This is a genomic window from Collinsella sp. OM06-18AC, from assembly GCF_003438785.1.
Classification (GTDB): Bacteria; Actinomycetota; Coriobacteriia; order Coriobacteriales; family Coriobacteriaceae; genus Collinsella.
Window position 1 is genome coordinate 270 of sequence record NZ_QSTX01000016.1, and the last position, 51,393, is coordinate 51,662.

The following is a 51,393-nucleotide window of genomic DNA, read 5'->3' on the forward strand; positions in this document are numbered from 1 at the left end:
CGCGCGGCTCGAAGCGCTTGCGGATATCGAGCATGTCCTTCCAGATGTCCTTGGTCTGCTCGATAAACAGATCGAACTTGGGGAAGCAGCCGCGGCGGTTGAGCAGGCGCAGGCCGAAGCAGTCGGCGAGGTAGTAGCCCTTCTCGCAGCCGCCCGAACCATGGTCAGAAGCCATGGCGACGCAGTTCTCGGCGCCGACAGCCTGGCCGATGGGGCCCTCGGGCTTGGTCATGGCGTAGACGCGCACGCCCATGCCCTTCATCTTCTTGACGGCCTCGAGGACCTCGGGGGTGGTTCCGGACTCGGAGGCGGTGAGCACGACGGACTTCTCGGTCATGCGCTTGTGGCCCATGACGTTCCACTCGGCGGCGTGGATCAGGTAGACCTCGAGGTCGCGGTCGCCGAACTTGTTCATGAGGTACTCGAGCTGCATGAGCTCGTCCCAGGTGCCGCCGACACCCATCAGGAACACGGCGTCGTAGCCCTCGTCGGCGACCTTGTCGGCGAGCGCGGTCATCTTCTTGCCGGTCTCGTAGAGCGCCTTGCCGTCCTCGAGATAGCCCTCCTGGTCGAAATGCATGATCTCGATCTTCTCGGTTTCCTTCATTTGTCTCTCCTTTCTGGGGTTGTTTCCACATCCCCCATGCCAACGGGCATCAAAACCCGCTTACATTCCGTAACACTCAGCCGCTTTGGCCTTAAGCGCATTGACTGACTCTTCGTAGCCCTCTGCCTTGACCTCCATTTGCTTGGAGACGGTATCGAGATACGGGTGCACGTTCCATGACTTCAGACGCTCGGCAATCATGGCCGCAATCGTCTGGAAGAACACAAGATTGGGAATTGCGCTGAGCAGCGGAGCCACCTGAGGCACCGCAACCTCGTGAGCCCTACCCTTGGGATGGGCCGTGAGCAGCACCGTTTTTGCCGTAACGTTCGATAGCGCATCGGCGATATTCGCAAGACGCTCCGACCCCTGCGGATCGTCGACGATAAACACCAGATAGCCCGGAACGATCTGCATCTCGGGACCGTGGACGAACTCCTCGCCTTCGTGATGCATGGCAGGAATCTTGATGGTCTCGCTCAGCTTGAGCGCTGCCTCCTCGGCAACACCATAGTTGGGGCCGTTGCCGACGACCATGGCGGGCATGTGCTCAGAAAGCTCGAGCATGTGATCTTGGACATATGCCTCGGCGGTCTTGCACATCACGGCATTAGCCTGGATAGCCTCGCGCAGGTCATCAAGACGCTGAGCAACGCCCTTGGCGTCAATCGTTCCGCGCGCCTGACCGCCGTAAATACCAAAGAGCACCAGGTACTCAACGAGAACCTCGACGCCCAGAGTCACAAAGTCCACCGACTCGACACCCACACCGTAGTCAAGAACGATGTCAGCGTGTTCCTTGATGGGTGCCTCGACGTTTGCCGTGAGCGCAACTGCAGCCATATCGTGTGCACGCATGTAATCGAGCGCCGCAATCGTATTGGTCGAATAGCCGCTCTGCGAGACGGCGATGTTGAGCGCATGCTGCGGATAGGTGTGTTCAAAATCGACGAAGGCCTCGGGCGTCACAACGGACACCTGCATCTGCAGCGCATCTTGCAGGTAATCGCGGGCGCAATCGGCGGCATGGCGCGACGAACCCGAAGCAACGATGCGCAGTGCATCAAAAGAACCGGACTGGAAAATATCAACGAGCTGCGCTACCAGCTCAGACGAACGCTCGAGGTTCTCCCCCATACGCACATGGGCAAGCTGAACGTAATCGAGCATCTTCATCGTCTCACCTCGTAACAAATCATTAGTATTTGATACCAATCACAGTTACAGGTTACGGCTTTTTGATACCTCTTTGTCGATTAATTTATCCCCATCGGCGAACGGTCGATTTTGAGCCATGTAAGGTTGTATATACGGTCTGCTCAACGAATCAAAATTCCGTCAGCTTTTCAGCCCGTTATGCAAAAAACCAGCTAGTACGTATAGGTATATCCACCCGCATCGCCGCGGTTAAACGACTTGACGTACTCGATCGCCTGGCCGCTCGCATCGAAGCTCACGCACTCCAGCGTCAAGGCAAGATCGCCCTGCTCCAGTCCAAGCAGGCCGGCATCTCGCGCGCCCAGCGCTTCGATATCGAGCTTTTCCTGTGCCATGACCGGCTTTCGGCCCAACATCTCATAGGTCTCGTACAAACTGAAGACCGACACGTCAATATCTTCGATTGTGGGGAACAGCAGGCACGGGATGAACGCCGTCTCAATCGATACGGGATCGCCGTTGACGCAGTTCAAACGCCGAATCGAATACAGCAAATCGTCCTCGGCAATGCCAAACAGGTTGGCATAATATGGGCCCGCATAACGCTTGGAACGCGCGAGGATACGGACGGACGGCTCGCCGCCCGAAGCACGAACCGATTCGCGAAAGCCTCCTGTTCGCTCGTACGCAACGGGCACTTTCTGTGCCACAAACGCGCCCTTTCCGCGGACGCGTCGAATCTGCCCACGCCGAACCAGCTCATCGACAGCACTTCGGATGGTCAAGCGTGTCGTACCAAATTCCTCAGCGAGGTCTTTTTCGGACGGAATCATGGAACCCGTGGGATATATACCGCGCTCGATACGCTCCTCGATGCGGCGTCGAATGCGCATATAAACCGGGGTGGCATCTACTGTTTCAGCCATTGTTCACCTGCCACGCTCCTCATGCCGTTCTTTTCGCCGTTATCGGCAAAGCGGAACTTTGTGGGCAAAATCACCGATTTGCAATGCTCCACAAAACGCATGTCCTTATCAAATTCGATCGTGCTCTCATAGAACACCGGCGTTTCCTCTTCTTGTTGGAGCAGCTCGGCCTCTTCGGCGTTCAAACGCGAGATGGAGATATGCTCACGTCCATGCTCAACACGCACGCCACCTTCTTTGAGCAAGACATCGTAAAGGCTCTCGCACTCAAAATCGTGCTCGGGAAGCGATGGGCACAGGGACAGGTTAACGTGAGCCGTCTCGATTGACGCCGGCTCGCCCTCAATAAGTCGAACGCGCTGCATGCGGAGCAAAGGAGCGCCTATAGCCACCCCAAGCTTGTCGGCAAGCGTCTTATCCGCCTCGATGGTCTCGGTGGAAACCAGACGAGAAGAGGGATGCAGGCCGGCAGTCCGCACGGCATCGGAAAAGTTATACGTTTCCTGGAAGATGTTCAGCGGCTTAGGAGGACACACATACGTACCCGATCCGCGACGGCTCTCGAGCGTTCCACACGAGATGAGCCGCGTGATACCGGCGCGCAACGCCGTACGCGAAACGCCGATCTCTTCGCACAGCACGCGCTCGGCCGGCAGGCGATCGCCGCCGGCAAGCTGATGGTGCTGGATATACCAAAGAATCCCCTCAACAGCACGATCTTTGGGGGGGATTGCATAAGATTCGCCTGCCATTGCACAGACTCCTCGTTCAGAAACGTATGTCGCCAAAATTAGGCCAGACCACCCATGGCATCAAATTCGGCCTTGATCTTCTCGGCGACATTCCGATACGACTTATATAGGCTTGAATCGCGTTTGACTTCGTCGGTCATAACGGGAATCTCTAATTTGGAAACCTCGTCTTTTCCCGTCTGAACCGCCACAACAACGCCCATACCAAGACACATATTACGCTTGGCTGCGTTCATTTTTGCCGCCTTAGCGGGATTTGCCAGAATACGCTGGGCAAATTCCTGTTTAGAGACCGCTTCATCGGCCTCCGGATCGCCCGCCTCGGCCACTTCGCACTGCAACACGTCCGCATAGTCAAAAATCTTCGGCTCGCCGCCGCGCTGATGTACGGCCCACTTGCGACGCGTGGCATCCTGGTAGATAGCCGGCAAAAACGTAAACCGCGGCGGGTCCAAAATCGTATCCGTGATGGTAAACACATCGGGATCAAAGGCATCCTGCGGGTTTTTCTTCTTGAACAGCCCCATATCAGCCTCTCTTACTAACATTTAACAACTCAAGCTGAATATAGCACCAATTTCAAGCCGCCACCTCACCCTATCGGTACGCGGCGTCTATGGCTCGCCCAGCGGAAGAGCTCACGGACGAGGGCCGGGGAGGCATACTCTGTTTTGAGAAGTGGGCTTCGCGAACTTCTCAAAACAGAGTATGCCTCCCCGGCCCCGGCAATGTAATTTTGGCTGACCATAGTTAGATGCACGGTTTCCAAGGCAGCAACAGCCAAGTCCCCATCACATTAAAAAATATCAGCGCCGCAGATCGAAACGGTCGAGAGGGCCGCCTCCGGGCGAGACCGTCCCGGATGCTATTCGTTGTCGCCTGCGGTCATCTGCGTTGCGGAGAGCGCGCCGTCGGCAGCGGTTGCGGCTGCGGCGTCGGGCCAGACCCAGTCGGTGAAGGCCGGGTGATCGTAGCCCTCATCGCACGCGAACTCGAAGGCCTCGGTGCGGAATGCCTCCCACTTATCAATCTGCTCGGCAAACTTATCGGCGTCGACCATGCGCAGCACGTCGGCGGCCAGTGTCCAGCGGTCCATGTTGTTCAGGCGCAGCATGTCGAACGGCGTTGTCGTGGAGCCTTTCTCCTCGTAGCCGTGGACGCGGAAGGCATCGTGGCCGGGGCGGTTCCAGATCAGGCGGCGAATCGTGCCGGCATAGGCGTGGAACGCGAAGAGGACGGGCTTCTCGCCGCAGCCGAACAGCTCAGCCCAGCGCTCGTCGCTGAGAGCCTGGTCGTTCTCGCAGACGTTCTGGATCTTGAGCAGATCGACCACGTTGACGAACCATACCTTGATGCCCAGCTCGCGCAGCATGTCGGTTGCAGCCAGAGCCTCAAGCGTCGGCACGTCGCCGCAGGTGGCGACCACGACATCGGCCTCGGCGAGCGAATCGGCGGTCGATGCCCACTCCCAGGTCGCAACGCCCTCGGCGAGCTCCGCCTTGGCCTCGTCGACCGTCTGGAAGGTCGGAGCAGGCTGCTTGCCGCAGAAGATGGCGTTGACGCAGTCGGTGGACTGGTAGACGCGCTCGGCAACGGCAAGGGCCATGTTGGCGTCGGCCGGATAGTAGGCATTCACGATGTGCGTGTCGTTGGCCTTGTTGAGCAGCAGGTCGATAAAGCCGGGGTCCTGATGCGAGAAGCCGTTGTGGTCCTGACGCCAGACGTGGCTCGACAGCAAAATGTTAAGGCCGCTGATGGGGGCACGCCACGGAATCTCGCGCTTGGTAGCCTCGAGCCACTTGCAGTGCTGGTTGACCATGGAGTCGACCACATGGACAAAGCTCTCGTAGGAGCTCCACACGCCGGAACGGCCAGTGAGCACGTAGGCCTCGAGGAAGCCCTCGCATTGGTGCTCGGACAGCTGCTCGACGACCTTACCGGAGCCTGCCAGCAGCTCGTCGTTGGCCTCGTCCTCGTAGAAGCCGGCGTCCCACTGCTTCTTGGTCACCTTGTAGGCAGCCTGCAGGCGGTTGGACGCGGTCTCGTCGGGACCGAAGATGCGGAAGTCATCCATGTTCTTGGCCAGAACGTCGGCAGTGTACTCACCAAAGACGCGGGCGGCCTCGGTGGAGCCCCAGCCATGACCATTAGTGTCGACGGGGACCTCGTGGGCATGAATATCGGGCAGCTCGAGCTCGCGACGCACCTTACCGCCGTTCGCGTTGGGGTTGGCGCCGATGCGCAGCTCGCCGGTCGGCATAAAGGCCGTCACCTCGGGGCGCACCTGGCCCTCGGGCGTAAAGAGCTCCTCGGGCTTGTAGGAACGCAGCCACTCGCGCAGCACGCGGAAGTGCTCGTGGGTGTCCTTGGCACTCGCCAGCGGCACCTGATGCGCGCGCCAGGAGTCCTCGGTCTTCTTGCCGTCGATCTGCTTGGGGCAGGTCCAGCCCTTGGGCGTGCGGAACACAATCATGGGGTAGGCCGGGCGGACCACGGTCTCGCCTGCGGCGGCCTGGGCCTGCGCGGTTGCCTTGATGTCACAGATCTCATCGAAGACCTGCTCAAACAGGGCAGCGAAACGCGCATGAATGCTTGTGTGGCTCTCGTCGTCAAAGCCGGCGACAAAGAAGTGCGGCTTATAGCCCATGCCCTCAAAGAACTTGGTGAGCTCTTCGTCGGACACGCGGGCGAGGATGGTGGGGTTGGCGATCTTGTAGCCGTTGAGGTGCAGGATCGGCAAAACGATACCGTCGGTTGCCGGGTTCACGAGCTTGTTGGATTGCCAAGAGGTCGCGAGCGGGCCGGTCTCGGACTCGCCGTCGCCCACCACGGCCACGGCCAACAGGCTCGGGTTGTCCATGATGGCACCGTAAGCGTGGCTGAGCGTGTAGCCGAGCTCGCCGCCCTCGTGGATGGAACCGGGCGTCTCGGGCGCAAAGTGGCTCGGGATGCCGCCGGGATAAGAGAACTGGCGGAAGAACTTCTGCAGGCCTGCCTCGTCATTGGTGATGTCGGGGCGAATCTCGCGGTAGGTGCCGTCGAGCAGCGACTGAGCAGTACCGGCGGGGCCACCGTGACCAGGGCCCATCAAGAAGATAGCATTCTGGTTGTGGTCGGCGATCAGTCGATTGACGTGACCGAACAGGAAGTTGATGCCGGGCGTGGTGCCCCAGTGGCCAACCAGGCGGTGCTTAACGTCCGGACGACCGAAGTCGCGCACCTCACCGGTTTTCTCGTCGACAAAGTCGGGGCGCATTAGCGGGTTAGAGCGAAGGTAGATCTGACCGACGGACAGATAGTTCGATGCGCGCCAATACAGGTCGACGCCCTCGAGCTCGGAAGCCGGCACCTCGTGGCCCAGCTTTTGCCACGGCGTCCCCAGTGTTTTAGCCATTGTTTATGTCCCTTCGCTGTGCGGTCACCCTCCAATACGGCAACCTTTCGTTGGGACCAGTATATTTGCTAAAACGTTTTATCATGGTGAAAAAACGTTTTATCACCCTTATCAATCCCATCGATTAGCAAAACGCGACATTCACCTGCGGCGTTGATTGTCACAGGTGCTCCACATTCGGTCTCTGCAAATTGGTAAACGTGTTTAGTTGTGTTTAGTAAGCTCGAGCACGCTGTCCTTAACGATAAGCTCCGGCTCCAGAACGACCTCTTCGGCACGCCTGCCGCCCCTACCGGCAAGACGCTTGGACATGCAGCCAAAAGCATGCTCCGCAAGGACACCAGGGTCCTGCTCGATCGCGGTCAGCGCCGGCTCAAAGAGAACGTCGGCCGCCGAGTTGTCATAGCTCACCACCGAGATATCGCCCGGGATGCTCTTCCCCATCTCGTGTAAGCGCTTGAGCAAACCGAGGGCAATGTTATCTGAGCTTGCGAACACGGCAGTGGCGTCAGTTGCGAGCACTGCCTCCGAGGCCTCGTATGCGCTCGGAATGTAGTACTCGCTCTCAAACTCCAAACGCGCGTCGATCGGCAGGCCAACCTCGCGCAGCGCGCGCTCATAGCCGGCAAGTCGCTTGCGACCCGTATTGGAGCGGCGCGCGTTAACCAGGCAGGCAATGCGGCGGTGGCCTTGCTCGATCAGATAGCGGGTGGCCATATAGCCGCCCATCTCGTGGTCGAACATCACCTTGTCGCACTCGAGTCCCTCAATGGCACGGTCGACCATTACGGCCGGGATGGGCAGGTGGCTGACTTCTTCGCGCAGGGCGCGGTCGTCGGAGAACTCGTCGCCCACGACCAGGAAGACGCCATCAACGCCGCGCGTCACCAGCTGGCGCAGCAGCTCCAGATCGTCATCGGCGCTTCCGCCCGAGCTGGTAATGAAGAGCGCATAGCCGTCCTCGCGACAGCGCTTTTCCAAGCTCCCGGCGAGCGAGGCAAAAAAGCGGCTCTCGATGTTAGGGACGATAAGGCCCAGCGTGCGCGACTCGCGCATGACCAGACTACGCGCAATCTGGTTAGGAACATAGTGGTTGCGCGCCGCGACCTCCTTGATGAGCTTGCGGTTTTCTTCCGAGATGCGACAGGGCCGATTATTGAGAACAAGCGAGACCGACGAGGGGGAAAGCCCCACCTCCTGGGCGATCTGCTTGAGGGTGACTTTGTTGGCCATCTCGCTCCTTCCAGGTTTACGCGCAATCTCTTGAAAGTATAGCGACCGCCCCTCTACCTCGGTGATAAACACTTTACCAATCCGGTAGACGGCTGTTTTATCGCCGCCAGCGCACCAAATCCGTCCGGGTGGGGTATATTGCAATCGATTGATGACAACGACCACCAAAAGGCGGATATTCGTATGCACGAGAACGACTTTTTTAACGAGGACCTGCTGTGCGCGCTTGCTGGCGTTGCCGGCGAGGACAACGTGCTGATGAGCGAGCCCATGCGCGAGCACACCACGTTTAAGATCGGCGGCCCGGCCGACGTCTTTGTCACGCCCGATACCGAGCAGGGCCTCGTCGCCACGCTCGATACCTGCTATCGCTGCAATCTACCACTCACCATCGTGGGCAACGGCTCCGACCTGCTCGTCGGCGACAAGGGCATCCGTGGCGTCGTCGTGGCGCTGGGCGAGGGACTCTCCGACATTACGGTCGACGGCACGCACGTCACGGCGGCAGCCGGCGCCTTGCTTTCCGATGTCGCCGCTGCGGCAGCCGAGGCCGGTCTCACCGGCATGGAGCCCATCTCGGGTATCCCCGGATCGGTCGGCGGCGCCTGCTACATGAACGCCGGTGCCTACGGTGCCTGCATGGCCGATGTGCTGGAGTCCGTGCGCGTCTACAAACCCGCTCGCCAGCTCGACGATGGCACCCGCGGCAGCGGCAACATCATCGAGTTCGATGTCGACGAACTCAACCTGGGCTATCGCAAGAGCCGCATCGCCGACGACGGCTTTACCGTGCTTTCGGCCACCTTCAATCTCGCCCCGGGCAACGCCGCGATGATTAAGGCCGACATGGACGACTACCGCCAGCGCCGCGAGGACAAGCAGCCGCTCGACATGCCGAGTGCTGGCTCCACTTTCAAGCGCCCCGAGGGTTACTTTGCCGGCAAACTCATCATGGATGCCGGCCTGCGAGGACACGCCGTTGGCGGCGCGCAGGTGAGCGAGAAGCACTGCGGCTTCATCGTCAACGCCGACCACGCCACCGCCGCCGACGTCGACGAACTCATCCGCCACATCCAAACAACCGTCAAAGACCAATTCAACGTAGACCTCGAACCCGAAGTCCACCGAGTCGGCGAATTCCTCTAACAAAGAAGGCCCCGAAAGGGGCCTTCTCCATATTTATTTAGATAAACCAGTCCGGTGTGTGACGTATTGGATCCGAGAGGTCCGTGGCTGCCCGGAAGGCATTAGGTTGATCGCGAGTTCCGCACGAGTCGGAGAGCACTTAATGTGCTCTCCGTGCGAGCAGGACTGTCCGAGCAGGCAACCTAATGCCTTCCGGGCAGCCACGGACCGACTTACTTCAAACCGCCGTTACGACAGCACCACGCCGCCGAGCCAGCCCCAACGCACGCCAGAGCCCGTACCGTAGAACGAAATAAACGAATCAAGCGACTTAGACGTAATGGCACCCTCGTTGCTCATAACGATGCCGCCGCCGATATAGATGCCCACGTGGCCATACAGCAGGCCCGGCGCACCGGTGCCGCTATGCGATGAGTCGGCAACAATCATGCCCACCTGCAACGCCGAGCGGTCGGAGCTATAGCACCATGCGTTAAACATATCGCACGCGTTGCCGCCAAAATAGCCCACGCCGGCATTGCGGAAGACGTTGGTAACCCAGGCAGCACACCAGCCCTGGCCGGGAGAAGGCGTCGAGTAGCACGCATTGACGACGGCCTGCTGCTTGCCCGAACCGCCCGTCTGTTGCGGGGTGCCGCCGGCATACGAGCCGCCACCCGAGCTCGAGCCACCCGAAGAAGAGCCCGTGTTCGCAGAGGCCGCGGCTGCCGCAGCCGCCTTCCTAGCGGCCTCCTCAGCCTGGGCGGCAGCGAGGATCTCGGAATCGCGCTGAGCCATGAGTTCCTTGACGTCGTCGGAAAGACCGTTCAGCACGGTCTGGACTTCTTGCTGCTTGGCCTGCATATCCTGCATCTGAGCCGTCTGCTGGTCCTTGAGTTTCTCCAGGTTGGCCTTTTGTGATTCGAGCTCGGTCTTCTGTGCGTCGAGCTCAGCCTGAATCGTCTGGATATCCTCGATGGCATCGCGGTCGCTCTTGTTGATCTTCTCAACGTAATGCGCGTTGGCGACGAGTTCCTCAAACGAGCCAGAGGCCAGCAGCAGCGACAGGATATTCGTACCGCCGGACTTGTAGCTGGCGGCCACGCGATCGGAAAGGTCGTTGCGCTTCTTCTTGAGCTCGGCCTTCTTTTCATCGATCTGGGCCTGCGTGTCGTCAATCTTGCCCTGGACATTCTCGATGTCGTTGAGGATCTGGGCATTCTTGTTGGCCAGCGCCGCATACTCATTTGCGATGCTGTCGAGCTGGGCCTGGACCTCGTCGAGTTGGGCCTGGGCGGCATTCAATTTATCGGTGGTTTCTTTGGAAGCCTCCGCCGCATGGGCGCGAGTGGGCAGGCCAAAAAGAACTGCCGCAGAAGCGGCGCCGAACAGTGCCTTAAGGGCAGTGCGGCGCGAGAGCTCCTGGGAAAGGATGGAATCGCTGTTTGGTGACATATGTACTCCGTTACATGCTTATTTATATGTCGCTCAACTCATACATATTAGCGTACATATGGCGCGTCCCAACGATTTCCACGAACGGCAGGAAACTACAAGGTCGGCGGCTCGTAAGCAATTGTCAAATTTGAGGTAACAATTGAGCAAGCTCTTATATGAGTACGTTAACATAATCCTCTGCTTTTCCTACAGCGCACGATTTGGGCGTCCCCGCCTGCGCTATACTCCCCTCTAGAAGTGTTCCTGATTCGATAGGAGACTACATGTCCAAAGCACTCGACCCCAAAGACACCTGCGTCCTCGTTACCGGTGGCGCCGGCTTTATCGGCTCGCACACCGTCGTTCAGCTGCTCGAGGGTGGCTACCAGGTCGTCATCGTCGATGATCTCTCCAACTCCAGCGCCGTCGCCGTCGACCGCGTCAAGACCATCGTGGGCGACGAAGCCGCCAAGAACCTCACCTTCTACAAGGCCAACGTGCTCGACCGCGATGCGATGAACAAGATCTTCGATACCCATCAGATCGACCGTGTCATCCACTTTGCCGGCTTTAAGGCCGTCGGCGAGTCGGTGAGCAAGCCCGTCGAGTACTACCACAACAACATCGAGAACACCCTGGTGCTCATCGACGTCATGCGCAACCATGGCTGCAAGTCCATCATCTTCTCGAGCTCCTCGACCGTCTACGGCGACCCGGACAACCCGCCCGTCACCGAAGAGGACCCCAAGAAGCCCGCGACCAACCCCTATGGTTGGACCAAGTGGATGATCGAGCAGATCCTTATGGACGTTCACACCGCCGACCCCGAGTGGGACGTCGTGCTGCTCCGCTACTTCAACCCCATCGGCGCCCATCCGTCGGGCCTGATCGGCGAGGACCCCAAGGGTATCCCCAACAACCTGGTGCCCTATGTCGCGCAGGTTGCCGTGGGCAAGCTCGAGGCCGTTCAGGTCTTTGGCAATGACTACCCCACTCCCGACGGCACGGGCGTGCGCGACTATATCCACGTTTGCGACCTGGCCTCGGGCCACGTTGCCGCCCTCAACTGGATGAACGGCAAGACCGGCGTCGAGATCTTTAACCTGGGCACCGGCACCGGCACCTCGGTGCTCGAGGTCGTTGCTGCCTTCTCCAAGGCGTGCGGCAAGGAGCTGCCCTACGTGATTCGCGAGCGCCGCGCCGGCGACATCGCCGCCAACTGGTGCGATGCCTCCAAGGCCGAGCGCATGATGGGTTGGAAGGCCCAGTACGATATCGCGGACATGTGCCGCGATAGCTGGAACTGGCAGAGCCACAACCCCAACGGCTTCGCCGACGCCGAGTAGCCACTCCCCCGTGCTAGGTTTTGTGGCATGCCTCAAAACCTAGCACGCGACATGCTCGGCACATGCCGCTTCCCGCATGGGTAGATTTCTAGACATGTCCCAAAAATCTACTGGCCCCGGCCTCCAATGTGAGGTCGGGGCTTTTTAGGAACTCGTTCTCGAGCTCGAGCTCGCGCATGCACTTGCGGGCGGCCCTCATCTCGGCGGTCTCGGTCTTGGCCGCGGCCGCCGCGACCGGGTGGTTGGCCAGTTCCTTCTTTCTGACCGTCACCCATCTTCCCAGGATCTTCTCATTGATGCCGAGGTCGGCGGCCACTTGGGCGATGGGCTTCCCCGACGCGACGGCGAAGTCTGCGGCCTCGGTGCGGTGCCCCGCTGTGCAGGAGAGCCTATCTGCCATGACTGAACACTCCTTTCTTTTTGGCGCTGAAACGATTATCGCCGCTCAACGCCATTCCTCTAAGTCAAGTGTCCTGGGATACAATACAGTTCAAATGGACGAGGAGGATCCGGCGCTCCTCTTGATGAGCCCGGAGAGGCCCCTGGTCGTCACCCTTCCCCGCGCGAACGCAAAGCGGACGGCGGCGAGCCATGTCCTCCCCGCGCGTTCCATTTAGGGAGTCCTCGAGAAGTCGATCTCCCTGTGCGATAATCGAGCTATTGAGTCTCGCGAGTTTAGAGCTGGTGATATGCATTGAAAATCAAGGTGAAAAACATCGGCAGGGTCGCTGAGGCCGATATCGAGATTAATGGCATTGCCGTGATCGCCGGGGAGAACGGGACGGGGAAAAGCACGGTTGGAAAAGCGCTTTATGCGGCCTTCAACAGCATGTCCGATTCGGAGAACAAAATCGACCGCATGAGGCGCAATAGTGTTGAACGCGCCATCAGGAAGGCATATGTGGGAGGCCCTCTCGACTCCACGTCTCGCCACAGGCGAACTGCTGGAAGAATGAATGGTTTCATCGACAGGGTTTTTTCGGGCGAGTGCACGAGGGACGAGCTTATTGATGAGATAAAGGAGTATTACGGGGAGGAGATCTCCCGTGAGATCGAATCCGATTTCACGAATGGCGTAGCAGGAGTTGCCGATCAGATTATCGAGATCATGGATATCTCCGATGATGAGGTATTTCGTGCGATTGCGACAAACAGGTTCCAAAGCGAGTTCAACGGCCAGATCAATTCGGTTTTCGGCGAAGAGCCCGGGAAGGTCGAACTCCAGATAAAGGACGCATCTACGGTTTTCTCGGTTGCAGGTGACGAGGTGGCGGAGGTGCACGATAGGAGGGTTTTGCGATTCAGGGCGCATTATCTGGACGACCCGTTCCTGATCGATTCTCTCGGAGGGCCCTACGGCCCCGCTTTTCGGTTCAGGCCCCTCCTTGGACACCAGGAGGAGCTGCGGCAAGATTTGATTCAGGCGACCATCCGTAACGATGACAGCGAGTCCTCGCTGTTCGACGAGATCGCGAAGGAGCGGCACCTGAAGGTTCTCATGGACAAGGTCTCCTCCTTATGTCCGGGGTATTTCGAGGGGAGCGAAAGTCGCGGTCACCTTACGTATCTCGAAGAGGGCTTCGCTCGGGGGTTGGAGCCTGGGAACCTTTCTGCTGGCTTGAAGACGTTCGCCATCATGAAGGTGCTCTTGAAGTCCGGCGCGCTAGATGCCGGAGGGACTATTATCCTCGATGAACCCGAGATTCATCTTCATCCTGCATGGCAGCTGGCCTTCGCCGAGATAATCGTGCTGCTCCAGAAAGAGCTCGGGATGCACGTCTTAATGAGCACCCATAGTCCATATTTCTTGAATGCGATCGAAGTGTATTCTAAGAAGCACGCTGTTGATGGATTGTGCTCATATTATCTTGCGGAGACCTGCGCTGATGGACGCTCTCGCTTTGCCGAAATAACCGGCTCGACTGAGGTCGCCTACGAGAAGCTGGCGGCTCCTTTTGATACGCTTGAGAGGGAGGAGTACGGCCTTGAGTAGCGACCTGTGCGCCTCCTGCCCTCATCCGAACTCTCCCGTGGTGCCAGATGGCAGCGATGGTTGCTCCCGTTGCAGGACCTGTATCCTAAGGGACTGCACGTCGACCATCTCCAAAACATCCAGAGACGGGAGCGTCTCTCTTGTGGATGACGATTTGCCTGTTGTCAATTTTGACTCTGTTAAAGAATGCTACTGCAAGAAGGTCAATAGGTGGATGCAACTCCCGCGCTCCGCCGATGCGCTGTATTGCGATCGGGAAACGTTATATCTAGTCGAATTTAAAAACGGCAGTCTGAAGGAGACGCTGGGGAAGAGGCTCAATCCCAAGGATGACGAAGAGCTTGGTATCAATCTTGGCCAAAGGGACGCCCTCATCGAGAAGTGCAAGGACAGCGTTTTGATCTGCTCGGACCTGTGGGGAAAGAGGACGAGATGGTTTCGCGAGCACTGCGTCTTTGTTTTGGTATACAACGAGGACAAGAACAAGACCGCGTTGAAGCGGGTTGCCAGCTCGATTAGGAAAAAAGCGCGTTTTGGGCTTCCTGACAAATTGAAAGGTTTTTGCGTGAAGGATGTCTTGACGCTAACCGAAAAGGAGTTTTCGACATCGCTCCTTTCAACTTGGCGAGACGCAGAAGAAATCGCGGAGGTCGACGCGTAGGAGACCGAAAAGCATCCGGTGGCTATTTGCTCCCGATATCGATCGTTCGTCTGCAGTCGGTTTTCTTTCCGCTGCGCCCGCCAGTTTGCGATGAGTCGCGCACCGTGTGAAGCTCAACACGGATGAAATACAAATATAATCCCCCCCCCCTTGCACTGTGTTGATAAATATTGCTCGTCGAACTCATCTGAACTGGGCTTTCTTGCATAGAACTGCCTGAACCTGAGCGTTTTCGGGTATCGCATTGCCCGATCGAGCACCATCGCGACCTTCTCAAGCTTGTCCTCGGGCGGACTCATAGCCACAGCCCCGCATGTCGTCCCGGTTGGAGCCGGGATGAGCCCTCAGGAAGCACTGCATGAAGTAGCGCATCCGGTTCACGGGCCCCAGCGGGTTCTGGCCGTCGGGAACGCCCTTGAGCAGCTTCGCGTTGTAGTGCTGGCTCTTCAGTGACAGATTGTTGACGGGAGCCGTGTGGCGCCCGGCTCCATGTCGTGGATGAGCGTGGAGCCGGGCGCCACACGGCTCCCGAACGTCGCCAAGGTCTTCGCCCTGCTTGTCTTGCCAAGGCCCTCCCGGATGAAGATTGAATTGCCTGGCTCATCGCAGCCGAGCGCGACACGGCCTCTACCCGAGACCATCATCTCTACACATAGCCCATCATTCGACAAGAACGCGCAGTTTGTCCTGCATAGGCGCATGGTGTCCCCCTCCGCCGCAAGAGGTGAGCAAAAGAGAGGCTCCCCTCGCCACTACCGGACAAAGGGACCTCTCTGGGGAAACACGCTATAAAACCTTCTTGCCGGGCGGTCGAGTACAGCACCGACGGCGTACCCGTGGAGACCTACCCAGAGCCCACGCCATTTCAAGTTTCTTGGTCTTCAACGCCACAATCCGATAATCATCCAGCCGTCGAAATGACCTCGTCACAGGCGGCAAGCATCTCCTCGTCATGAGTGACAACGATTACAATATGGTCTCTCTTAATTTCATGAAGCAATTTGATCAGCGCGCCTCGACTCTTCGCATCAAGTGCTGAGGTCGGTTCATCAAAAAGCATAACGTCCGGCGATTTCAACAGCTGTCTCACAATTGCAATCTTTTGCTTCTCGCCGCCGGACACCCCTCCTTTCCCGCCGTCAAGCATCGCCGTTGCCCCGTTCTCCACAGAAGCAACCATTTCGTCTAGCCCCAATATGACAAGCATCCGATTCAGCTTATCCATCTCGTAATCATCAGAAAGCAGCGTAAGATTATCGAGAATCGTCCCCTCAACGATAGGGGGTTCTTGCTCCGTAATGCTGACTCGACACCGCCGCAATGCATATCGATCGATGCAACGCTGTGACACCCCGTTGTAGCGAACGGCCCCTTCTGTGTCATCTGGATATAGCCCCAATATCACTGACAGCAGCGAGCTCTTCCCCGAACCATTCGGCCCCGAGATTCCATATAGCCGACCCCTGGAAAACGCGAGCCCCTCAATGCTTAACGCGACCCTTTCCGCCCCTGGATAACGTAGCTTGATGTTCTCTAGACGGATTTCCTCAATCGGACCAAGCGCCAATTTGCCATTCGCTTCCACCGGGACATCCCAAATTCTTTTCAGCCGCTCATAGCATACGCGATTAGTCTGGTAATCCCTTCCCCAGCCCAACAAATACTGTACCGCTGAGCTTAAGTTCGAATAATATCCAACAGCAGTCACGAGAAAACCAGGCAACAGTCTCCCGCCCATCACTTCAACCGCGCCCACAGCAAGAAGACATCCTTGAGCGGCGGAAGCGACCAACGCGTTGCCAAAGGTAAATCTAGACCCTACTTCCTGATTTGCTCTCATCGTTGGATAGAGCCCATTAAAAGCTTCGACCAGTACAGCGCGGGACCTATCGAACAAAGCATGTTTGCGGATGAAATCAACTTTCTCCAACTGATCTTGTAGACAGGAAAAAAACCTCGCGCTCTGCTCTTGTACGTCAAAACTTCTCTCAAACAGCCTTGCGCGTGAAACCGCATAAAAAGCGGCACTCGCTGCCGCAAGAACAAGGCAGACCACACTCAACTTGATATTCAGGCTACCGAGAACAAACAGGGCGGACAAAAGGGTGATAACGTTGCTTGAAACCCCCACAACCGAGTTGATTACGAAGATGACAAGGTCATTAGCGTCGTGATTGATTTGCTGGTTATAATACGACGCGTTGAAGCCCTCGAAGAATGCCTGGGGAAGGTGCTTCACGTGCTCAAGCGTATCCGCATTTAAGCCGAACCCCGCATGCGACTGAAGGTTGATGTACAGCATCTCTGAGCAATACACTAGTCCCGCTCGAACCGCTTGGACCGCAACCAAAATAAGGCAACAAACGAGAACGGCGGCAAGATCGGCGCTGGCCGGCATCGCCAATCGGTTTACCACTATGCCGGTAAGAAAGGGACCCGCAAGCGCAAGCAGCCCGACCAAAACTGTTACGACAAGATAGGCGTAGAATCGACCGCCCAGTATATATTTTCTACAGAGATTAAGCATCAGCCTCATTTTGCCCCGCACCCCGTTTTGCCGTATTCATCATCTGGGAGAGCAGCATTTTTTGCTCGGCATCATACCGGAAGGAAACGCAACGTTTCCCCTCACCGTTTAAGGCGTGGTTGGGGCACCCTCCCATGCACATGGGAAAAGCAAAGCACTCTTGGCATTCCGGGTCATCCGGCTCATATGCCATCCAGTTAATCATGTTCTTGCTCAACATTGGCGGCTCGAAAATAGTTCCGACCCTCCGCTCCTTCATTCCAATGTCATCCCAGCACTTATACAAATCTCCGACGGGATCAACCACGTACGAGTTGATTCCAACGGCGCAACATATCCCGAAATTCGTCCCACCAAAAGGTTGAACTTTGAAGCCCCGCGCAATTGCCCTTTTATAAAACTCAGTCTCCTCATACGAGAACTCTTTTACAGTAAAGCAGTGGCTGTCGTTCGCACATACCTGATTGATATCGTCAACAGGGGCTAAATAGAAGTGAACCTTATTCATCAGGCCATTTAGCTCGAGATAATCCAATAGCTCTTGAGCGGCCTCGATGTTGGTCTTGTCGACGTTGCTCCTTATCGAAATATCGATGATGTCGGCACACTCTTTGACGTTCTTGAGAATACGTTCGTATGTAGGGCTTCCGTCGTGAAGAATCCTTCTCGAATCGTGATCCGACTTCGATCCATCTATAGTCACTTGCGCGCTCGTCACACCACATGCCGCGAGCCTCCTTGCAACATCAGGCGTCAGCAGATAGCCATTTGTCACTATCGATGCGGAATATTCACACGTTGGCCCCACGACATCTTTCAGATCCGACGTAATCCGTTCGATCATCTTCATTCCGAGCAGAGGCTCGCCGCCGTACCATCCAACTGAGAGACTTGCGATACCAGGATAGTAATCTTTCACGAACTTGGAGAGCTGTGTCAAAACCTCCTCGCCCATCGTCGTGTACGCCTGTCCCTTTTCATAGCAGTAGGGACAGCAAAAGTTGCAAGCCATCGTTGGCGCAATGGTAAGGGACAGAGCAGTATTCGCAAAGCGCGCGGCGCGACTTTGCAACCTGATCTCCCCAAGCTCGTCCCTCTCCTCATTGACTAGGATGCCTCCCCTTATCAGCTCCGCGACAAGATCATCGGCATCTCGAACGTCCCCTTCTTGAATCCTTTTGAATTTCTGCGCGTATTCCGGATTTAACGACAGGATGCCGCCGGTTCGCGCATTCATGATAAGAAGACTTCCGTTATGTTCATGCACCACATTAAATTGCGACAGTTTCACTTCGCACCATCTCCATTTCCAATCAAATCCATATCGACCCTCAGACGCTGCGCATACGCCAGCGCACTACCTTCTTCGATAAAAACTGCACGAAAGCAGCAATAGACATGCGAGCGACACGATGACCGCATGGCCGCATGCAGCCATCAGGACCGTCCCGCCGGCAGCCCCGCACGCCCTCATCCAATAAGCCATGTGAACCGGGGGTAAAACGGTTGGGAAACTCATCGCGATAACAAGGCCCGCGAACGTTGCGACCAGCAAGGCTCCCGACACAAGAGATCTGATCCTGAACACCTCATATGCAACCGCAACCATCAGCGTATAAGCGGCGTCTATAACGATATTCGACAGGAGTGCCGAGGTCACATTACCAACCGTAAGGCTGTCTAGACCGCTTCCGGAGCACACGGCAAAGACCGCAGCGACACCGAGAGTAAACACGATGTAGGGGCACAGCGTATACACTTCGCAAGCCAATGTCTTTGCCGCAAACAGCTGCCAGCTGCGGAAGCCCCGAGCAATCGAAACTCCCCTTGCCGACACGCTCGTCGCATCACCGAATAGCGTCCCCGCCACAACAACAGAGACGATTGGGAAGAACACCGTATGCGCCATGGAGACGACACTTAGCCAGGAAGAGATACCCGTTGGCCCAACCCCTATCGAGAAAAGATAGCCCGGATCGGCGGAAAAGCCAAAGAACTGGCCCTCTCCCCCTGCGGAGACCCATGCGCCGGACCCGGCAAACACATAAATCCCCGCGATGCCCAAATACATCAGCGCTATTATCACGGCGAGTTTCATTCTCCTTGCGCGGAACAGTTCCGCCCTGACCGACATCCCAAGATTCATCGAACCGCCGTCCTTACAAATAGCGAGACGAGCGCAACTCCAACCGACACAAGCACAGTGCCGCCCGCATACAGCAAAACCTGAATTACCCCAACATTCTGCATACTCAGGGAACACAGGTTCATCAGGTAATACACGGGCGAGAGCATGAGCAGCAAGCTGGGCTGACCGCTTCCGTATGTACTTGGGAACCACACCATCACAAATGTCGAAACCGCTATTGCAACGACGCTGCTCGCCACCACACTCCTCGTGAGCAAATACAGGGCGAAGGTAGCGGCGTACATCGAAATGAGCAGCAGCGCGATCATCAGCGCAATCGATACAAATTGGGCAAACCCTGAGCACGAGGCCCCAACGTCCCATTGGGCCATCTTGGTTAAATACAGCGCAGTCGTAGAAAGAAGATACACGGCACCGACCAGAGTGCAGTTCACCAACAGCTTCGTGATCACAATCGCCGCCTGCGACACCCCTCGCGATCTCGATACGGCGTAAGCCACGGATTCAAAGTCTCTCGACGTAGCGTAAACCGCGTAGAGAATCGTCACCGGAATCCAGACCACTGTAGACGCAAAAGACGTCCGGGCAACAGAGCCCAAAACGTCCCCTGCATCCACTAGGTTTCCAATAAAACCTATAGCCCCTCCAAGCGTATACGGGTCATCACCGGCGACCATGATCAGCACCTCAGACGAAGTCGCAGCCGCAACCACATACAGCACAGCCGCAAGCGCAATCATCAGAGCGGTCGCCGGGTGCCTGGCGAGCAACCATACCTCGCTCCGAAAAGCTGAGATGAACTCGCGTTTCATCACAGCTCGCTCTCTCGACCGATGAGCTCCGAATAAAACTCCTCAAGGCTCTTCCTATGAGAATACGCCTCCGCAACCCTCACACCTGCGGTCGAGAGCGCTTCGATTGCAATGCCCCGCCCTTCCTTTTTCTCCTCATAGCGCATAAGGACGCTGCCGTCCGGCAGAAAAGAATGTGAGGTCTCATCTCCGAGAACCGATCTCGTTCGCTCCAGATCGTCCACATGCAACACGAAACCACCGCGGCATGACTTTTCCAGCTGAGGTGCGGTCATCCTTCGAATGAGGCGACCATGACTTATGAAGAGGTAATCAGTTGCCAGCTTGTGCATCTCCTCAAGATTGTGGCTGGATACGAGAATCGTTTTACCTTGATCTTTGTTAAGATGCGTAAGGATTTTTCTTACTTCGACTATCCCCATCGGATCCAGGCCGTTTGTCGGCTCGTCCAGGATCAACAGCTCCGGATCGCCCAGCAACGCTATGGCCAGATCGAGACGCCTCCTCATTCCCATTGAGAAGTTCTTCACTTTCTTCCCGCCGGCCTCCCCCAAACCGACGGTTGATAACACACCGTCGATGGAACGATCGGTGGGAAGCCCCCACTCAATACAGCGAACGACCAAGTTGTCTCGCGCGGTCAGATTAGGATACGAAGCATTGAGGTCGGGCATATAACCCAGCCTTTCCCTGCAGCTCCGTATTTCACGTCTCCCGGTTTGCCCAAACATCGAGATCGTTCCTGACGATGGCTCCGAAAGCCCCGTGATCAATCGAATTAACGTGCTCTTGCCGGCACCATTCTCCCCAATGAGTGCACACAGCTCGCCTTCCATTAAAGAGAACGAGACTGATTTAACCGCTTCAAACCCGCCATATCTCTTGGATATGGCACGCAATTCAACTGGGACTTCCCGCATGGACGACATCCTCCCCGTCAATAAAAAGGGACGACATGGCAATTGTGCGGGGTTATAGGTAACGTCGGTTCGCCCCCCCATATTGCAATGCCACATCGCCCCTCAGGCGCTGCTGGCCAAAATATCTTTGAACAGTCTGTGCACGCCGTACGGCGTGCACTATCCGCTAAAAGCGGATAGTGCACTCCTGTGAAGAACACTTGGTGCTGCAGCTGCCGTGCGCGTAAAAGAAGCAATTGCTGCACATGGGCTCAGCCCCGGCTGACGGCTCGGTAATCCATTCCATTTCATTCCCCTCCTTTCCTTGCATACCGAATTGATAATGTTATTCTAATTCGATATGTATCATATTTCAATATAAGCTTATTTATATATTACACAAGGTAAGCACCCCCCTGCATCCAGCACAGGAAATGACTCTCTCGTTCCCCAGTGACGCGGCGAGAAATACAGGCCACTGCAGGACGTTGAATGAACAGCCCGTGAAAACCGTTGTTTTCACGGGCTGCACCTGCTCAATACTTTTTTATTCTCCAGCCTCAGTCGTCTCTAAGATCGACCACGTAAACATGATCTGACTCCAGGACCGGGTCATCACCCGTCGCGGTCGCCCTGCTCAGCGCGTTGCGGGCGCGCCGCGTCGCCAGTTCCTCAAGTTCTCTTTCGTTGACGCGCTTAATAAGATCGCCAGGCTGGCAATCAAGCTCTACGCAAATATCCAGCAATGTCTTTAACCTAATTGCCTTCACCTTGCCATTTCGTATTTTTGAGATACTTGCCGGTGTGTGCCCGGTCGCCCGAATGATATCCGTACTCGTCTTTCCGCGTCGAAGCAATAAGCTTTCAAGCTCAATAATCAGATAGTCCATGCCGCCCCTCACACCAAATCCTCGGTCTGGTCTTGAAGCAGAGCTCCGTAGCGCCATATCGCAGAAATCGAGAAGCAGCAAACGGCCCCCAGCACAGCACCAATATCTATGGGCAGGGCCAGGTTTTCAAACATCGAATAGGCGTTCCCCAGCAAGTCGAAGGGGCCAATCACTATCGAAAGAAACCCCGGAGAAAACAAGAGGTCACCTATTGCCGCTGCAACAAACAGCCACCCGATAATCGAGATTCTTCGAGCATGCGAAAGGGTAAAGGGCGATTCGCCATGAGCCATGTCCATGCTGATTCCCCGCAGGGTCCATGTGGCCCCTCCGGAAATCAGAAGATACATCAAAGGAACCACTACGGAAACCGTCTTTGATGGATCATATAGGTTTCCTTGAGCAGCCATAAGCCCAATGGAAATAACCACCACCACCGAACAGCAACACACCGCTATAAACAGCGCCGTAAACAGAATCCCAAGCCTTCTTCCGAGAGTCATCATCTTCTGGATGGACTTATCGATCTTCTGGGCGCTATTCACCACAGCTCCTCCTAAAGCAATCAGAGGTCTTCTTACTTACTGTTTTTCCTACATTGTAACGAACTCGATAAGAAGAGGGTCGCTTCACGCCGCGCAATCCCGAACTCCAAGCGTTTCTCATCAGCATTGCCCATCTTTCGAGTCGAAATTCAAATCCAGTTTCTTATCGCATGCTGAAATCAACCCGAACTGGATGTGACTGGAAAACAGCGCGCTGCGTCGGTCGCGCTTTCCCGAGCGACTCTGGCACAACAGACGATATGAGTTGAACATTGGGGCCTCTCCCCTTGCAGCTCTCTCGTGGGTCGGGCGACAATGGTCGTACCATCAACCGCGGCCGCGCGCTGCGGGCCCTCGGCCTCGGCTGCGTCGTCGGGGCGGTCCCGAAGATGCACCGGCCCGCGGCCGACCGCGGCCGCAAGAACGACCGCCGCGACGCCGAGTGGCTGGCACGCATGCTGGCGCGCCGCAACGTCGTCGAGGTGTGGGTCCCCGACGAGCGCCCTCGAGGACGCGCGCGACGACCTGCAACACGCCAAGCAGCGGATGTCGAAGTTCCTGCTGCGCCACGGCCTCGTCTTCGACGAGACGACGCCGGCCGGCAGGCGCAGGGGCGCCTGGACGGGGGCCTACTGGGACTGGACGGAGTCCCTCTCCTTCGACGAGCCCGACGACGCCGCGGCCTACGAGCACTACATGGACGGAAATGACCTGGTAGAGAACCCTCGCACCGTCTACGTCGCAGGGGACGTAGACGAACTCGTCGAGCACGAGCAGCCTCGCGGGCGACACGTCGTTCAACAGTTTCGACAGCGTTCCCTTGCGCTTCGCGTTGCCGAGCTCGAGAACCAGCTGCGCGGTCTGCCAGAACCTGACCGACATGTCCGCGGCGACCGCGCGCATCGTGAGGGCGACTGCCATGCGCGTCTTGCCGCGCCTGGACTTACCGAAGAAGACGAGGTCTTCGCGCGATTGTTTGTGTCAACGGCCAACTGAATGTGAACCCTTCTTGCATTGTTGCAACCTGGCTGGCAGCCGGTCTTTAATGACGACGACCATTGTCGCCCGACCCACAAAAGAGCCGCAAGGGGAGGAGCTCCCAATGTTCAACTCATATCGTCTATGGCGCACTACCATTCACCGAAAGTCGGCAACTTTTTCATTCTCTCTATACATGTTTAAACAACATGTTCTACAATAGGGACAATAGCAATGGAAACTCGGGACGAGCCGTCTATCCATCTACGGCGCAGCCCCTTATTCAAAAGGACGGTGAGTGCATCCATGGAGCGTGCAAGCGGCGTTCTGATGCCCGTTTCGTCATTGCCCGGACCTTACGGTATCGGCGGCTTTGGCTGGAACGCCTATGACTTTGTCGATTTCCTCGCCTCGTGCAAACAACATTACTGGCAGATTCTCCCCCTTACGACAACGAGCTATGGCGACTCGCCCTATCAGTCGTTCTCGGCCCGTGCGGGCAACCCCAATTTCATCGACTTTGCCGAGCTTATCGAGGCCGGCTATCTGGAGCAGTGCGATATCGACGGCGTGTACCTGGGCTCCGACCCCAGCAATGTCGACTATGGTGCCATCTTTGGTGGCCGTCGTCAGATTCTCGACCGCGCCGCCGAGCGCTTTGCCGCCGACAAGCCGGCCGACTTCGACGACTTTGTCCAAGCAAACGAAGACTGGCTCATCCCCTACTGCGAGTTCATGACCGTCAAGGAGGAGTGCGGTCTCAAGGCCTTTTGGGAGTGGCCCGCAGAGCTCCGTACCCGCGGCGAGGCTTCTGCCAAGGTCTGCGCCGCCCATCCCGCGCGCATGCTCTACCACCAGATGACGCAGTACTTCTTCAATCGTCAGTGGAGCCGCCTCAAGGCCTATGCCAACGAGCGCGATATCCTCATCATCGGCGACCTGCCCATCTATGTCTCGCGCGACTCCGTCGAGATGTGGGCCACGCCCGAGCTCTTTAAGATCGACGCCGCCGGTAATCCTGTGAGTGTCGCCGGCACGCCGCCCGACCAGTTCTCGGCCACCGGCCAGTACTGGGGCAATCCCATCTACGACTGGGACGCCATGGAAGCCGACGGTTTCTCCTGGTGGGAGGGCCGTATCCGCGCCGCCCTCGACATGTACGATGTCATCCGCCTGGATCACTTCCGCGGCTTCGAGGCCTATTGGGAGGTGCCGTTCTCCTCACCCGATTCGTCCTACGGTTCGTGGACGCAGGGCCCCGGCCTCAAGTTCTTCAAGACGCTCGAGGAAAAGCTCGGCACGCTGCCCATCATCGCCGAAGACCTGGGCTTCCTCACCCCCGGCGTCATCGACATGCGCGACAACTCGGGCTTCCCCGGCATGAAGATCTTGCAGTTCGCCTTTGAGGGCACCAACTCGTACTACCTGCCGCACAACTACATTGCCAACACCGTCGCCTATGTGGGCACACACGACAACGAGACGGCGCGCGGTTGGTTTGAGGGAACGGCCACCCCGCGTCAGCGCGAGCAGGCGGCCCTGTACACCCACCAGCAGGCAGGCGAGCCCATGGCCGATGCACTCAACCGCGCCATCGCCGCCAGCGTAAGCGATACCTGCATCTACACCATGCAGGACCTGCTCAACCTGGGCAACGAGGCGCGCATCAACACTCCCGCCACCATGGGCGGCAACTGGACCTGGCGCATGCTCGATGGCGCCATCACCCGCGAGCTCGAGCACAAGCTCACCGGCTGGACCGAGACCTACTTCCGCATCCCGTCGGAAGACGAAATTGAGCTTCCCCAATAGGAGCCACCGCGCCCGACCCCACCCCATCGTGCGGACGCGTCCGTTTTCCCCGCGCGAGGCCACTCCAATCCCTCGCGCGGGCTTCTTTTGAATTTCTGACATGTAATCAACCCATCACAGGAGGAAACATGCCCCGTATCAATCTTGCGGATCTTGCCGAGCAGTCCTTTGGCACCTCGCTCGAGCAGCTCGATGACCGTCGTATTTATAAGCTGCTGGCCAAGCTCGTGCAGGAGCGCTCTGCCGCCTGTCCTCTCAACAACGGCAAGAAAAAGCTCTACTACATCTCTGCCGAGTTTTTGATCGGCAAGCTGCTCATCAACAATATGATCGACCTTGGCATCTATGACGAGGTTAAGGACCAGCTCACCGCCGCGGGCCACGACCTCAACAAGATCGAGGAGTTCGAGGTCGAACCGTCGCTCGGCAACGGCGGCCTGGGCCGTCTGGCCGCATGCTTCCTGGATTCCATCGCCACGCTGGGCTTGACCGGCGATGGCGTGGGCCTCAACTACCATTACGGCCTGTTCCGCCAGCGCTTTGTCGACAACCAGCAGAAGGCCGTCCCCGACGAGTGGCTCGGTGAGCAGGACATCCTAGTCGACGACGACCGCTCCTACACCGTCGAGTTCGGTGATTTTGCCGTTACTTCCAAGCTCGTCAACATCGATGTACCCGGTTATGGCCAGCCCACCAAGAACCGCCTACGCCTGTTCGACCTGGCAAGTGTCGACGACGGCCTGGTCCCCGGCAGCTCCATCGACTTCGACAAGACCGAGATCGCCAAGAACCTCACCTTGTTCCTCTATCCGGATGATTCCGACGAGCAGGGCCGCCTGCTTCGCATCTACCAGGAATACTTCATGGTGAGCAACGCCGCCCAGCTCCTGATCGACGAGGCCATCGAGCGCGGCAGCAACTTGCACGACCTGGCCGACTACGCCGTAGTCCAGATCAATGACACGCACCCCACCATGGTCATCCCCGAGCTCATTCGCTTGCTCACCACCGAGCATGGCATCGAGTTTGACGAGGCCGTGACCATCGTACGCTCCATGGTCGCCTACACTAACCACACGATCCTTGCCGAGGCGCTCGAGAAGTGGCCGCTCGCCAGCCTGCAGAAGGTCTCCCCTGCCATCGCCGACATTATCGTCAAGCTCGATGAGATCGCGAAAGCCGAGCACGATGACCCGCGCGTCGCCATCATCGACGAGCACGACACCGTCCACATGGCCCACATGGACATCCACTTTGGCTTCTCCATCAACGGCGTAGCCGCCCTCCACACCAAGATCCTGGAGGACACCGAGCTTCATCCGTTCTACGAGATCTATCCCGAGAAGTTCTCCAACAAGACCAACGGCATCACCTTCCGCCGCTGGATCCATGGAGCCAACCCCGCGCTCGCCAGCCTGCTCGACGATGTAATCGGCACCGACTGGCGCAGCACCGGCGATCTGAACAAACTCGCCAAGTTCGCCGACGACAAGGACGTTCTTGAGCGCCTGGCCGCCACCAAGGTCGAGGCCAAGGCCATCATGCGCCAGTTCATGGCGCTCGAGCAGGGCGTGACCATTCCCTCCAACGCCATCATCGACGTCCAGGTCAAGCGCATCCACGAGTACAAGCGTCAGCAGATGCTCGCGCTCTACATCATCTGGAAGTACTTCGATATCAAGAACGGCAACAGGCCTAAGCACCCTGCCACCATCATCTTTGGCGGCAAGGCGGCGCCTGCCTACACTATCGCGCAGGACATCATCCATCTGATCCTGACGCTGTCGCAGTGGATTGCAAACGACCCCGACGTGGCTCCCTACCTGCAGGTTGTCATGATCGAGAACTACAACGTCACCGCCGCCGAGCGCGTGATCCCCGCCGCCGACATCTCCGAGCAGATCAGCCTGGCCTCCAAGGAGGCGAGCGGCACCTCCAACATGAAGTTCATGCTCAACGGCGCCCTAACCCTGTGCACGCTCGACGGCGCCAACGTGGAGATTGCCGAGCTCGTGGGCGACGAGAACATCTATACCTTTGGTGCCTCGTCCAAACAGGTCGAGCAGCTCTACGCCGACGGCAGCTATAACGCCAGCGCACTCTACCGCAAGCCCGGTATCAAGCTGCTGGTGGACTTTATCACCAACCCCGCCTTTATGGCGACCGGCAACGCCGAGCGCCTGCAGCGCCTGCACGACGACATTAAGGGCAAGGACTGGTTTATGGCCCTGCTCGACATTGAGGAGTACATCCAGACCAAGGAGCGCGTACTGGCCGACTACGAGGACCAGGACGCCTGGATGCGCAAGGCGCTCATCAATATCGCCAACGCTGGCACCTTCTCGTCCGACCGCACCATCTCCCAGTACAACGACGAGATCTGGCACCTGAACTAATTTCGCTTCCCTTACCCATCCTCTTGAAAACGGAGCCACGGCAACGCGGCTCCGTTTTTTGTGCCCGCACGTTACCCTGTGATCCGACTCGGCCAAACAATCTCGATCCATAACAACTACTCAACCAAAACGGTCCCAGCTGTTACAGATTGAGACATACCGGCCCCTCCCCTTGGGTTTATCTCAATCTGTAACATCTAGCAGGTGAAATTCGCCTTTGGTGTTACAGATTTAGATGAAATGGTTAGCTCAGCGGAACTGTCTCGATCTGTAACATCTAACGTCCGAAATCGGCCCTATCCGTTACAGATCGAGACAAACGACCGGTCAGACAGTCCCAACACAAAGAAAGGCTCCCCTCTCGCCCAGTGGACGGGAGGGGAGCCTTATATGTGACCGCGGCAAAAGGATGGCAAAGCCGCAGTCGCCCAAAAGGAGGGCCTGATTGGATCGGGCCTAGATAAGGTTCTTGCCAGAGACCTTATCGAAGAGGTGGGTCGCGTTCTTCTCGAACTTGAACCAGATGGGGTCGCCTGCCTTGAGCGCGCCCTTGGCCTCAAGGTCGACAACGGGAATGATCAGGACGAACTGGCCATCGGGAGCGGTCACGTGGACATGCTCGGTCGAACCCATGAGCTCGGTCACCTCGACGGTACCCTTGAGCGCGCCCTCCTCGTCCTTGTCGGCAAGCAGAATCTGCTCGGGACGCACGCCGGCCGTGATCTCCTTCACGTCGCCGCCGTCCCAGTTGAGAGCAAGCTGAGCGCAGGTCTCGGGGGCGAGCGCCACGTTCATATCCTCGGTCTTGACGGTAAAGCCGTTGCCCGAGCGCACCAGCTGGGCATCGAAGAAGTTCATCTGCGGCACGCCGATAAAGCCGGCGACGAAGATGTTCGCGGGATGGTTGAAGACCTCCTGCGGGGTGGCGATCTGCTGGACGACGCCGTCCTTCATGACCACGATACGGTCACCGAGGGTCATAGCCTCGGTCTGGTCGTGGGTGACGTAGATGAACGTGCCCTTGATCTCGTGGCGCAGCTTGATGAGCTCGGCACGCATCTGGTTACGAAGCTTGGCGTCCAGGTTGGACAGCGGCTCGTCCATCAGGAAGACCTTGGGGTCTCGCACGATGGCGCGGCCGATGGCGACGCGCTGGCGCTGGCCACCCGAAAGCGCCTTAGGCTTACGGTCGAGATACTCGGTAATGCCCAGGATCTCGGCAGCAGAGCGAACCTTGCGGTCGATCTCGTCCTTGGGGACCTTCTTGAGCTCAAGCGTAAATGCCATGTTCTCGTACACCGTCATATTGGGGTACAGAGCGTAGCTCTGGAACACCATGGCGATGTCGCGGTCCTTGGGCGCCACGTCGTTGACGCGCTTGCCGTCGATGAGCACGTCGCCCGAGGTAATGTCCTCCAGGCCGGCGACCATGCGCATCGTCGTGGACTTACCGCAGCCAGAGGGGCCAACGAGGACGATGAACTCCTGGTCGTGAACGGTGAGGTTGAAGTCCTCTACAGCGAGCACACCGTCCTCGGTAACCTTGAGGTTGTGCTTCTTCTCCTCGGTCTTCTTCTTTTTGCCAAAGAAGCCCTTCTTTTTTGACTCGTTGTTGGGATACACCTTCTGAACATGTTTGAGAACGATCTCGGCCATGTCTTTACCTTTCGATACGCGGCGCCGCGCTGAGAGGCGCCGCCAAAACTTGCAAAACAGTTACGGCATCAGCCCTTGACGGCACCTGCCACCACACCGTCGATGATGTACTTCTGGCAGAAGATGTACATGATGACGATGGGGATGACGACCATCATGATGCACGCCATCATGGGGCCGAGCTCGACGTGGCCATAGCCGCCACGGAAGTACTGGATCAAGATAGGAATGGTCTTGTACTTGGTGGAGTCGAGCGTAAGGTAGGGCAGCAGATAGTCGTTCCAGACCCACATGGTCTCAAGGATGCCGACCGAAAGATAGGTGGGCTTCATAATGGGAAGGACGATCTTAAAGAACACTTGGACCGGGTTGCAGCCGTCGATCATGGCCGCTTCCTCAATCTCGAGCGGGATGTTCTTGACGAAGCCGGCGAACATAAAGACCGCGAGGCCCGCGCCAAAACCAAGGTAGATGAAGCAGATGTTAAACGGCGTGTTAAAGCCGATGCGGTCCGCGAGGTTGGACAGCGTGAACATGAGCATCTGGAACGGTACGACCATCGAGAAGACGAACAGGTAATAGAAGAAGTTCGAGATCTTGCTGTTGACGCGCACCACGTACCAAGCGCACATGGAGCAGCACACCAAGATCAGCACGACCGACGTGACCGTGATAATAAGCGAGTACATAAATGCCGAGGCAAAGCCCTGCTCGTTAAGAGCGTGCACGTAGTTTGCGAGGCCGTTGAACGTCTCGGGCGTGAGCAGATCGAACGCCGTGGTGGTGCTGATTGCGGTCGCTTTCTTAAAGGAATTGAGCGCAATCATGAACACGGGGTAGATCCATGCGAGCGACAGGATCGTAAAGAAGATCGAGAGCGCGCGGTTGATAGCCTTATCGCGTTTCATTACTGCTGCACCTCCTTGGACCTCGTGGCCTTAAGCTGGATCATAGAAATAGCGACAACCAGGATGCAGAAGATAACTGCCTTGGCCTGACCGATGCCCTGCCATGCGATGCCAGCACGCGAATAGAACGTGTTGTAGATGTTCAGGGCGAGCATCTCGGTGGAGTGCGCCGGGGCGCCACCGGTAAGGGCGAGGTTCTGGTCGAACAGCTTAAAGCCGTTGGTGATGGACAGGAACAGGCAGATGGTGATGGTCGGCATCAGGTTGGGGATCTTAACCTTCCAAAACGTCTGCCATGCCGTAGCGCCATCGACCTTGGCGGCCTCGATGTAGTCAGACGGAATGGACTGCAGACCGGCGATGTAGATGATCATCATGTAGCCGACCTGTTGCCACAGGGTCAGGATGATAAGGCCCCAGAAGCCAGCGGCGGAGTTGAGGGCGATAAGCTGGGCACCCACGTTGGAGAGCAGGCAGTTGATCAGAATCTGCCAAATGTAACCCAGTACAATGCCGCCAATCAGGTTAGGCATAAAGAAAATCGTACGGAAGATGTTGGTGCCCTTGAGCGCCTTGCGAGTGAGCGCCTGCGCAATGGCCAGCGCGATCACGTTGATGAGCACCGTCGACAGGAAGGCAAACGCCACGGTAAAGAAGAACGACGTGGAGAACTGCGGATCGGACAGCGCGCGCACGTAGTTCTCGATACCGACAAAGTGCGCGTTATTGATGGTAATAAACTGGCAGAACGAGAGATAGAAACCCTGGATAAAGGGAATCACGAACCCGATCATAAACGCCAGGCACGTGGGCAGCATAAAGAGCGGCCACCAGCGTTTGAGTGCTTTGCCCATAGAAGGGTCCTTTCAATATGCAGGGGGCGGGCAAACCTACGTCTGCCCGCCCCCTGTCGCTAATCAGATAGCTTGGGCAGCAACTGCTTACTCGGAAGCAGCCTTCTCGGTCTTCCAGCCATCGACGAAGGCGTTCTTGACGCCGTCCCACTTGGTGTTGTCGGCAGCATAAGCGATGAGAGCCTGCTTGAGGTTCTTCTTCCACTCCTCAGAGGGGATGTAAACGAAGTCCCAAGCAACGGTCTTCTTGCCGTCCTTGGCCATAGCAACGGCCTGCTGCGAGAAGACGTTGGTGGTCTCCTTAGCGCTCTTGAACGGGGCGGTCAGACCCATCTTGTCAGCGATGATGCTGGTGGCGGTGTCAGAAGTGACGCACCAATACATGAAGTCCTCGGTGGCCTTCTGGGCATCCTCGGAAGCCTGGGAGCTGACGCACCAGTAGTTCTCGCCGCCGGAGCACAGGCCCTGGTTCTCCTCGCCGTCGACGCCGATGTAGATCGGCAGCATGCCGAGCTGGTCATCGGTCATACCGGCCTTGGTGAGGTCGGCGTAGGCCCAAGAGCCGTTCTGATAGAAGACGGCCTTACCGGTTGCGAACTCGTTGGTGGCGTCGTCGCCGGTCTTAGAGGCGAGCTGCGAAGGATCGCAGGTGGAGTCGGTGATGTACAGGTCGAAGATCTGCTTAAAGTTGTCGAGATACTCGCCCTTGATCTCGTCGTCCTCCTGGTTGTGCTCCTTCTCGAACTCGTAGTAGAGCGGGAGGTTGGCGAGGTGGGTGGTGTAGCGCCAGCTGGAGGAGTCATCCATGCCGGCGGAAGTGAAGGCACCGTCAACGCCGAGCTCGTCCTTGCGGGCCTGGATGTCATCGGCGCAAGCCTTCAGCTTGTCGAAGGAGTTGATGTCCTCGGCCTTGTAGCCGGCCTTCTCGAGGAGCTCCTTGTTGTAGATGATGCCGTAGCTCTCCTGAACCCAGTCGATACCCAGATCCTTGCCGTCGGACTGCAGCGCCAGGGAGTCGTCGATGAGCTCACCGCGGAGCTTGGTGTCGGAAAGATCGGCGCAGTAGTCCTTCCAGTTCTTAAGGCCGGTGGGGCCGTTGACCTGGAACAGCGTCGGAGCGGAGCTCTTGGACATCTCGGACTTGAGCTTCTCCTCGTAGGTGTTGGAGGCGGCGGTCACGATCTTGACCTCGACGCCCTTCTCCTTCTTGTACGCCTTGGCGATCTCCTTCCACTCCTTGTCGACCTCGGGCTTGAACTGGAGGAAGTAGACCTCGGCAGCGTCACCAGAAGCAGAGGAGCCAGAGCCGGCAGAACCACCGCAGCCCACGAGGCCCAGACCAAGAACCGCAGCCGCGGAACCAGCAAAGCCCAGGAACTGCCTTCTGCTCATTTCGTTCTTCATTACAATCCACCCTTTCACACCGTGGCGGCACCCTTTGCCGCCGCCTTCGGAGATTGGCTCGGGGACTTTGCCCCTTTTGCTGACTTGTACAATACGCTATTTGGCTAGTTGTTTGAACAAGTATTACTAGAGCGGTAGAAAAACTTCGGTGAACGGTAATTTCAACTTGATACTTGACAAGTTTTGTATAAACAATTATTTGTTATCGAATGCAGAGAAAACGCCCGGTCAAGCCGATGCATCGTCGGTTTGACCGGGCGTTTTCTCTTTGAGGGCATGAGTCTCGTCAGGCTGCGAGCTAGCCGGCTATCGCTTGGAGTTGACGCGGTAGTGGAAGATCTCGGGATGCGTGCGGGCATGCGTGACCTCGAACAAGATGCCGTCCGAAGTGTACGACTGGCTCTCCATGACGGCGACACAGTTGTACTTGCCAAGGTCCAGATAGCTGCAGTCCTCATCGTTGGCGAGCTCGACACTCACCGTACGGCGGCTCGCCATCACTTTGATGCCGCGCTTGTGCTCCAGATAGCCGTAGATAGAATCCGCCGCGATCTCGGGGGTCAGGCCCTTGGCGATCGACGCCAAAAAGTAGCCGTGGTCCACCTGGCGCGCGCTGCCGTTGAGGCTTCGGACACGCACGACGCGAATCAGCTCCTCGCCCACCTTAAAGCCCAGGCGACGAGAGAGTTGCTCAGTGCAAATCAAATGTTCAAAAGACTTGACCTCGGTCGATGCGACGGCATTGTTGCGTTTTGCGAACTCGCCAAACGACTCAACCTCTTCGAGTGCGCCCAGCATGTCGGTTTCGCCCTTAAGCCAAATAACGCGCACGCCCTTACCGTGTATAGGCTGCACAAACATCTGGTCGGCCAGCATGCTCAAGGCGCGTCGAACGGTATTGCGCGTGCAGCCAAACTCCGCGGTCAGCTCGGCTTCGGTTGGCAGCATCTCCTGAAACGCATAGGTCCCGTCGATGATGCGCGAACGGATCTCGCGGTAGATTCCTTCGTAAATCGCTTTTGGCATGATTTCACCTCTAATGAATATGTATGGCTAGGCACGATAGCATTTCTTAAAGTTGTTTAAACCGATTATCGGTAAAGCACGGATTATTTACCGTCGACGGTTCCCCCGAAACCCAAATCGGACCGAATCAAAACCGTCAATGCGGCAAGCAGCCAGTCCTCTACAATGAGTTCATTGTTTAAACGTTCTTGCTCGCACAGCATGTTGCATCCGGAAGGCATATTATGCTGCAGAAAATCCAACGTTTTGGCGGAGCCATGTTCGCGCCCGCCATGCTGTTTTCTATATCAGGCCTCATGGTCGGCATCTCCGCCCTCGCCACGACCGTAGACATCGTCGGCGATCTCGCCGTATACGGAACCCCTTGGTACGTTTTCTGGACCATCATCCAGCGCGGCTCGTGGACGGTCTTTAAACGTCTCCCGCTCCTTTTTGCCGTAGCGCTGCCTATCGGTCTTGCCCAAAAGCAACCGGCACGCTGCTGCCTCGAGGCACTCGTGGCCTATTTTGCCTATTGCTTCTTTTTGAGCGAGATCATTAAGCTGAGCGGAGACAACCTTGGACTTAAGTACCCATCATCTTTGACCCCCGCCAGCGGCATCACCGTCATCGACGGCATCAAGACGCTCGACACCGGCATTATCGGCCCGCTGGCGGTGTCGGCAACCGTCGTTGCCATCCATGACCGCTTCTACGATGCCAAGGTTCCCGATTGGCTCGGCACCTTCTCGGGTTCCTCGCTGGTCTACCTCATCAGCTTTTTTGCCGTGTTTGCCCTTGCCGCCATCTCGGCCGCCATCGTGCCCTTCGCATACGCTGTGACCGAAACGCTGCGCCACGCACTTGCGGGCGTCGGCCCCTTCGGCGTGGGCATCTTTGTGTTTTTGGAGCGAGCGCTCGAGCCCATGGGGCTGCACCATCTGCTCTATATGCCCATCTATTACGACAATCTGGTCATTCACGACGGTATTTACGCCACGTGGACCAACCTGCTCCCCATTCTCTCCCATAGCACGCGCCCTTTAAATGAACTTGCGCCCTGGGCAGGTTTTACCGCCACCGGCTGGGGCAAGCTCTTTGGCCTTCCCGCCATCGCGGCAGCATTCTATTTCACCGCCAAACCCGAACGCCGCGCCGGCCTTAAGGTCATCCTTTTGCCCGCCATCGTCGCCTCGGTGGTCTGCGGTGTCACCGAGCCGCTCGAGTTTCTCTTTATGTTCACCTATCCTGGACTCTTTTTGCTCTACGCCGTCCTATCCTCCTGCCTTGCCATGACCATGAACTTCTTTGGCATCGTCGGCATCTTCTCGGGCGGTCTCATGGAAATGACGGCCTTCAACTTCATCCCACTCATGCGAATGCATGCCGGCTCCTACCTTTTGGCGCTCGGTATCGGTCTTGCCTTTAGCCTCATCTTTTTTGTTAGTTTTCGAGCACTCATCTTGGTCTATGACCTTAAGACGCCGGGCCGCGAGGATCATGTCTCCAATCGCGCGGCAATCGATCGTTTAACGGGAAGCGGCTTTGCCAAAGAGCAATCTCCCAATGGCGAGGTCAGTATTCAATCCGATCAAGATCACGTCCTCGCCGAGCGGGTAATTCAGCTTTTAGGTGGCGTTGGCAATATCGTGGGCGCAACCAACTGCGCCACGCGCCTGCGCGTCGAGGTCGCAGACCCTTCCATCGTTGCAGATAATGCGTCGTTTGTCGCGGTGGGCGCCAAGGGCCTCATCATTACGGGCAAGACCGCCCAGGTGATTATTGGCATCTCCGTTCCCCGCGTCAAAGAGCATTTTGACCAGATCATGGGCCTCGAGCCGGGATTTGTGTCCACCACCTCGGCCTCCCCTGCCGTCAGCGCAGCCCATAAGCGCGGCGATATCTGCTTCTTCGATATCGACGGAACACTCGCCTGGCAAGACCCTCGAGTGGCACAAGAGCTTCCCGAGAGCGAGCGAGACCTCTCCCCCTATCCCAATGAAGCGGTCTCGCAAGCCATCCGTGATTTTGTCGCCAAGGGCAATATGGCGTTTATCTGCACAGGGCGCACGCTGAGCTGCATCCATCCAAAGCTGCTCGAGCTGCCCTGGACCGGCATCGTCTGCCTCGCGGGTGGCTATGTCGAACTTGAGGGACACGTGATTCGCGATTTGGCGATGACGCCCGGCATGCTGCAGCGCCTTGCTCCCATTCTTGAGCAATCGGACGAAGTGATTCGTTTTGAGGGACTCAATGGCGTCGTTCGCATGAGTGCCGATGCGCCCGACGCTCCGGGATACGCCCGCACCGTGGGCGATGCAATTACGCAGCTGCAACATTACAGCGCCTACAAGATCTTAATGTCCACGTCGCTTGCCAACCGCATCGCTCAGGATCAAGCGTTTGAGCCGCTGCTCTGCTTTAACGAGCTCGAGCTCGAAGTGACCGAGATTTCGCCTCGCGAATGCACCAAGCGCGAGGGTATCCAGTCCGTACTCGACGCCCTCGATCCCCACCACGGAACCGTATACGGCATCGGCGACGCCAGCAATGACGTCTCGCTGATGAACGCCGTCGATGTCGGTATCGCCATGGGCAATGCGCCGGACTTCCTCAAGGAAAAGGCCGACTATGTCACCGACAGCATCGACCACGACGGCGTCGTCACCGCGCTCGAACACTTTGGGCTTATCTAGCCAAGCCCCTACCGCACTTGCGGCCGCATGGACCAATCGTCTTCAACCGCCGCGCTCGACGCCCTAATGTGGCAATATGTTGTCTGCATAATGCAACGATGCAACCTATCAAAGAATGCGAGAACCCGTGTCCAGTCCGTTTACCAGCTTTTTAGCCCAGCACTTTGACCAGATTAACGACTATCTGGCCACGTTCTTTGACGGACAGGCGACTTCCGCCGATATCGAGCGCTACCTGTATACCCCGCTCTCGGCATTTACGGCAAACGCTGGCAAGCGCCACCGCCCGCTCATCTGCATGCTCGCCGCCACTGCGGTAGGCGGCAGCTTTGAGAGCGCCCGCAGCGCAGCGGCGGCCATCGAGCACTTTCAGTCGGGCGCACTCATCCACGACGACATCGCCGACAACGGGCAGATTCGTCGCGGCAAGCCCTGCATGCACCTTACCGAGGGCACCGGTCTTGCCATCAACTGCGGTGACCTGGCGCTCACCATGGTCACCAAGACGGTTCTCGACGATCCCACGCTCGAGTCCGACGTGAAGCTGCGTGTGCTCCACGAGCTTACCGAGATGATCGTCCGCACCATCGAGGGTCAAGCGCTTGACCTGGGTTGGGTCCGTGACGAGCGCTTTGATATCTCGGTTGATGACTACCTGGACATGGCGACGCACAAGACCGCGTATTACAGCGGAGCCACGCCGCTTGCCGCCGGAGCCATTATCGGCGGCGGCAGCGAAGAGCAGGTCGAGGCGCTACGCGCCTTTGGCCTGCACACCGGCCTTGCCTTTCAGATTCAGGACGACCTGCTCAACTTGGTCGGCACCAAAGAGGCCGCCAACAAGGACTTCCGCACCGACATCACCGAGGGCAAACGCACGCTCGTTGCCGTGCACGCCCTGTCTGATGAGCGCCATCACGACGAGGTCGAGGCAATCCTTTCCTCGGGCACCGAGGACCCCACGCAGCTCGCGCGCGCCGTGGAGATCTTCCAGCAGACCGGCTCCATCGAATATGCTCACGCCTACGCGCTGGACCTGACCGCAAAAGCCAAGGCTGCCATCGAGAACGTTGAGCTTGACCCGCACGCACGCGAACTGTTCCTCTCCATGGCAGATTTCTTTGTGGAGCGCCTCAACTAGCGGGGGTCACAAAACCTGTGGGCAGCGCGTTTGGGTACAAGTTGCTACACTGTTGAGTGCATGTTTATGCATTGTCTCGCGTTGTCTATCCGACACGCGCTCAAAATAGTACGAATCGTACGCCGAAAGGGGTTCGTTCATGGAACCTATTACCACGGGCATGCAGGGAGCAGCCGTCGAGGATGTTCAGTCCCGCCTTCTGCAGCTCGGTTACACCATCGATGCCGACGAGGTCGCCGACAAGCGCTTTGGCACCACCACCGAGCAGGCCGTTGGCACGTTTAGGCTCGATAGCGGCCTTGCGGCCGGTTATGCTGTCGATATCCCCTGCTGGAGCGCCCTGGTCGACGCCTCGTATAAGCTGGGCGACCGCACCCTGTATCTTCGCATGCCCAATTTTCACGGCGCCGACGTCAAGGCCCTGCAGCGCGCTCTCAACGTTTTGGGCTTTGCCTGTGGCGAAGACGACGGCTACTTTGGTCCGCATACCGAGGCCGCCCTGCAGCAGTTCCAGGAAAATGTCGGCCTGTTTGCCGACGGCATGGCCTTCCAGGACACCTACGCCTACATCAACCGCCTGCACCATGTGTGGGAGGGCAAGCCCTCGGTCACCGAAGCCGAGTCCCGCATCGGTTTTGCTCGCGCCGCCAACGTGCTCGAGCGCTTCCAGATCGCCGTTATCGGTGAGGACCCCATCGCACGCAGCGTTGCTTCGCGCATGTGGAACATCGCCACGGCAACGACCGACAACAGCGGCATGATGCTCTGCGACTCCGAGGTCCCAACCGACGTTGACCTGGTGCTCGAGATCGCAAGCGACGAGCTGCCCGCCGACGCCGCGCCACGCGCCACGATTGCCCTCGCCGAGTGCCACAACCTGGCCCAGCGCATCCGCACCGCCAATGTCGCCGTGCAGCAGAAGCCGGCTCGCATTCGCATTGAGCTCACGGGCATGACGCGCTACAACGGCACCTTCACGGCCAGCGACGCGCAGACGCTCGCCGTACGCCTACTCGATGGCGTTTGCGATGCCCTCGCAGATTAGGTAAACTAGACGAGTTGCTTTTGGGCAACACCACACATTGGGACGTAGTTCAACGGTAGAACTCCGGTTTTTGGTGCCGGCTGTTGGGGGTTCGAATCCCTCCGTCCCAGCCATTAAAACTGAGCGCCCTAAGCCCATAACGGCCCAGGGCGCTTTCTTGTGGGCAAGCGGAGGAATTCGAGCCCGCAAGGGTGCGGAGCTGAGGAAACGCGAAGCGTTTTCCAGCGCAGCACGCAAGGAGCGAAGCGACGCAGCGGGGCGCGGTCGCCGACCAGGCGGACGCGGAATCCCTCCGTCCCACACCAGCCAAGAGCCCCTCACGTCAAGCAAATCGAGCCAACGCCGCCAAGCGGAGGAATCCGAACCCGCAAGGATGCGGAGCGACGCAGCGGGGCGCGGCCGCCGCAGGCAGACGCGGTGTCGGCACTTGGGGACGCTCCTAAGTGCCGACATTATAGGAACGTCCCCAAGTGCCGGCTCGGGACTATTTTCGAGGACCCTCCGAAGGACTGTGGCCAAAAAACGGCAAATATGAGTACTGTTACCGTTGTAGCTACATTATTTTCGTTAATAAAAGAAGATCTTAATGAGATTTATTCGCATCAAGGTCTTCCTTTAATGAACACTTGAGGAGATACGGCAGCTTATCTGCTCGATCGACACGTCAAATCACCTTAAATGTGGTCAAAATTACTGCTACTAAAAGAGTATCAGTACTCATATTTGCCGTTTTTTGGCCACGGCTCTTTATAGACACCCTGTACAGCGACGGTGGTAGATTTCGGAACGTGTCCGTCAGCCCCGTTCCGAAAAGCGAGCCGCATGCAACGGCCAAGCCACGACAGGCCCCGGGAGAGCGGGGACACCGGCTTAGGTTTATCGCGAGTTCCGCACGAACAGGAGGCCACTTAATGTGGCCTCCGTCGTGAGCAGGACTGTAGAGCAGGAAACCTAAGCCGGTGTCCCCGCTCTCCCGGGGCCGGCGGAACTTAGTTATTAAGCATGCGGTCGAAGCTTCCCGAATCGCCATCCCGATAGTCGGCGGTCATCAGAATCTCCTGCGGAATGCGCCCGCCCTCGCGCAGCACGTTGCGGAACTGCACGCGCGTGACCATGGGCAGATCCTTGATCGTCGCTGCCAAGTTCTGCGGCACACCCTGGTTGGCAGCCGCGGGCTCGCACTCGCCGCCGGCCTTCACGCGACGCTTATGCTCGGCGAGCATAGCGCGATACATGCCGGCATGCAGGCGAATCTCAACCACATTGGCATTGCGAGTCTGCTCGACGATGCGCGCGCCCTCGCGATCGATATCGCCCACGTAGTAGACGTAGTTAAAGCGATAGCCAATCTCGGCCAGATAATCATCCAGGGCATGCGAGACGCTCGCCTTGCATCCGCCGCCAAAAATCACGCCGCCCACCTTGATGCCAAAGAGCTTGGCGTGCTTGCGGCCACGCAGCAGCTTGACGATCTCGTCGTAGGTGTCCAGGTTCTCGACCATAATGAACGGCTTGTCGGCTCCCAGCGTAAAGAAGCCCGTAAAGTGCACGGGGCGATTGGGGGCGACCTTGATCGCCTGCATACTGATGCCCTTTTCGGTCATACGCCTGATCAAGCGCTCACCGTGCTTGCCGTCAAAAGCCTTCTCGTCGTTAAAGATCTGGTAGGCACGCTGGCGGCGCGAGGCAACCGGCGTATCGGCACCTCGGTTCTGCTCGATCCAAGCCTGGATGATTGCGATTTCCTCGGCAATCTTGCGGTTGGACATCTCGTTGTGCTGAGTACGCTGCGGAGCCTTTTTGCCGTCCTTGCCCTCGACCTTTACGATCTGCGTCTGCTGCTCCTTGATCTTAGAGAGCGCCGTGGGCGTAGGGACAACCTTGAGCAGCTGCCTGCCTAAAACGCGGGCAAGGGCAAACGCCGATACCTCGCCGTGGACGGCCGACTCGGGCTGCTGGGTAGCACTATCAGCCGCGGCAGGCTCAGCCTGTGCATGAGGCTTACGCTTGGAATCTGCCCGGGTATTACGTTCCTGCTTGGGCGCAGACGAGCGCTTTTGCGGACGATCGGACTTGGCCTCCTTCGCCGGCTGGCGCTTGACCTGATCCACCGGAGTCTCGGCCTTCTCATCTCCGTTTTGTGTCGCTGTCTTCTCGGCCGCGGCCTCGGCATTTGAGCCACGACCGCCGCGGTGACGACGACGGCGGGGCTTGCCTGAGGCGCTCTCCCCCGCCTGCTTATCAGCGGTCTGTTGAGCTTTGACCTCAGTGTCAGCCGCAGGCTGCGACTCGGAAGGTTGCTGCTCGCGAGCCGCCGGCTCAACGGTTTTCTCGGTTTGTTCGGCCTTCTCGTCCTGAGCGGTCGAAGCCGGCTCGCCCTTCTCCTGACGCTTTACGGGATACGCGCGTCCCGCAAAACCGCGGCCGGGACGACACGAACCCGGAGCCCTCTTGGCAGACTCCTCAACATCGTCTGCAACCTCGGAAGGCTCTTCAACCTCACGCGCGACATCCTGCTGCGCGGCCTTAAAGTGAGCACCGCGACGACGCTTGGGCTCTTGGGCCTCCACGGGCTTTTGCTCCTTCGCGGGCTTCTGCGACTCGGCAGCAACCTCGTTCTCAACAGCCTCGGCATCCGTCTCACCCTTTTGAGCAACGGCGCGACGGAAGCGCTCCTGCTGGGCGCGGCGCTGCGCATCGCGCTTGCCACCCCCGCCAAAACCGCCGCGTCCTGCCTTGGCCGTAAAGGCGCGCACGACGTTCTCATCGAGCAACTCATCGGTATCGACATGCTCACGCGGAGCAGCTTCTTCCACAGCAGGCACGTCAGCGAAATCCTCGACGACAAAATCTTCGACGGACTCGGCAGGTTGCTCCTGGGCATCGCGGATCTCGGCATTGATGGTATAGAACGCCGGGCGCCCGTTAATGCCACTACCCTCGATCTTGGTCACGATATTTGCCGCGATAAGCTCATCGCGCATCGCCTTGGTGTCGCACTCCTTATCGACGGAGCGGAAAATCTGCGCCAGCGCACTCGACTTAATCTTGAGCGCCTTGCGGCAAAGCAGGTCGTAGGCAACCAGCTTGGCACGCTCGGCAGAAAGCGATGTCTGGCTGCTCAGACGCTCAGCCAGGGCATCGACATTGTTTTGATTATCGGAATATACCGTCTTGGCCACGGGGCCCCTTTCATATGCACACATATACGTCCATATGGTACAACGCACGAGCCTATCCACGCAAAACATCTGCGAGAACGCCCTTGCACCACCTGTTCTCACAAGAAAAAAGACCGGGTCCGCTTGATTGCGGACCCGGTCTTTCCGAGTCAAATAGACGGGAGATTCAACCCGTCCGACCGACTAGGCCTTGGCGGCCTCGGCGTCGGCAGGAGCTTCAGCGGCAGCGGCGCGACCGTACTCGGCCTTGCCCATCTCGGACCACTCGGGCTCCTCGTCGGGCATGGAGCCAGCCTCCTTGCCGAAGAACTCCTTGAGGCAGTTGACGGCGACGATGAGGCCCAGGACCATCAGCAGAACGGCAAAGACGAGCTGCAGGCCCTTGGTGGCGGCGACGGAGACGGCGGCCGTGGTGGCGGTAGCCGGGATGGTACCGAAGAAACCGTAGGCCTGGACGGCGGTCATGCAGCCCATGGCGCTCTGGACCAGCGAGGTGAAGGTGCAGCAGAGCAGGAAGGCGACGGGCACGTAGAGCATCCAGCCCTTGCGACCGGTGCACTTGCAGAACACGGCGAGGGTGATCATGGTCATACCGCCGAGCAGCTGGTTGGAAGCACCAAAGAGCGGCCAGATGTTGGCATAGCCACCAAAAGCGAGGGCGAGACCGGGAAGCAGGGTAACGACCGTGGCGAACCAGGGGTTGCCGAGGACCTTCATATAGCCGGCCTTGGACTCGATGGCCAGAGCATCGTTGGTCTGGGCAAAGAACTCGGAGAACGAGGTGCGGGCGATGCGGGCGACGGCGTCGAGCGAGGTCAGGGCCAGAGCGGAGACGTTCATAGTCATGAAGACGATAGCGAGCGTGCCGTCAACACCGAAGGCCTGCATACCGCGGGAGATGCCAGCGGCGAAGATCTGGAACGGGGTGGAAGCGACACCAGCGTTGAGGGCGCCGGTACCGGCGGTGTTCATATCGGAGAACATGATGCCGGCGACGATGATGGCAAGGATGCCGACGAAGGACTCGACGATCATTGCGCCGTAACCGACCTTGACGGCGTCCTGCTCCTTCTCGACCTGCTTAGAAGAGGTGCCGGAAGAAACGAGGCTGTGGAAACCGGAGAGAGCACCGCAAGCGACGGAGACGAACAGGACCGGGAACATCATGCCGGAGGCAGTGGAGAAGCCGGTGAAGACCGGAGCGGTGATGGTGGCCTGACCGTTGACGCCCAGGACGACGATGCCGAGGACAGCGCAAACGATCATGACGATCATCATGATGGAAGTGAGGTAGTCACGCGGGGTCTTGAGCATCTGGATGGGCATAGCGCCAGCGAAGACCAGGTAGACCATGACGACGGCGAACCACTGGAACTTATCCAGGTAGACCGGGAACTGCATACCGACGGCGAACATGAGAACCATGAGGACCACGCCGGTGACGAACTCGGTAGCACCGGTGAGGTTGAACTTCTTCTGGGCCCAACCAAAGGCGATAGCGACGAAGGTGAACAGGATGGAGATGGTACCAGCGCAGCCGGCGGCATAGGACTTGGTGAAGTCGATGGCACCGGTAGCAGCACCAGAAGCGTCAACGGCCGGGGTGAACATGAACGTCTTGCAGACCATGTCGGTGAAGGCGGCGATGACGATGATGCAGAACAGCCAGCAGAACAGCAGGAACAGGCGACGGCCGGTCTTGCCGATGTACTTCTCGATGAGCTGAGCGAGCGACTTGCCGTTGTTCTTCATCGAGGCATACAGGGCGCCAAAGTCGTGGACGGCGCCAAAGAAGATGCCGCCGACGAGGACCCAGAGCACGACGGGCAGCCAGCCAAAAGCCATGGCGACGATCGTACCCGTAACAGGGCCGGCACCGCAGATCGAGCTGAACTGGTGCGAGAACGCGGTGAAGGCAGAGACGGGCGAGAAGCTCTTGCCGTCCTTCATGCGCTTGGCCGGCGTGAGGGCCTCTTTGTCAACGCCCCACTTGTTGGCCAGCCATCGGCCATAGCCCAGATAGCCGCAGGCGAGCACCGCCGCGGCCACAACCATGAGCAAAACTCCGTTCATTACATTTCCTCCTCTAAAAAGAACTTCTCAGACATAAAAAATGAGGGCCGTCGGTTGCGCTCGACGGCCCTCATCTTCATCAGCCGCCCGTTATCGTACGGGCTAGCTGTATGTGCTAACCCGCATCAGATAATTACTACGCTGATAATGTTTAGCTGATGCGTGAACATGTCTAAAAAATCCTCTTCAATCATGATGCGAACGATCCGTACGTGTTCACATCCCCCAGTGGTTGAAAAAGGAGTATGAAACTTTAGTTACCTAAAGTCAACGCAAATTTGTAATGAATTTTCAACTATTTTTGAATTTCTCGGTATAAAACGCCATTGACCTCGGACTTTACCCAACAAAAGTTTTTGCATGAGAGATGCCCCTCGGGAGCCGCGGGAGCCGGGCGGCGCATATGAACTTTCCTGCTCTACAGTCCTGCGCAAGACGGAAAGCACATTAAGTGCTTTCCTTTGCGTGCGGAACTCGCGATAAAGTTCATATGCGCCGCCCGGCTCCCGCGGCTCTCAGGGGCTCCCATCCCAAATGCGGAGCAAAGCTCCGCACACCATCTTTTTCTTTCAGCTAAAGCACGCCGGAAATTCGACGCAGCTGGCTAACCTTGCCGGACGTTGTCGACGCCAAACCAGCTCAGAAGCTATATCGATACAGAAAGGTCCCCGGACGGAGGGGCCGGATATAAGGTTTATCGCGAGTTCCGCACGCAAAGAAGGCCACTTAATGTGGCCTTCGTCTTGCGCAGGACTGTAGAGCAGGAAACCTTATATCCGGCCCCTCCGTCCGGGGACCGCGCCGTACCAGCTACAGCGTCATGTTTGGATCGGCGTCGACGTCGAACGGCGAGATTTCTCCTCGGTCGAATTTACGGCGGGCAACCTCTGCGATCATGGCGGCGTTGTCGGTGCACGCCGAAAGCGGTGGCACCGTTACGCGGATCCCCTGACGCCCAAGCTTCTTGATCATCATCTCGCGCAGATGCGGATTAGCCGAGACGCCGCCGCCGATGCAGTATTCCTTGCATCCGGTGGCATGCAGGGCGTTTTTGGCCTTCTTGTACTGAACGTCAAAGACGGCTGCCTCAAACGAAGCCGCCAGATCGGGCAGGTGAATCGTGCGCCCGGCCTTGGTCTCCTGCTCGATGTAGAGCGTCACGGCCGTTTTAAGACCCGAAAGCGAGAAACGATAGTCTCCCCTGCTGTTAAGCGCGCGAGGAAAATCGATCGCGCGGGGGTTGCCCGTCTCGGCCAGCTTGGAGATGATGGGGCCACCGGGATAGCCCAGACCCAACGCCTTGGCTACCTTGTCGAAGGCCTCGCCCACAGCATCGTCGAGTGTCTCACCAAGTACCTCGTAGTCGCCCCATGCCTTCACGTGCACGAGCATGGTATGACCGCCCGAGACGAGCGTGAAGATAAACGGCGGCCTGAGATCGGGCTGCGCCAGCAGGTTGGCGAACAGATGGCCCTCCAGATGGTTGACGCACACGAGCGGCTTGCCGGCGGCATAGGCAAAGCCCTTGGCGAAGGCGACGCCCACTACCAGAGCACCCACCAGGCCCGGACCCTGCGTCACGCCAACAGCGGCGAGTTCGCTCGGCGCGATGGCTCCACCCTCAAGACCAAGCGATGCTGCGGCATCCTCGAGCGCCGCATCCACGACACTCACAATCACCTCAACGTGTTTGCGCGAGGCGATCTCGGGCACCACGCCGCCAAAGCGGGCGTGAAAATCAATCTGTGTCGACACCTGGTTGGCCAGCATATTGCCATCCGCATCGATAATCGCCACGGCCGTCTCGTCGCAGGAGCTCTCGATAGCGAGCACTAGGCGGCGGCGCTCAATTTCGGCACGCTCCCCCTCGGAGCGCCCAGGCGCAGGCAGCGGCCATACGCGCTGCTCTGCCGCCGTCGGCTCGGGCGAAGCATTATCGACCGGAAGCACCAGGGGCAGCGGAGCCGTCATGACGATGGCGTCCTTGCCGGCACCATAGTAGCCGCGGCGACGGCCAGCCTCGGTAAAGCCCAGAGCGTTATAAAGCGCGGTCGCTCCCTCGTTACCGTCCTCGACCTCGAGCGAAGCCGTAGTGCAGCCGAGCATCTGGGCATCATAGCTCACATGCGACAGCAGCTTGCGGGCAATGCCCTCACGGCGATGTGCCGGGTCGACGGCGACATCCAGAATCTGCACATCACCGTCCACGACCATACCGCCGGCAAGGCCCAGCAGCTTGCCGTCGTCGTGTGCCACCCACCAACTACGCGGCGCAGCGACGTCCTCGCCCAGTTCGGACAGGAACATGCCCGGCGTCCATGCCTCGTGTCCGGCACCTTCAAAGCAGGCAGCCTCCAGCGCGCTTGCGCCCTCGGCATCCGCCGCGCCCATGGGACGGAACTGCAGATGACGACCGGCGAGCTCATCGGCAACACCCGTAATTTCGCTCTGCGCACTCTCGGCAAGACCAAGACGCTTGCGCTCGTTTTCCTCGGCATCCGAAAGGCGCGTGTAAATCGGCAGGACGCGGGCCGGATCGCCGTCACCCGCAGCGTGCGCGAGCAGCAAGCCCTCGCCCGAAGGCCACCACAGGTCGCGCTCCACGCAGCGGGCGGCCTCGTCCTCACCCAGCAGCTTGCCATAGCGCACTAGACCGTCACCGGTCAGCTGAACCTGGCCCCAGTCCGCTGCTTGGCGCCACTCATCGAGCGCCACGGCGGCCTTGACCACGTGTTCGCGCTCAAATTGACGCTCGGGACCCTCATCGACCAGCATATACAGCGCCGGATATACCTCACCGCGCATAGCATCGGCCAAGATACCAAGCTTGCCGCGCACGCCAGCCTTCCACGCCGTCCAAGCGCAAGCGTCGAGCGTCGACACGCCCAGCAGCGGAACATTGGCACCACGCGCGAGGCCCTTGGCAGTGGAGATGCCGATGCGCACACCCGTAAAGGACCCCGGGCCGCGGCCGACCACATAGCAACCAACATCGCTGCGATCCAGACCGGCTTGAGCCAGCACGCCATCAACGGTATTCACGAGCTCAACGTTGGCGTGACGGCGACACATGTGGTCGCCACTCACGAGCTTCGTCTCACCCGTCTGCCCATCAATCCAGCTTGCCGCGCAGGCAAGCATGTCAGTCGAGGTATCGAGCGCCACCACCAGCGCGTTGTCGTTATGCAAGCTCATCTTGTACAGCCTTATCAATCAAATGGGAAAGCTCCATTGCGCGGTCACCGTGCGCCTCAAGCGTTATCGTTCGCACGTCGCTGTCGCCCTCATCACGCCTGAGCGTCACCGAAAGATACTCATCCGTCAGCTCGTCCTGGAATTGTTCGCCCCATTCCAGCAGGCAAGCACCCTCATAGCCCAGCACATCGAAAATGCCCGTATCCTCGAGCTCGTAGGCATGCTCCAGGCGGTATAGATCAAAGTGAAACAGCGGAATACGACCTTGATCGTGAACGGCCATGAGGGCGAACGTAGGGCTCGTAACCATATGCCCATCGCCCAGCCCGCGCGAGACGCCCTTGGTAAAGTGAGTTTTGCCCACTCCCAGGCCACCGGTCAGGATGAGCACATCGCCGTCCTCAAGGCACGGTGCAATTAGCTCGCCAAAGTACTCCGTATCGGCAGCGCAAGTCGTTTTGTAAGTACCTACCCCCAGGCGCTCCAGGGACATATATGCTCCTTATTATTCCGAGGCGTCCTCTGGCGCGGGATGTCGCTCCAGATAGTCGCCCAGCATCTTAAAGTCTTCCTCCAGCAGCTCCTGCCACGCCGGATTGCGCAGCGCTGCTGCCGGATGGAACGTGGGCATTACCACAAAATGCCCCATCTGGTGGAACCTGCCGCGCAGCTTAGTAATGCCAATCTCGGTCTTTAGCACAAAGTGCGTCGCGGGGTTGCCGAGCGTCACAATAATATCGGGCCAGATGCTTCGAATCTGCTCACGCAAAAATGGCGAGCAAGCCAGCACTTCCTCGGGACGCGGATTGCGGTTTCCCGGCGGGCGGCACTTAAGCACGTTGGCAATGTAGACGTCTTCGCGTTTGAGCCCCGCCAGCGACAAAATGCCGTTGAGGTCCTCGCCTGCCGCCCCCACAAAGGGCTCGCCCTGCAAATCCTCATTGCGGCCCGGCGCCTCGCCAATAAACATCACGCGAGCGTGGGGGTTTCCCACGCCAAACACGATGTTATGGCGCGACTGGTAAAGCTGGCAAAGGTGACAATCGCCCAGAACGGCCTCGATCTCCTCGAGTGCGACCTCACGCGGCGCCTGATGGCTATGGCCGGGGATGTGCATGACGCCCATAGCGACTCCTACACGTAGACCTTGTCGAGACGCATACCAAAGCCGCAAGCGACCTCGTAGTTAATCGTGCCGCGTAGGCGCGCCATCTCGTCCATGGTAATCTCGGCATCTCCATCGCGGCCGACAATGATCATCTCGTCACCATACTCGGCCTCGGGAATCTCATGCGCCGGGTTGGACTGAATGGCGACCATAAACTGGTCCATGCAGATATTGCCCACCTGACGCACACGCTCGCCGCGATACAGCACGTCCATACGATTGGAAAGCGTACGCGAAAGGCCATCGGCATAACCGATCGGAAGGGTGCAGATCTGAACGCGCGTGCGCGGTACGCGGTAGGTAAAGCCGTAGCCCACGCCCTCGCCCATCGCAGGATGCGCCACGCGCGTCACACGCGCGTGGACGCTCATGACGGGATCAAGCTGCATCACGCGACCACTCAGCTCACATGGCTGCAGACCATACAAACCGATGCCGGCACGAATCATGTCAAAGTGCATTGAAGAATCGAGCATCGAGGACGGCGTATTGGCACAATGCACGATACCGCATTCAAAACCTGCGTCCTTAATGGCCTGAACGGCCTCGGTAAAACGCTGGCACTGCAGCTTGTAGTCCCAACCCGAAGGTTCATCGGCCGTGGCAAAGTGCGTAAATACGCCGTCGCACTGGATGCCGCGATGGAAACTGATGCCGCGTACAAAGTCGAGCACCTGTGTGTAGTGAACACCGATACGATTCATGCCCGTCTCGATGGCAAGATGGTACTTGCCCACCTTGCCCGCCGCGACGGCGCATTCGCCATACGCAAGAGCAAAATCGGACGTATAGACCGAGGGCATGATATCGAATTCGAGCAATGCAGGAATAGCCTCGATAGGCGGCTCACTTAGAATCAGGACGGGCTTAGTAATCCCGCCCTGACGGAGCCCAACGCCCTCGTTAACCGTCGCCACGGCAAACATGTCGGCACCGGCCGAATACATGATCTTGGCACACTCAACAGCTCCATGACCATAAGCATCGGCCTTGACCACGCAGCACAGGCGCTGACGCGGATTCAACAAGTTCTTATAGGCCCTCGTGTTGCGACGGAGCGCCCCGCGGTCGATCTCGACCCAGGACCAGCGCGTCAAATCGGCTTTATTCATGATTAGTCATCCGACCCTTCGTCCATGATTCCCAGATCTTCGAGCGCATCCTTTGCCGCCAGCTCCATGGCAGGACCGATCAAGTCGATAAGATCGGTCGCGATGACGCTCTTCTCACCATACTCCGTCGCCGCGGCAAAACCGGCGTAGCTGTGAAGTGCGACGGCGTACGAATACAGCAACTCCCAACGATCCATCTCGTCGCGCATGGTGGCAAGCGTGCCGGCCAAAATACCCGCGAGAACATCACCCGAACCGGCAGTTGCCAGAGAAGCCGGACCCGAGAGCGGCAGCAGCACACGCTCAACGCCACAGATAGCCGTCGTCGGCCCCTTGGCAATGACCACCAGATTGTCGGAGCCTGCAGCCCAGACAACCTTCTGCGCGGCCGCAATCGCGGTACCAAGGTCGTTCACCTCGTCACCGGCAACCAGGCGCGAAAGCTCACGATAGTGCGGCGTCATAACCAACGGCTGCTCGCGGCGATACATCTCGGGGTTACTATCAATACCGTCAATGGCAATCTTAGCAAGGCAGTTGAGTGCATCGGCGTCCAAAATTAGCGGTACATCAAGCTCGAGCAAGCCCGAAACCACCTGCATAGCGCCGGCAGACGTCGTCATACCGGGACCGCACAGCACGCAGCTGTACTTCTTTGCGATCTCGCACACCGTCATGCGCGCAGCGGCGCCAAAGGAGCCGCGGGAATCAGACGGAATAGCAAAGACCGGAATCGAAGGAAGTGCCATGCGAATGAGATTGGCGCAGGCGTCAGGAGCCGCGACTGCCACGTAACCAGCACCCGCGCGAGCTGCAGACTTGGCCGCCATAATGGCAGCACCAGGATATTGCGCAGATCCGGCGACAATAAGCACGGAGCCACGGGAATACTTATCGATATTCGATGGTAGCGGAGCAAAGTAATCAACTAAGTCACCGGGCTCGACAATCTCGGCGGCGTGGTCGACATCATCGATGACCTCGTCAAGACGGTCGTAAAGATTGCCGCAGATCAAATCGCCAGCATACTCAGGACCATCAGCGCTATACAGACCAATCTTGGGCGCAATCATCGTCACCGTGCGCTCGGCACGAATGCAGTCGTCATCAACAACGCCCGTCTCTGCATTCAGGCCCGAGGGGACATCAATGGATACGACACAATCGGCGCATTCATTGACCGTAGGAATCCAAATGGAGAACGGCGCACGCAGATTCCCGTGGAAACCGGTACCAAAAATGGCATCGACAACAACATCGGCCTTATCGATCAAAACCTCGAGTTCATCACGCGAGGGGCCGACGCAAACGTGCACATCGCGGCCGGCAGTACGACGAGCAACATGACGTGCCAGAGCAGCAGGAATCTCATCCGGTTCAACCGGAGAAACGATATCCACGTCCACACCCTTATGGCTCAGGATATCGGCGGCAACCCAACCGTCGCCGCCATTATTACCAAAACCGACCAAAACGAGAACCCGATCGGGATTGAGCTTCAAAACCTCGTTAGCGGCAAACTCACCCGCTAGCTCCATAAGCTCGGCCTTCGAAGTCCCTTCGCGTTCGATGATATCCTCGAGACGAACGACTTCTTCGGTACTCAAAACCGGTTTCATCTATGCTCCTAGCGTATCTTGCGAAGCATCGCCCAGGTGCTCCGTCAATGCTGAATTCTGCAGCTGCTCGAGCTCATCTAATACAGAGCGAGCCTCTTTAAATGTCTGCGCAACGCGTTTCTTGGTGCTCACCTTTTCATCTTTTGGCTTAGGCCGAGCATCTTCGGTAATCGCGATGGCATTCGCAACGGCCAAGTCTCCCGTAAGCGTAATGGAAAGAGCGACCTCAACAACGCCCAGTTCTTGAGCGATCTCGAGAGCACGGCCCGAAAGCAGCGCCTTCGGTTTGCCGAGTTTATCACGCGTTACCGAAACATCCTTGCGACCCACGCCTTGACTAAAACCCGTGCCGAGAGCTTTAAGCACCGCCTCGCGCGAAGCAAAGCGGCTCGCATAGTGAGCAGCGGGACGCGATGATACATCGCAATACGCACGCTCTTCTTCGGTAAACACACGCCGAGCAAACGACGGCGTCTTTTCAAGAATTGATTTCATGCGGGAAATCTCGACGATATCAACGCCGATACCAGCTTCAGCCATGTTCACCTCCATATCGCACAGACTAAGTTATTGTAGCCCGTTCGCAGAAGATGCGACAAACGAGGGTTATAAAACACAGCTACTATGTGAGACAAATTGCCCGAGATACAAAAAAGGGGGAGGCCGCGAGGCCTCCCCCTTCTTCAAGTCATCCG

General features: G+C 58.0%; 38 protein-coding genes, 1 tRNA gene and 1 pseudogene. 10 read left to right on the forward strand and 30 right to left on the reverse strand.

Going from position 1 to position 51,393, the window contains the following annotated elements:
* The 7 genes and pseudogenes from DXB86_RS08960 to DXB86_RS08990 all read right to left on the reverse strand — a co-directional run.
* Positions 1-607 (reverse strand): annotated as a pseudogene (locus tag DXB86_RS08960) (SIS domain-containing protein); the annotation flags it as partial.
* Positions 608-667: 60 nt separating this feature from the next.
* Positions 668-1,783 (reverse strand): SIS domain-containing protein, encoded by a 1,116-nt coding sequence (locus DXB86_RS08965; protein WP_117638249.1) that lies wholly within the window; start codon positions 1,781-1,783, stop codon positions 668-670.
* A gap of 194 nt (positions 1,784-1,977) precedes the next feature.
* Positions 1,978-2,691, reverse strand: a complete 714-nt coding sequence (locus DXB86_RS08970) for a GntR family transcriptional regulator (RefSeq protein WP_099432289.1) — start codon at positions 2,689-2,691, stop codon at positions 1,978-1,980.
* Positions 2,676-3,443 (reverse strand): GntR family transcriptional regulator, encoded by a 768-nt coding sequence (locus DXB86_RS08975; RefSeq protein ID WP_117736887.1) that lies wholly within the window; start codon positions 3,441-3,443, stop codon positions 2,676-2,678. Before DXB86_RS08975 ends, DXB86_RS08970 begins: the two co-directional genes overlap by 16 nt.
* Positions 3,444-3,481: 38 nt before the next feature.
* The gene (locus tag DXB86_RS08980) at positions 3,482-3,970 is read right to left on the reverse strand and encodes a hypothetical protein (protein WP_117640898.1); all 489 of its coding nucleotides are present in this window, start codon (positions 3,968-3,970) and stop codon (positions 3,482-3,484) included.
* Positions 3,971-4,308: 338 nt separating this feature from the next.
* Positions 4,309-6,837 (reverse strand): phosphoketolase, encoded by a 2,529-nt coding sequence (locus tag DXB86_RS08985; RefSeq protein WP_117736888.1) that lies wholly within the window; start codon positions 6,835-6,837, stop codon positions 4,309-4,311.
* Between the two features lie 204 nt (positions 6,838-7,041).
* Positions 7,042-8,070 (reverse strand): LacI family DNA-binding transcriptional regulator, encoded by a 1,029-nt coding sequence (locus tag DXB86_RS08990; RefSeq protein ID WP_089573627.1) that lies wholly within the window; start codon positions 8,068-8,070, stop codon positions 7,042-7,044.
* A gap of 183 nt (positions 8,071-8,253) precedes the next feature.
* On the opposite strand from DXB86_RS08990, the gene murB reads away from it, so the two are divergent.
* Positions 8,254-9,216 (forward strand): UDP-N-acetylmuramate dehydrogenase, encoded by a 963-nt coding sequence (murB, locus tag DXB86_RS08995; RefSeq protein ID WP_117736889.1) that lies wholly within the window; start codon positions 8,254-8,256, stop codon positions 9,214-9,216.
* Positions 9,217-9,444: 228 nt separating this feature from the next.
* On the opposite strand, the gene DXB86_RS09000 is transcribed toward murB, so the two are convergent.
* On the reverse strand, positions 9,445-10,650 hold the full coding sequence (locus DXB86_RS09000) for a CHAP domain-containing protein (RefSeq protein ID WP_117736890.1): 1,206 nt from the start codon (positions 10,648-10,650) through the stop codon (positions 9,445-9,447).
* Between the two features lie 266 nt (positions 10,651-10,916).
* On the opposite strand from DXB86_RS09000, the gene galE reads away from it, so the two are divergent.
* Positions 10,917-11,978: a UDP-glucose 4-epimerase GalE gene (galE, locus tag DXB86_RS09005; protein WP_117736891.1), complete on the forward strand. Its 1,062-nt coding sequence runs from the start codon at positions 10,917-10,919 to the stop codon at positions 11,976-11,978.
* Between the two features lie 88 nt (positions 11,979-12,066).
* On the opposite strand, the gene DXB86_RS09010 is transcribed toward galE, so the two are convergent.
* Positions 12,067-12,378 carry a hypothetical protein gene (locus DXB86_RS09010; protein ID WP_117564855.1) on the reverse strand — a complete coding sequence of 104 codons (312 nt, stop codon included), beginning with the start codon at positions 12,376-12,378 and terminating at the stop codon, positions 12,067-12,069.
* 294 nt (positions 12,379-12,672) lie between these two features.
* Between DXB86_RS09010 and DXB86_RS09020 the strand changes: the two genes are divergently transcribed.
* A complete protein-coding gene (locus DXB86_RS09020; protein WP_117736892.1) occupies positions 12,673-13,971 on the forward strand; it encodes an ATP-binding protein in 1,299 nt (432 codons plus the stop codon).
* A gap of 142 nt (positions 13,972-14,113) precedes the next feature.
* Positions 14,114-14,632, forward strand: a complete 519-nt coding sequence (locus DXB86_RS09025; RefSeq protein ID WP_124786586.1) for a hypothetical protein — start codon at positions 14,114-14,116, stop codon at positions 14,630-14,632.
* 901 nt (positions 14,633-15,533) lie between these two features.
* Here DXB86_RS09025 and DXB86_RS09035 read toward each other — a convergent pair.
* From DXB86_RS09035 to DXB86_RS10225, 8 genes are all read right to left on the reverse strand, one after another.
* Positions 15,534-17,168 (reverse strand): ABC transporter ATP-binding protein, encoded by a 1,635-nt coding sequence (locus DXB86_RS09035; protein WP_084591801.1) that lies wholly within the window; start codon positions 17,166-17,168, stop codon positions 15,534-15,536.
* Positions 17,152-18,450, reverse strand: coding sequence for a radical SAM protein (locus DXB86_RS09040; protein WP_117638255.1), 1,299 nt, complete (start codon positions 18,448-18,450; stop codon positions 17,152-17,154). Before DXB86_RS09040 ends, DXB86_RS09035 begins: the two co-directional genes overlap by 17 nt.
* Positions 18,451-18,516: 66 nt before the next feature.
* On the reverse strand, positions 18,517-19,305 hold the full coding sequence (locus DXB86_RS09045) for a hypothetical protein (RefSeq protein WP_035137757.1): 789 nt from the start codon (positions 19,303-19,305) through the stop codon (positions 18,517-18,519).
* On the reverse strand, positions 19,302-20,120 hold the full coding sequence (locus DXB86_RS09050) for a hypothetical protein (RefSeq protein ID WP_117564851.1): 819 nt from the start codon (positions 20,118-20,120) through the stop codon (positions 19,302-19,304). The genes DXB86_RS09045 and DXB86_RS09050 overlap by 4 nt, the downstream gene beginning before the upstream one ends.
* A complete protein-coding gene (locus DXB86_RS09055) occupies positions 20,120-21,040 on the reverse strand; it encodes an ABC transporter ATP-binding protein (RefSeq protein ID WP_035137759.1) in 921 nt (306 codons plus the stop codon). Before DXB86_RS09055 ends, DXB86_RS09050 begins: the two co-directional genes overlap by 1 nt.
* Positions 21,041-21,579: 539 nt before the next feature.
* Positions 21,580-21,909 (reverse strand): helix-turn-helix transcriptional regulator, encoded by a 330-nt coding sequence (locus DXB86_RS09060; RefSeq protein ID WP_052044110.1) that lies wholly within the window; start codon positions 21,907-21,909, stop codon positions 21,580-21,582.
* 8 nt (positions 21,910-21,917) lie between these two features.
* Positions 21,918-22,454, reverse strand: a complete 537-nt coding sequence (locus DXB86_RS09065) for a hypothetical protein (RefSeq protein ID WP_035137761.1) — start codon at positions 22,452-22,454, stop codon at positions 21,918-21,920.
* 327 nt (positions 22,455-22,781) lie between these two features.
* Positions 22,782-23,375: an ATP-binding protein gene (locus DXB86_RS10225; protein ID WP_084591805.1), complete on the reverse strand. Its 594-nt coding sequence runs from the start codon at positions 23,373-23,375 to the stop codon at positions 22,782-22,784.
* A 291-nt stretch (positions 23,376-23,666) separates the two neighbouring features.
* Here DXB86_RS10225 and malQ point away from each other — a divergent pair, with 291 nt between their 5' ends.
* Positions 23,667-25,244: a 4-alpha-glucanotransferase gene (gene malQ / locus DXB86_RS09075; protein WP_255413150.1), complete on the forward strand. Its 1,578-nt coding sequence runs from the start codon at positions 23,667-23,669 to the stop codon at positions 25,242-25,244.
* A gap of 128 nt (positions 25,245-25,372) precedes the next feature.
* Entirely contained in the window at positions 25,373-27,640 is a 2,268-nt protein-coding gene (glgP, locus tag DXB86_RS09080; protein WP_117736893.1) for a glycogen/starch/alpha-glucan family phosphorylase, read from the forward strand.
* A 456-nt stretch (positions 27,641-28,096) separates the two neighbouring features.
* Here glgP and DXB86_RS09085 read toward each other — a convergent pair whose 3' ends face one another.
* The 5 genes from DXB86_RS09085 to DXB86_RS09105 all read right to left on the reverse strand — a co-directional run bounded on the left by DXB86_RS09085 (position 28,097) and on the right by DXB86_RS09105 (position 33,488).
* Complete coding sequence (locus tag DXB86_RS09085; RefSeq protein WP_117736894.1) at positions 28,097-29,296, reverse strand: ABC transporter ATP-binding protein; 1,200 nt, start codon at positions 29,294-29,296, stop codon at positions 28,097-28,099.
* 68 nt (positions 29,297-29,364) lie between these two features.
* Complete coding sequence (locus DXB86_RS09090) at positions 29,365-30,204, reverse strand: carbohydrate ABC transporter permease (RefSeq protein WP_117584245.1); 840 nt, start codon at positions 30,202-30,204, stop codon at positions 29,365-29,367.
* A complete protein-coding gene (locus tag DXB86_RS09095; protein ID WP_055252174.1) occupies positions 30,204-31,058 on the reverse strand; it encodes a carbohydrate ABC transporter permease in 855 nt (284 codons plus the stop codon). Before DXB86_RS09095 ends, DXB86_RS09090 begins: the two co-directional genes overlap by 1 nt.
* Positions 31,059-31,145: 87 nt before the next feature.
* Positions 31,146-32,462 carry an ABC transporter substrate-binding protein gene (locus DXB86_RS09100; protein ID WP_055252173.1) on the reverse strand — a complete coding sequence of 439 codons (1,317 nt, stop codon included), beginning with the start codon at positions 32,460-32,462 and terminating at the stop codon, positions 31,146-31,148.
* 306 nt (positions 32,463-32,768) lie between these two features.
* A complete protein-coding gene (locus DXB86_RS09105; RefSeq protein ID WP_117564838.1) occupies positions 32,769-33,488 on the reverse strand; it encodes a GntR family transcriptional regulator in 720 nt (239 codons plus the stop codon).
* A gap of 224 nt (positions 33,489-33,712) precedes the next feature.
* On the opposite strand from DXB86_RS09105, the gene DXB86_RS09110 reads away from it, so the two are divergent.
* The 4 genes from DXB86_RS09110 (at position 33,713) to DXB86_RS09125 (ending at position 38,462) form a co-directional block, all read left to right on the forward strand.
* A complete protein-coding gene (locus DXB86_RS09110; protein WP_117736895.1) occupies positions 33,713-36,163 on the forward strand; it encodes a PTS transporter subunit EIIC in 2,451 nt (816 codons plus the stop codon).
* Between the two features lie 127 nt (positions 36,164-36,290).
* Positions 36,291-37,304 carry a polyprenyl synthetase family protein gene (locus tag DXB86_RS09115; RefSeq protein WP_117736896.1) on the forward strand — a complete coding sequence of 338 codons (1,014 nt, stop codon included), beginning with the start codon at positions 36,291-36,293 and terminating at the stop codon, positions 37,302-37,304.
* 139 nt (positions 37,305-37,443) lie between these two features.
* Complete coding sequence (locus DXB86_RS09120; RefSeq protein ID WP_199411031.1) at positions 37,444-38,349, forward strand: peptidoglycan-binding protein; 906 nt, start codon at positions 37,444-37,446, stop codon at positions 38,347-38,349.
* Positions 38,350-38,387: 38 nt separating this feature from the next.
* Positions 38,388-38,462, forward strand: a tRNA-Gln gene (locus DXB86_RS09125).
* An 876-nt stretch (positions 38,463-39,338) separates the two neighbouring features.
* Here the strand turns inward: DXB86_RS09125 and DXB86_RS09130 are convergent.
* From DXB86_RS09130 to acpS, 8 genes are all read right to left on the reverse strand, one after another.
* A complete protein-coding gene (locus DXB86_RS09130) occupies positions 39,339-41,531 on the reverse strand; it encodes a hypothetical protein (RefSeq protein ID WP_117736897.1) in 2,193 nt (730 codons plus the stop codon).
* 183 nt (positions 41,532-41,714) lie between these two features.
* A complete protein-coding gene (locus DXB86_RS09135; RefSeq protein WP_117736898.1) occupies positions 41,715-43,604 on the reverse strand; it encodes a carbon starvation protein A in 1,890 nt (629 codons plus the stop codon).
* Between the two features lie 810 nt (positions 43,605-44,414).
* A complete protein-coding gene (gene tsaD, locus DXB86_RS09140; RefSeq protein ID WP_117736899.1) occupies positions 44,415-46,799 on the reverse strand; it encodes a tRNA (adenosine(37)-N6)-threonylcarbamoyltransferase complex transferase subunit TsaD in 2,385 nt (794 codons plus the stop codon).
* Positions 46,786-47,292: a tRNA (adenosine(37)-N6)-threonylcarbamoyltransferase complex ATPase subunit type 1 TsaE gene (gene tsaE, locus DXB86_RS09145; protein ID WP_089573670.1), complete on the reverse strand. Its 507-nt coding sequence runs from the start codon at positions 47,290-47,292 to the stop codon at positions 46,786-46,788. Before tsaE ends, tsaD begins: the two co-directional genes overlap by 14 nt.
* A 12-nt stretch (positions 47,293-47,304) precedes the next feature.
* Positions 47,305-47,925: a uracil-DNA glycosylase gene (locus tag DXB86_RS09150; protein ID WP_089573671.1), complete on the reverse strand. Its 621-nt coding sequence runs from the start codon at positions 47,923-47,925 to the stop codon at positions 47,305-47,307.
* 8 nt (positions 47,926-47,933) lie between these two features.
* Positions 47,934-49,079, reverse strand: a complete 1,146-nt coding sequence (alr, locus tag DXB86_RS09155; RefSeq protein WP_089573672.1) for an alanine racemase — start codon at positions 49,077-49,079, stop codon at positions 47,934-47,936.
* Positions 49,080-49,081: 2 nt separating this feature from the next.
* Entirely contained in the window at positions 49,082-50,698 is a 1,617-nt protein-coding gene (locus DXB86_RS09160; protein WP_082435564.1) for an NAD(P)H-hydrate dehydratase, read from the reverse strand.
* Positions 50,699-51,238 carry a holo-ACP synthase gene (gene acpS / locus DXB86_RS09165; RefSeq protein WP_117736900.1) on the reverse strand — a complete coding sequence of 180 codons (540 nt, stop codon included), beginning with the start codon at positions 51,236-51,238 and terminating at the stop codon, positions 50,699-50,701.
* Positions 51,239-51,393 lie beyond the last annotated feature (155 nt).

Excerpts from the sequence above, each read along its gene's own strand:
- DXB86_RS08965 (WP_117638249.1), bottom strand. The coding sequence starts at position 1,783 with ATGAAGATGCTCGATTACGTTCAGCTTGCCCATGTGCGTATGGGGGAG.
- DXB86_RS08970 (WP_099432289.1), bottom strand. The coding sequence starts at position 2,691 with ATGGCTGAAACAGTAGATGCCACCCCGGTTTATATGCGCATTCGACGC.
- DXB86_RS08975 (WP_117736887.1), bottom strand. The coding sequence starts at position 3,443 with ATGGCAGGCGAATCTTATGCAATCCCCCCCAAAGATCGTGCTGTTGAG.
- DXB86_RS08980 (WP_117640898.1), bottom strand. The coding sequence starts at position 3,970 with ATGGGGCTGTTCAAGAAGAAAAACCCGCAGGATGCCTTTGATCCCGAT.
- DXB86_RS08985 (WP_117736888.1), bottom strand. The coding sequence starts at position 6,837 with ATGGCTAAAACACTGGGGACGCCGTGGCAAAAGCTGGGCCACGAGGTG.
- DXB86_RS08990 (WP_089573627.1), bottom strand. The coding sequence starts at position 8,070 with ATGGCCAACAAAGTCACCCTCAAGCAGATCGCCCAGGAGGTGGGGCTT.
- murB (WP_117736889.1), top strand. The coding sequence starts at position 8,254 with ATGCACGAGAACGACTTTTTTAACGAGGACCTGCTGTGCGCGCTTGCT.
- DXB86_RS09000 (WP_117736890.1), bottom strand. The coding sequence starts at position 10,650 with ATGTCACCAAACAGCGATTCCATCCTTTCCCAGGAGCTCTCGCGCCGC.
- galE (WP_117736891.1), top strand. The coding sequence starts at position 10,917 with ATGTCCAAAGCACTCGACCCCAAAGACACCTGCGTCCTCGTTACCGGT.
- DXB86_RS09010 (WP_117564855.1), bottom strand. The coding sequence starts at position 12,378 with ATGGCAGATAGGCTCTCCTGCACAGCGGGGCACCGCACCGAGGCCGCA.
- DXB86_RS09035 (WP_084591801.1), bottom strand. The coding sequence starts at position 17,168 with ATGAGGCTGATGCTTAATCTCTGTAGAAAATATATACTGGGCGGTCGA.
- DXB86_RS09045 (WP_035137757.1), bottom strand. The coding sequence starts at position 19,305 with ATGAATCTTGGGATGTCGGTCAGGGCGGAACTGTTCCGCGCAAGGAGA.
- DXB86_RS09050 (WP_117564851.1), bottom strand. The coding sequence starts at position 20,120 with ATGAAACGCGAGTTCATCTCAGCTTTTCGGAGCGAGGTATGGTTGCTC.
- DXB86_RS09055 (WP_035137759.1), bottom strand. The coding sequence starts at position 21,040 with ATGCGGGAAGTCCCAGTTGAATTGCGTGCCATATCCAAGAGATATGGC.
- DXB86_RS09060 (WP_052044110.1), bottom strand. The coding sequence starts at position 21,909 with ATGGACTATCTGATTATTGAGCTTGAAAGCTTATTGCTTCGACGCGGA.
- DXB86_RS10225 (WP_084591805.1), bottom strand. The coding sequence starts at position 23,375 with ATGGCAGTCGCCCTCACGATGCGCGCGGTCGCCGCGGACATGTCGGTC.
- malQ (WP_255413150.1), top strand. The coding sequence starts at position 23,667 with ATGGAAACTCGGGACGAGCCGTCTATCCATCTACGGCGCAGCCCCTTA.
- glgP (WP_117736893.1), top strand. The coding sequence starts at position 25,373 with ATGCCCCGTATCAATCTTGCGGATCTTGCCGAGCAGTCCTTTGGCACC.
- DXB86_RS09085 (WP_117736894.1), bottom strand. The coding sequence starts at position 29,296 with ATGGCCGAGATCGTTCTCAAACATGTTCAGAAGGTGTATCCCAACAAC.
- DXB86_RS09090 (WP_117584245.1), bottom strand. The coding sequence starts at position 30,204 with ATGAAACGCGATAAGGCTATCAACCGCGCGCTCTCGATCTTCTTTACG.
- DXB86_RS09095 (WP_055252174.1), bottom strand. The coding sequence starts at position 31,058 with ATGGGCAAAGCACTCAAACGCTGGTGGCCGCTCTTTATGCTGCCCACG.
- DXB86_RS09100 (WP_055252173.1), bottom strand. The coding sequence starts at position 32,462 with ATGAAGAACGAAATGAGCAGAAGGCAGTTCCTGGGCTTTGCTGGTTCC.
- DXB86_RS09105 (WP_117564838.1), bottom strand. The coding sequence starts at position 33,488 with ATGCCAAAAGCGATTTACGAAGGAATCTACCGCGAGATCCGTTCGCGC.
- DXB86_RS09110 (WP_117736895.1), top strand. The coding sequence starts at position 33,713 with ATGCTGCAGAAAATCCAACGTTTTGGCGGAGCCATGTTCGCGCCCGCC.
- DXB86_RS09120 (WP_199411031.1), top strand. The coding sequence starts at position 37,444 with ATGGAACCTATTACCACGGGCATGCAGGGAGCAGCCGTCGAGGATGTT.
- DXB86_RS09135 (WP_117736898.1), bottom strand. The coding sequence starts at position 43,604 with ATGAACGGAGTTTTGCTCATGGTTGTGGCCGCGGCGGTGCTCGCCTGC.
- tsaD (WP_117736899.1), bottom strand. The coding sequence starts at position 46,799 with ATGAGCTTGCATAACGACAACGCGCTGGTGGTGGCGCTCGATACCTCG.
- tsaE (WP_089573670.1), bottom strand. The coding sequence starts at position 47,292 with ATGTCCCTGGAGCGCCTGGGGGTAGGTACTTACAAAACGACTTGCGCT.
- DXB86_RS09150 (WP_089573671.1), bottom strand. The coding sequence starts at position 47,925 with ATGGGCGTCATGCACATCCCCGGCCATAGCCATCAGGCGCCGCGTGAG.
- alr (WP_089573672.1), bottom strand. The coding sequence starts at position 49,079 with ATGAATAAAGCCGATTTGACGCGCTGGTCCTGGGTCGAGATCGACCGC.
- DXB86_RS09160 (WP_082435564.1), bottom strand. The coding sequence starts at position 50,698 with ATGAAACCGGTTTTGAGTACCGAAGAAGTCGTTCGTCTCGAGGATATC.
- acpS (WP_117736900.1), bottom strand. The coding sequence starts at position 51,238 with ATGGCTGAAGCTGGTATCGGCGTTGATATCGTCGAGATTTCCCGCATG.